Here is a 55,450-nt window from a genome sequence, read left to right on the forward strand (position 1 = left end):
ATAAAGCCCTATCATGCCCGTGTTTACCTGAACGGCGAAGCGAACGCGGCTTTCCTTGATTTTCGCAATAATCGCGTCGCGCATATCGGCATAGCCGACCGGCATTTCGGCAAGGCTCAGCGCGACGGGAATCAATACGCCGTCTTTCGGCGTTCCCATGCTCTTTCGCTCGTCATTCATTCCGGTTTGCCCTCCGCTTCCTGTATGACATCCAAAGCATATGGGATTTTACGCATCCGGTTTTGCAGTTTTGCGGCTTTTGTCCTGCCATCCATCGGTTTCGTCGTGCTTTTAGGGATAACCCATATTTTCCCGAGACGTTCCGCGCCTGCAATTTGTCCCTTGACGCAGAGCAATTGCACTTGGCGTGTCGTAATGCCCCATAGTTCGGCGGCTTCTTTCGCTGTCATTGAATCCATAGCGGTACCTCTGCTGTTCCTTAAAATGCTAACAGTGTCATTATATATCGTTTTTACGAAAATAACAACTGCTTGCAGGAATAAACTTCCTTGAAAAACGACCTTGACAAAACGTGTCTTTGGTGCTGTTTCTTTGTTCTGTCACCGTTTCACCTTGTACCTCCGATTTCGATTCGCCCCAGTCGCGACAACGATTCCCTCGGCGACAAGTTCCGCCAGCAGCCTTCGGGCCGTCGATGTTGCGCGGTCAATCATCGCCGCCGCTTCAGCCGCCGTAACCTCGCCGTTTCCCTGCAGGTATGCGAGCAATGTGTCGCGAATGGCTTTATCGCTCGTTTGCGCGTTATCGCTCATGCCGATGAGCGATAACGGTACGGTGGTCCTAAATATATCGCCCTCTATCAGTTCCGGTTCTCCGCCGTTTGTATAGATTTTCGTGTACTTATACAGATTGCGAACGCCGGAGCCGAGTGCGTCGGCGTAGCCGATGTTTACAAAGAAGTTCGCAATCAGCGGATTTTTCGGCTGCGGTGTGAATGTTTCGGGGGTAAGCTTGCCGGGTAATTTTGGCAAGCACCAATTTTCGGTAACGATGCGGTCACGCTCGATGATGACCTTCGCCGGAACCGTGCTGGTAAATTCGCGATGCGCCAGAATGTTGCTCACAAGCTCGCGGGCCATTTTGGAGCGCGGACTGATTGACAAAACGCCCTCGATATAAAACCTGTCAAGCGTATGTTTGGAAATAAATTCCATAATCTTGTCAAACGCCTCGATGAGGTTGCACGACACGCGCAAACGGTCGTCGTAGCGGTCCAAGTTATCGCGGCGCAGAATACAATCTGTGACATAGCCTGGAAGAACGGAGCGGATCACTTCCTCGCGACCCAACAACAATATCGCCGCGAGCGTGTAGCCGGGATGACCGGATTCTCGATCAAGTTGATACAGCCCCGCGCTCTTCAGAATGTCTATATCGGGCATACTTTTCCACGGGTGGTCAACAATGCGCGTCGTCGCCATGATCCGGACTTTTGGCATCAGGTCATCCAGAAGCAAATCGCGCGCAGTGATGAAGGGGTAGATTTTGTCCTCTGTTGACAATCCCTTTTTGCGCGCGCCTATTTGCCATATCAAATCAGGGCTGCGTGTGACATCAAAGTCGCCGTCGGCGTTGCGGTCGAAAATTTTGCTGTTGTACATCACAAGCTGTGAGGTCAGCGGAACGTGGCAATACAGAATCATTTTGCCGTCAATCTCAGCTTCCTCAAGTTCGACAAACAGCGTTGGCTGGAACATTTGAGGATTGTTGAGCGCGTTTGCGAAGTCTTTTTTCAGTTGTTTGACAGCCTCCGGCGCGACGCCTGTGACAGTGCCGTCGTCCTCAACGCCGAGAAGCACATCTCCGCCGTATCGGTTTGAGAAGGCGCATACCGTCTCATATACCGTATGCGACAATTTGTCGTGACAGCGTTTGAATTCGACAGTCAGCCCCTCGCCGTCGCGAAGCAATTTTTGGATTTTAGCGTTCATCACGGCACTCCCTTCGAAGAGAACACTCAATGTTTTAAGCAGCCGATTGGCACGATGTACACGCCGTCGGAGCGACGATAGGCCAGTTCCGTCGCCGTTAGCACCATCAGGAAAGAGGGCGCGCGCATTTTGTCCACATTCACTTTGCCGCGGAGCGTTTTCAGATTTGCGGCGGCGGTTTCTATCTCTGCTGCCCCCATCTTGACCTCTATCGCGCCCCAGCGTCCGTCTTTCAAATGCACGATAGCGTCCGCTTCCAATCCGTTTTTGTCGCGATAATGAAACACCTCACCGTCCATCGCCTGCGCGTAAACGCGCAAGTCGCGTATGCAGAGAGATTCAAAGAGCAGCCCGAACGTGTTGAAATCCGAAAGCAAACTGTCCGGCGTGGCGCGGAGCACGGCGGTGGCGATTGACGGGTCGATAAAATGACGTTTCGGAGAAGTCCGCAGTGCGGTTTTGGAGCGCATGGCCGGATTCCAAGCGGGCAGATCCTCCACGACGTAAATGCGGCGCAGCGCATTGAGATAAGCGGCGATTGTCTTTTCGGATATGGAGTCCTCGTCCCCGGCCATGTCTTTTCGGATCGTCGTCATATTCGCCATGGTGGACACGTTCCGAGCGAGCGAACGCATCAGAGTCCGGACGCGCACGGGATTTTTCTCCACACCGTCCACGCGGGACACGTCCGTATGGATCACCGCGTCCACATAGTCGTACACGCGCCGCAAAGCGACAGATTCCTTTTCGCCGATTGACGCGGGCCAGCCGCCTCTTGTCAGCGCAAACGCCAGCCTTTCAAGGGTGAGCGCCGACATTCCATCGCCGTCGCAGCAGTTGTCGAACAACGTTTCCAGCGAAATATCGCCGCTTGATTCCAGAGATTCAAAGAGGGTCATCGTCCGCATAAGAAGCCGCGAGATCCGACCCGTGCCGGTGTGCCGGACGGCATTGTCTTTCGGCACGGCGGAACCGGTCAGGATAAACTGGCTGCTTTCCCCCCGCTGGTCCACCGCGAAACGCACGGCGTCCCACAGCACCGGAGCCATTTGCCACTCGTCAATCAGGCGCGGCGTTTTGCCCCTCAAAAGCAGCGACGGTTTCGTGTCGGCGGCCTTGAGGTACGATTCGGTGTAATCCGGGTCCTGCATCAGCAGTTTGCTCGCCGCCCGTTCCGTCGCTGTTCTGGTCTTTCCGCACCATTTCGGTCCCTCGATCAGCACCGCACCGGATGCCTCCAACGCGGCGGTCAGCACATCGTCCGCAATGCGCTTCAAATATTTCCGTTCCATGGCCCCAGCGCCTCCCAATCGCGTTGCGATGTGCTATGGCATAAGCATAGCACGCGGTTCCGAGTTTGTCAAACATTTGATTCCGAGTTTGGCCTATTTTTGATTCCGAGTTTGGCGCAACGGCACAGGAGAGCCCCTTCCAGCGGGCGGCCGTGCCGAACGCAGAACCATCTCGTCCGCCTCCCTGACGCCATTGCCCTGATCCTTAAAATACACCGTGGCCCACTATATGCTGTGAAAAAACACAACATATAGTGGGCCACGGTTTTGAGAACAGTCCCGAAGAGCCAGCTTTTTACAGCCACGCGCCGAAGCGGCGGATGTAGAAGCGTTTGACCGCTTGGGCGGCGGCGAAGTAGCCGGCGAGGAGAAGGGCGAGCCAGGGGGCGAAGCGGAGCGGCAGCGGGGCCATGTCGAGGCCGACCGCGAGACCGGAGAAGCCCATCACCAGCGGGAGAACGGCGACGACGAACGTCGACAGGCAGAGGGCGGCGGAGGGCCGGCTCTGGAGGAAGGGAACCTTGGCGGTGCGGATCATGTGGATCACGAGCACCTGCGACACCGTGCCGAATACGAACCAGCCGCTCTGAAACAGCGGCGCGGCGTCCGCGCCGACCGCCCACCACAGCACGGCAAAGCAGAGCAGGTCGAAGACCGAACTGAGAGGCCCCATGACGGCCATGAAGGTGCGGATCGACTTTGTCTCCCACCGGCGCGGCTGTGCGATGTATTCCTTGTCCACGCTGTCAAAAGGGATGCCCATCTGCGAGAAGTCACAGAGCAGGTTCTGCGTCAAAATCTGCACGGGCAGCATCGGCAGAAACGGCAGAAAAACACTGGCGGCCACCACCGAAATCATGTTGCCGAAATTGCCGCCGGCGGCCATCTTGATGTATTTTACGATGTTGCCGAAGGTACGGCGGCCCTGGATGACGCCCTCCTCCAACACCATGAGATCCTTCTTCAGCAGGATGATGTCGGCCGTCTCCTTCGCGATGTCCACGGCGCTGTCCACCGAGAGGCCGACGTCCGCCTGGCGCAGAGGCGGCGCGTCGTTGATGCCGTCGCCCATGTACCCCACCGTGTGGCCCTCGGCCTGGAACGCCGCCACGACGCGCGCCTTCTGGGTGGGCGAGAGTTTGGCAAACAGATCGCACCGCCCCAACGCCGCCCGCAGCGCGGCGTCGTCCATCGCCGCCACGTCGGCGCCTGTCAGCACGGTGCCCACGTCCACGCCCACCTTGCGACACACCTTAACCGCGACGCCCGCACTGTCCCCGGTCAGCACCACCGTGCGGACGCCGTGGGCCCGCAGCGCGGCGATGGCGGCCCCGGCGCTCTCCTTCGGCGGGTCGAGAAAACCCACGAAACCGAGGAGCACCATGTCCTGCTCGTCGGCCACGCCGAAGGTCCCGCTGCCGGGCACCTCGTTTTTTTGGGCCACGGCGAGCATCCGGAGCCCGTCGGCGTTGTGCGCCTCATAGAGGGAGAGCGCATGCCGGCGGGTCTCCGCATCCAGGGGAGACACCGCCCCGTCCATCTCCACAAAGGCGCAGAGAGACAGCAGTTCCTCGACGGCGCCCTTGGTGATGAGCTGGCGCTTCCCGCTCTTGTCCTCCAGCACAACGCTCATCCGCCGCCGGGCGAAGTCAAACGGGATCTCGTCGACGCGGGTATAGGTCGCCGGCAGGTCCGAGAGACCGGCCTGTTCGGCGCGGCGGATGATCGCGAGGTCGATGAGGTTTTTAAGTCCCGTCTGAAAGCGGCTGTTCAGGTAGGCATGGCGCAGTACGCGCGCGTCGTCCTCCCCGTGCAGGTTCATATAGACTTCCAAAACGACCCGGTCCTCGGTCAGCGTCCCCGTCTTGTCCGTGCACAGGACGTCCATTTCTCCAAAGGTCTGGATAGCGCCCAGCGTCTTCACGACGACGTTCTGTTTCGACAGCGAGACGGCGCCCTTTGCCAGCGTCGAGGTCATGATGACTGGCAGCATCTCCGGCGTCAGCCCCACCGCGACGGTGACGGCAAAGAGCAGCGCGCTCACCCAAGTCCCTTTCAGCAGACCGTTCATGAGAAAGACGACGGGAACGATTAGCATCATCCACCGCAGCAGCAGCCGGCTCACCGCGTCCACGCCGCGCTCGAAGCTGTTCTTCGCCCGGTCGCCGGAGAGGGACAGGGCCAGGGAGCCGAGATAGGCGTCGCCGCCGGTGGCCAGCACGACGCCGGTGGCGCTGCCGCTGACGATGTTGGAGCCCATGAAGCCGATGTTCGGCAGGTCCGTCGGCGCGCTGTCGGCGTCCGGCGCGGCGTCGCTGAATTTTTCTACGGGGTTCGACTCCCCAGTCAGGGCGGCCTGGGCGACAAACGTATCTTTGGTGGACAAAAACCGGATGTCCGCGGGCAGCATGTCCCCGGCGGAGAGCCGCACGATGTCGCCGGGCACGACGGAATCGATCGGGATCTCGGCCCACTGTCCGTCGCGCCGGACATCGGCCCGGTTGGAGATCATCTTGGACAAGGACTCGGCGGCGATGTAGGAGCGCTGGCTCTGCACAAACGCGACGAGGCTCGACACGACGATCAGAGACAAAAGAATACACATGGTGAAATAATCGGGCGCGGACGAGGCGATGACGTCGGTAAAAAACGTGATGACGGCGATGACGAGGAGCACCATGTTGAAGGGATTGACCGTGGCCTCCCGCAGCCGGCGCAGGACCGTGTGGTGGGCCCCGACGGTGATGCGGTTTTCGCCGTACTCGTCGAGACGCGCCTCCGCCTGCACGCTCGTCAGCCCCTCCGGGGTTCCCTCCAACGCCGTAAGCAGCGTGTCAAGCGGCCGCGCGGCCCAGGCGCGGAGTTTGTCTTCGTTGTGACGCCGATTTTGCAGGCGCCGCTTCTGCGCGGCCGCCTTTCGAAACAGAAACATCGGGGATCCATCCTTTCCCTGTCAAATACGCCGGCGTGTCCGGCGCGTTAGTACCTTGTTGCCGCAAAGCGGCAACAAAAAACAAGAATGTGGGTTGTGGGTTGCAGGTGCAACCCACGTTAGGAGAGGGATCCCGCGGCGCGGCGTCAAAAAGGCCGCAAAAAAGCCGCCTCCCGGGAGACGGCAGACAAAACACGGTACGCCGCTGTCCATCACGCAGGGGCAGGCCCCATCACGCCTGCCGGGCAAATGCCGAACAGGGAGTTGTTAGGGCGCCCACATGACAATGACAACAGCGCCGGTCCCAGGGCCTCGCGAGAGGGGCCCTGCGCAGTCTGCCGGCCGATGACGCCGCCCGCGCGAAATCCCGCGCTGCCCAGCGGACTTCGAGGTTTGCCTTCCATCTCATCACGCCCCTCTCACGCGGCGCGCCTAAGACGCGCCGCCCTTTTACACCCCCGCCCACGGGGGATATCCGCTTATATTGTACCACCGTCCGATCCCCATTGCAAGCCGTGAGGGCGAACAGTTTCAGCTTCGCTGTATCGCCCTCGTGGATGTGCGCACGATCAGCCTCGGCTTGTACAAATAGCCCTGGCCGCTTTGCTCTCCGGTTTTGATCATTTCGAGCAACAGCGCGACGGCCTTTTCGCCCAGTTTCTGTTTCGGGTGGCTGACGGAAGTCAGCGGCACTTCGCAGCGTTCCGCAAGGCTGCTGTCGTCAATACCGACCACGGAGATGCCCTCCGGCACGCGAAAGCCTTCTTTTTTGCAGAAATCCAACAGCTCGACCGCCACTTTGTCGTTGTAGCACATCACGGCTGTGGAGGCCGACAACATCGCCCTCACACGCTCTTTCGAGAGTGTGAAAAGCGAATCCAACTCCCCGGTTGAAAACCACAGTACGCGTTCCTCCGGGATAGGCAGTCCATGCGCTATCAGACATTCAACGAACCCTTTGTAGCGCAGCTGGCCCTGATAGTCGTCAAAAACCAGCAGTGCCGACACGCTCGTGTGGCCCAACGAAATCAGGTGCTCGGCGGCGCATCTCCCGGCTTCTTTGTCGTCCATGGCAATGAGCGGGAAGTCCAGCTGCGGATATTTCGCGTTAAAGAAAATCAACGGTATGCCGCGCGCGTGAATTTCTTCATAGAGCGCCGCATTCGGATTGGGCAGTCCGCTTTTGCTCGGCTCGACGATGAGGCCGTCTATGTCCTGTGCGAGCATGGCCTGGAGCGCTCTCGTCTCCTCGGCCACGTGATTGTGCGTTGCGGTGAGTTGCATCGCCACGTTATTTTTTGCCAATTCGCGCTCGATCCCGGTTACGATGCTCGGGAAAATGTAATCGCTGAAATACGTGGCGATAACGCCGACAGTGGGGATCGCTTTCGCTTTTTCGTGCTTTGTGGTCTGTACAAACGTACCGCTTCCGTGCTTTTTTGTCAGGATGTTCTGTCTCTCCAAGACAGCCAGCGCTTGCCGCACCGTCTGCCGGCTCACATGGTGTATCTCGCAAAGCTCCGTCTCGGAATAGAATTTCTCCCCCGCCGCCAAGCCGTTTTCCTCTATATACCTCTTGGCCCAATCGACGATGGCACGGTATTTGTAATTGTTCATACTGCCTCCTTTGGAGACGATCTCCTTTGAAAATATCATGTACTTATTATAAACACGGAGGCGGAACTTGTCAAGACAAATTTGAAAATATTTCTCAACTTGTATCAAAAATACTTGATCTGTCTGCTTGACTTATACGTATAAGTGTATTACAATTACTTCGGCAGGTTAAAAAGAGCCCAAAAACGGAACGCTAAAATCATTTTAGGAGGAGTAAAAGCCATGAAAAAGGTCCTGTGTCTAGTCTTGGCGGCGCTTGTGGCGCTCGCGCTGTTCGCCGGTTGTGCGGACAATTCCGGCACGCCTTCCGTCCCACCCAACAACGATTCCAACAATGCGGAAAGCGGCGATGCAAGCAACGATGCAAGCAATGATGCAAGCAATGCGTCCGCCGGCGGAGGGGCCGTCAGGATTGGCATCGTGAACAATCCGCCGTCTGAGTCCGGCTACCGCGAAGCAAATGTCAAGGATTTTGAGGCGGTATTTACGGCCGCCAACGGCTACGATGTGCAGACATACTACAGCCTTAAGAATGACGAACAGCTGAACGCCGCGAAGCAATTCATTACCGACGGCGTGGATTACTTACTGGTGTCGGCCGCCGCGACGGATGGATGGGACAGCGTTTTGCAGTCCGCCCAAGAGGCCGGAACCAAGGTATTTTTGTTTGACCGCATGCTGAACACCTCCGAAGACCTCTATGAGGCGGCCGTCGTTTCCGACATGGCCAAAGAGGGCGAAACCGCCGTCAATTGGCTGAAATCGCAGAATCTTAGTTCTTACAAGGTGATACACATTCAAGGCGCCATGGGTTCCGACGCGCAAATCGGGCGCACCGGCGCGCTGGACGCCGAGTTCGCGTCGGGCGCTATGACAAAAGTCACACAGCAGACAGCGACTTGGGACGAAGCGACGGCCAAGCAAATCGTTGAGTCCGTGATCAACGCCGGCGACGAATTCAATGTCATCTACGCCGAAAACGACGGTATGGCCAAGGGAGCTGTCGCGGCTCTCGACGAAGCGGGCGTCACCCACGGCGTCGGCAAAGACGTGATCGTTATGGGCTTTGACTGCAACAAGTGGGCGCTTCGTGAGCTTCTCGCGGGGAACTGGAACTACGACGGTCAGTGCAGTCCGTTCCAAGCGCAGGTCATCGCCGATATGATCAGCACCCTCGAATCCGGCGGAACGCTTGCCAACAAGAAGGTCATCTCTGAAGAAAAGGGATTTGACGCCACGACGATTACCCAAGCGGATATCGACGCCTACGGTCTCGGCGAATAAGAAGAACTGTAAGGGCGGTGCGGGATTGCCGCACCGCCCTTCTTAAAACAGGGAGGGTTTTTATGGAAGTTATTCTGTCTATGCGGAACATTTCTAAGACTTTCCCCGGAGTCCGCGCCCTGCAAAACGTGGATTTTACGCTGGGCAAGGGCGAAATTCACGCGCTCATAGGCGAAAACGGTGCAGGCAAGTCGACATTGATAAAAGTACTGACGGGCGTTTATTCCAAAGACGCGGGTCAGATCCGCTTGGCGGACGAAGTTGTGACCATACGCTCGCCGCAAGAAGCGCAGCATGTCGGTATCAGTACGGTATATCAGGAAATCACACTTTGCCCGAACCTGACCGTCGCCGAGAACATTTACATTGGGCGCGGAAAGCGCAGCATGGTAAGTTGGCGTTCCATGGAGCGGGACGCGACGGATATACTGAAACGGCTTGGTATCCCCGCGAGGGCGAAACAGCAGCTCGCGAACTGTTCGATTGCCGTCCAGCAAATGGTCGCCATTGCCCGCGCGGTCGATATGGACTGCAAGGTGCTGATTCTCGACGAGCCGACTTCGTCTCTCGACGAACAGGAAGCGGCGAAGCTGTTCGCGCTCATGCGCGACCTGAAGAGCAAGGGTGTGGGCATCGTCTTTGTCACGCACTTTCTTGAACAGGTTTATGAGGTTTGCGACAAGATTACGGTTCTGCGAAACGGGGAACTCGTCGGTGAGTACGCGACAAAAGATCTCCCCCGCGTGCAGCTTGTTTCGAAGATGATGGGGAAAGAGCTCGACGAGGCGGCGGTGATACAAAACGCCGGGCAGGGGGATGCGTCCGACGCCGCTGTTGTGTATGAAGCGGCAGGGTTGTCGAGTGCAGGCGGTGTGAAACCTTTTGATTTTTCCATTCAAAAAGGCGAAGTGAACGGGTTTACGGGTCTGCTCGGGTCGGGGCGGAGCGAGAGTGTCCGGGCTATCTTCGGCGCGGACCACATCACAGGCGGCAAAGTAAAGGTGGGCGGCAAGAGCGTGAAAGTCGCAAAACCGATTCACGCGATGAGACAGGGCATCGGCTATCTGCCGGAAGACCGCAAGTCTGACGGAATCATCGCAGATCTATCCGTTCGAGACAATATTATATTTGCGTTGCAGGTAATGAGGGGTTTTTTCAGGCCGTTTTCAAAAACTGAAGCGGAAAAATTCGCGGATGAGTATATTCAATCGCTTTCCATCAAAACCGCGTCGGCCGATACGCCGATCAAGTCGCTTTCCGGCGGCAATCAGCAGAAAGTGATCCTCGCCCGTTGGCTTCTGACCCACCCTCAGTATCTCATACTTGACGAACCGACGCGTGGGATTGATGTCGGCACAAAACTCGAAATTCAGAAAATCGTATTGAAACTGGCCAGCGAGGGCGTCTGTGTGACATTTATCTCATCCGAAATCGAAGAAATGCTGCGGACGTGCTCCCGCCTCATCGTCATGCGCGACAGAAACATTGTCGGTCAGTTGAGCGGAAGTGAAATGACACAGGATAATGTCATGAGAACAATTGCGGGGGAGGCGGATTGATATGCGAAAACGCAGCGTTTCACTCTCAAATTTGATAGTGCCTCTGCTTGCCTTGCTTCTGATAGTTGTCTTTAACATCATCAGAGATCCCTCGTTTTTCGCTGTAAAACTGCTCTTAAACAACGACGGAAATCATGTACTGTCGGGGAATTTGATCAGCATACTAAACGGCGCGTCGGAACTTGCGGTTTTGGCTATGGGCATGACGCTCGTCACCGCGGCGTCGGGCGGTCAGGACATCAGTGTCGGCGCAGCTGCGGCGATCGCCGGAAGTGTATTCGTTAAAATACTTCGCGGCGGAGACGTTGATTTGCCCTTGATTTTAGTGGCGTTTTTGACTTGCTGTGTCGTGACAATGCTCTTCGGCGCGTTTAACGGCACATTGGTTTCGGTTTTTAAGATCCAGCCGATGATTGCAACGCTGATTCTCTTTACGGCGGGGCGGTCAATCGCCTATTGGGTCAACGGTGGAGCAACGCCGACGGTGTCCGGTGAATGGCTTGGGTATTTGGGCGGCTTTATTCCCGGGATTTCTGTGCCTACGCCGATTTTTATCGTGATGATATGCGGCGTGCTCTTTTGGCTGCTGCTTAAATTTACCAACCTTCGTCTCTATACGCAAGCTCTTGGCATCAACGAAAAATCCACGCGGCTAAACGGTATCAACACCACGTGGATCAAGATGTTGAGTTTCATTATCCTTGCGGTATGTGTCGCTATCGCGGGTGCGATTCGCGTGTGCCGCTTGGGACTCATTAACCACGAGACAATATTGCTTGACATAGAGATGGACGCGATATTGGCCGTCGCAATCGGCGGCAATGCGCTCGGCGGCGGCAAGTTCAGCATGGTCGGTTCGGTCATCGGCGCCTACATCATACAGGCGCTGACGACCACGTTGTACGCCATGAAAGTTCCGTCAAATGCTGTCAAATCCTACAAAGCCCTTGTGATCATTGCTCTTGTCGTAATTGGTTCGCCCATCGTGAAAAGATATGCCGCCTTATTGCGCGACAAGTTGTTCAAGGGAAACCCCAAGAAAGCCGAGGGGGTGTGACCGTGTTGAAATTAAAGCATAGAGAACCTATCACCGATACCAATTTGCTCCTTACGATTACGATGTGCACGTTTTTCGGGATGTACATATTTGCGATGGCAATCTGGGGCGGCGGTTTTCTCAATCCACAGCAATTCCTTGACATATTCAACAACAACGCCGCATTGATTATCATTTCCGCAGGCCTGAGCGTCGTTATGGTGGCGGGCGGCATTGATATTTCCGTGGGGGGCATTATCACGCTCGTCACCATGTCATGCGTGGTCTGCCTTGACGACAAGGGATTTGGTGTGTTGGAAATCTTGTTTTTGGCGTTGGGAATTGGAGTGGCCTTCGGACTGATGCAGGGCTTTCTCATCGCCTGCTTGGAAATTCAACCGTTTATCATTACGCTTGCCGGCATGTTTTTCGCCAAGGGCATGACGACCATAGTGAGTGCAACGCCGCGGACTTCAACAAACGAGGCATTTTTAGCGCTTAAAAATTTACGGATAAAAATCCCGGGCATTGGTTCTTATGGGAAATTGGGGAATTTCATACCGGCGAGCATCGAACTTGGCGTTGTCATTGCGTTGGTGGTCGTCGTTATCATTTTTGTCGTTTTGCGGTGGACGAAGTTTGGACGAAGCCTGTATGCGATTGGCGGCAACAACCAAAGCGCGCTGATGCTTGGCATAAATGTGAAACGCACAAGGTTCTTTTCGTACTTGCTGTGCGGCGTTTTGTCTGGGACAGCAGGATTTGTCTACTTGCTTCACACCGGATCGGGAGACGCCGCCAACGCGGCGGGCGCGGAAATGGAGGCGATAGCCTCGTCTATTATCGGCGGAACACTGCTGACAGGCGGCGTCGGAAACATCGTCGGCACACTGTTTGGGACATTGTCGCTAAAAACAATCACTTCTATTGTCGTGGCATCCGGTCTGCGCGAACCATATTGGCAAAAGATCACCACGGGTGCGATGTTATGTGTGTTTATTTTGTTGCAAAGTATCGTACTTGCGCGCCGTGGGAAGACCGGATTCAAAATCGCCGTGCCCGCGTGGTTAAAATTCGAAAGAAAGTCTGGTGGTGCAAAATGAGCGTACTCGGCATAGAATTTGGTTCAACGCGCATTAAGGGCGTGCTGATTGACGAAAATCGCCGCGTGATGCAAAGCGGCGTGCACGACTGGGAAAACCGCATGGAGGACGGTTATTGGACATATTCACTCGATGAAGTTTGGGCGGGCGTCAAAGACGTAGTGTCGCAGATCGACACGTCAGACGTGACGGCGGTGGGCATTTCGGCGATGATGCACGGATATCTTGCGTTTGATAAAAGCGGCGAGCTTCTCACGCCGTTTCGAACTTGGCGCAACACGAACACGGAGATCGCCGCCGCAAAGCTGACGGAATTGTTCAACTTCAACATCCCCTTGCGGTGGAGTGTCGCGCACCTGTATCAAGCAATCCTTGACGGAGAGGAGCACGTCAAAGATATCGATTATATCACCACACTGGCCGGTTATGTTCATTGGAAACTCACAGGTGAGCGTGTCCTTGGAATCGGTGACGCTTCGGGCATGTTCCCCATTGAAGAGGGTGGCTACAACGTCAAATTTGTGCGGCAATTTGAGGAGCTTACAGGCATAGACTGGACAAAAATCGCACCCAAAGTGTTAAAAGGCGGCGCATATGCCGGAACCTGCAGAGGCATACCGTTTTGCCCGCCCGAGGGCGACGCGGAGACGGGTATGGTGGCGACAAATTCGATCGCGCCGTGCACGGGCAGCGTATCTGCGGGGACGTCAATTTTTGCGATGGTGGTACTCGAAAAGCCGCTCGACAAGTTGCATAGAGAGATCGATATCGTAACAACACCGACCGGCGACGATGTTGCGATGATTCATTGCAACGAGTGTACCGTGAAAATTGATCCATGGATCAATCTTTTTTGGGAAGCGTTTTCATTGATGGGCTTAGATTGTGCTAAAAGTGATTTGTTTTCAAAACTCTACGAAGTTTCACTCGACGACGGCAAATTGGCGCAATTTATGCGAGAGATATTGGAAAGCGCCGTGAGTGATTTGGCGGACGGGATAAAAATCCTGACCGAGCAAGAAAAAGTTACGATCACGAGTTTGGCGGGACATGGCGGTTTTTTTAAGTCGGGCAGCGCAGGTCAAACAATTATGTCAAAGACGCTGAATATTCCTGTGACAATCAGCGAAACCGCCGCCGAGGGCGGTGCGTGGGGCATTGCGCTGCTTGCGGAGTATTTGAAATGTTCAAAAGAAAGATCACTTCAAAAATTTTTGAGCGAGGTAATGAAAAATGTCTAAACAGTTTTGGTTTATCGCGGGTTCACAGCTTTTGTACGGCGAGGAGACACTGTTGCAGGTCGAGAAAAACAGCAAAGAAATGGCAGGTTATTTGAATGAAAAATTGCCGTTTCCCGTGGCGTACAAGAGCACGGTAAAAAGCGAAAACGACGCGTTTGATATCATAGGCCAAGTGAACTTCGATGGAAACTGTGCGGGCGTTATCGTGAATTGTCACACCTTCTCGCCGTCAAAGATGTGGATCGGAGCGCTGAAATCGTTGCAAAAACCGTACCTGCATCTGCATACGCAATTCAATCGGGCCATTCCGAATGCAGAGATAGACTTAGATTATATGAACCTTCACCAGTCGGCACACGGCGACCGCGAACACGGTTTTATCGCGGCACGGCTTGGCGTCGCAAGGGAGATCGTCGCGGGGCATTTCAAAGATGCGGATGTTCTGGATAAAATTGGCAATTGGCAAAGGGCGAGTATCGGCGCGGCGTTCAGCAAAGCGCTCAAAGTGGCCCGTTTCGGCGACAATATGCGCGAGGTCGCCGTCACCGAGGGCGACAAGGTTGAGGCGCAGTTAAAATTCGGCTGGCAGGTCAACACCTACGGCGTGGGGGGTCTGGTTGAGGAAATAAACAGCGTTTCCGATTCGGAAGTTGACGCGAAAATATCTGAATATCGGTCGGCCTATGACTTTAGTACAGACGACATTCAGACAGTCAGGTATCAGGCGAGAGAAGAAATCGCGATTTGGAAAATTCTTGACCGCGAAAATTGTAAAGCGTTCACCAACACATTTGAGGATCTGTACGGCATGGAGCAACTCCCCGGACTTGCCACGCAAAACCTCATGGCGCAGGGCGTCGGGTACGGCGGTGAGGGCGATTGGAAAGTCTCCGCGCTGACCGCGATCGCGAAAGCCATGAGCGACGAGCCGTCCAGTTTTATGGAGGATTACACATACGACTACGACGCAGGGCTGATACTCGGGGCGCACATGCTTGAGGTGTGCCCGACGATCGCGAGTGACAAGCCGAGAATCGAGGTACACGCGCTCGGGATCGGCGGTAAAAATCCCCCGGCTCGGCTTGTGTTCAAAGGCAGAGCGGGCGCGGCGACTGCGGCGGTGCTTGTCGACATGGGTGCGCATTTTCGGCTGATTTGTGCCGATGTGGTGTGCGTCGAGCCGATCAGCACGTATCCGAACTTGCCTGTTGCGCGGACGATGTGGAAACCGCTCCCCGATCTCAAAGTCGGCGCGGCGGCCTGGATACGCGCCGGAGGCGCGCACCACACGGTACTCAGCTACGGCGTTACAGCCGATATTTGGCGCAGCTGGGCGCGGATTGTGGGCGTTGAGTTTGTACATATCGGGGCGCATACGGATTTGAACGCGTTGGAGCGCGATCTGGCGTTGGGTGAAATCTTATGGAAATTCAAGAGTTAAAACGCCGCGTTCTGGACGCGAATCTTGCGCTTGTGAAGTACAATCTCGTGATTTTCACCTGGGGCAATGTCAGCGAAATTGACCGCATGCTCGGGCTTGTCGCGATCAAGCCGAGCGGCGTTGCGTATGACGCAATGACGGCTGAAGACGTTGTTGTCGTCGATTTGGACGGCGGCGTCGTAGACGGCAAACTGAAGCCGTCGAGCGACACGCCGACGCATTTGGAACTGTACAAGAGCTTTCCCAATATCGGCGGCGTGGTTCATACGCACAGTAGATGCGCAACAATTTTTGCACAAAAACGCGCCGCAATTCCCGCGTATGGCACGACTCACGCCGACTATTTTCACAGGCGGGTGCCCTGTACGCGTCCACTGTCCGACGATGAAATTGACGGTGAATATGAACGCAACACCGGCAAAGTGATTGTCGAATGTCACCCTGATCCAGACGGCGTTCCCGCCGTATTGGTTGCGAATCACGCGCCGTTTGCCTGGGGGAAAAACGCCGAAGAGGCTGTTTATCATGCGAAGGTCCTCGAAGAAGTGGCCGCCATGGCTCTTTTTGGCGGCGAGGAGGTTTCGCAGGCGCTGCTCGACAAGCATTATCTCAGAAAGCACGGAAAAGACGCGTATTATGGACAGCAAAAATAAGAAGGAGGGACCCTCAAATGCAAAGAAAGATCATCTCCCTGGCACTGACCGTCGCAATGATCCTGTCTCTAATCTCCGCATTTGGCGGCGTATCGCTGGCCGTTCTGACGGACGAAGAAACGGTAATGGCCGACTGCGATTGGCTCTCTCTCGGCGACACCTCCGCGGTGACGTCCAGCCTTGCGCTCCCGGCGACCGGTCAGAGCGGTTCCGTCATCACCTGGCGTGTCGGCGATTCCCCCTATCTGTGGGACGACGGCGTGGTGATTCGTCCGCCGTCGGGCAAAGACGTCACGGCGACGCTGACGGCCACGGTGAGCTTCGGCGCGGCGAGCCAAACAAAGGATTTCACTGTCGGGATCCCGGCGTATGAGAGCAACATCAGGACGATCGATACGGTTCATGCGGAGCCGGCCGCGCCTGCGGGCGAATTCAACATCGACGTTGCGGTGGGCACATGCCCCAAGCTGCCCTACCGGGTCTGGGTCGCCTACACCGACGGCTACGGCGAATGGCGCCAGACCCAGTGGCCCTGGTCGGGCATTGTCGGGTCGGGCGCCGACAGGTCGGGTCCTCCCGGCTCGGGTACGCCGGCCAACCAAGAAGAGATCTGGAAAAGCTATCCCATCGGCTATGAATACACCGTGACAGGTTGGATCACCGGCGACAACGCCTCGGATCTGGGCTACCCGCTCACGGTCAACTGCAAAGTGGTGGCGGACGTCGCGGTACCGGATCACAACGTGAAAGCCGACTCGCTGCCGATGAGCAAGATTAAGCTCACCGGCGAAAACAGGTTGAGCTCCAACGCCCGCCGCGCCGTGACGCAGTATGCGGCCATAGGGGTCACCGGTGGCCAATGGCATCGCGACACCTACCTGTGGAACTACAGAGACGTCTACGGCGTGGCGCAGCCGGAGGGCGCCACGCCGCCCACAGGGTGGGAAGCGCCGAACCAGAAACTGAGAGGCCATGGCGTAGGGCATTACATCAACGGGCTGTGTCTGGCCTATGTCAGCGGTTTGGGCACCGAGCAAGAGAGGGAAGCGATTTTGGGGCACATCGTCTATATGGTCGACGAGATGCGCAAGCTGCAGGAGATGACATTTGTCCAAGATCCCGCCAGTCCCACCGGGTATCGGGAGGGCAGCAATGTCTGGCCGCATTACAAAGCCGACAAAGATGCACTGTCTCCCGACTGGCCGTACCCGATGCTGTCGGAAATTACAAGCCCCCCCAGCGCGCGATATGACGAATACGAATTTGGAAATCCGCAGTGGTTCGGGTACGGATACCTCCACGCCACAGCGCCCATCCACCCTGTCCTAAACGAGGCGTACCGGCCGTATAGCGAATGGATATGGGCGCCCTATTACAGCATCCACAAGCAGCTGGCCGGTCTGATGGACGTCTATTACAGCTTAAAGGACGCCCCGGCCACGAGGTCCACGGCCGAAAAGGCCCTGCTGATCTGCAAGGACATGAGCCACTGGATCTCCGACAGGCTGACCACAAAGTGCCGCATAGAGGACAACAGAAACACAACCACCTACGGCAACCTCAGCGCCACCTGGTACGCGAACATCTCCGGCGAGTACGGCGGCGTCAACGAGGCCATTGCCCGGTGCGCGGCCGCGCTGGACGACAGCGATCCGGACAAGGAGCTGCTGATCAGGGGTTCAGAGATGTTCGACAACAAGTTCTACTGGGATCCGCTGGCGGTAGGTTCGGAAATTATGTGGAACGGTACGGCCGCCATCGGCGGCAACAGTCACGCCAACCAGCGCATCCCGCAGATGCCCGGCGTTCTCTGGTCGTACCGCGGCAACGGCGAAGCGAGGTACTATAGCATCGCCAAGAATTTCTTTGATTTCAACGCCGGCCGCCACCGTTTCTACGGCGGCAACGTGGGCGTGGGTGAGTGGTACTACAGGCCCTACGAACAGATCGCCGGTTTGGCGGCGAACTCCGCGGCCAACGAGGGCTGTTGCGCCACCAACTTGGCCAGGCTGTCCAAAGATCTGGCCTGTTTCGATCCGGACAACGCGGAATATATGGACTACTACGAGCGCGTTACATACAATCAGCTGGTGGGTTCCGTGGTTCAGAACACCTGGAATACGACTTATCAGTACGCGCTGGCGCCCCACACGGGCAAAACCGATTTGCGAGGCACATCCCCGGGCCAAAGCTGCTGCGGCGGCACCGGCGCCGAGAACGCCCTCAGGTACACCGACGGCGCCTATTTGGTGTCAGACAAAGCCATCTGGGTCAACATGTACATGCCCACCGAAGTCGTCTGGGACGACGCGGGCGTCACGCTGAGGCAGGACTGCCTGTGGCCGGCCGAATACGCCAAGATCACCGTGGCCGCAAACGAAGGCCAAACCCAGAAACCCTTCGATATGCATCTGCGCGTGCCATGGTGGGCCACCAGAGGCTTTGACATCAAGCGCAACGGCGTGTCTGTGGCCGACAGTTATGCGCCCAGTTCCTATGTCGTGCTCGGGGGTGTCACAGTTTCCGACGTCGTAGAGGTCATTTGTCCGTTTGTCGAGAGCATTGACTATGCGCCCGACAGAAGAACCTCAGAGGGCCAAAGGCTGTGGGCGGGCGTCATCTTCAACGGGCCGCTTGCCATGTCCGGCGTCGGCGCCTGGTCGACACTGAACATCAACTACGACCTGAGCAACATCGTCAAGAACGCGCCCGTAGATTTGCCAGACACCAGCTCCGCCACGCCCGGCAACAACCGCAATCTCTATACGATGCGTGTCGCCGGTCAGTCCCATAGCAACGCGGACACATTGCGGCCCGACTATTACACAGGCTTTACCGCCGCCAGTTACCCAGTAGAAAACACCGAGGGCTCCGGCGGCAGAACCGTCTATTATATGATCAACATGGTTCCGTCGGGCGACGGCGCGGACAGAACAAATCTGTACGCCAGTCTTCGGACGGTCAGAGCTGTCTCGGCCGAAGGTTATTCGTCCGTTTCTTTGGCCGCCCTGCGCAGTGCCATTGGGGGCGCCGTCGGCGTGTACCAAGACGAAGACGCCGCGCAGGCCGCTCTCAATACGCAGGTCAGCGCGCTTCAGGCCGCCATGGACAATTTGGTGCCGACACAAGAGAACAAAGACGACTTGCTGGCGCTCGTCAACACGGCGCTGGGGACGAAAGCCGCGCAGGAGGCCTGGGAAGCGCTTCCCGACGGGGACATCGACGACAAACCCTGTGCGCCGTATGGCTACGCCCGTATGCTTGCGAGGCTCGAAGAGGCGCAGGCGGTATGCGAAAACGCCGAGGCCACAATGGCGCAGGTGGGCGCGGCCTACCGCGCGCTCGACGAAGCGATCAGGGGGATAAGACTCGGTTACATGCCCGAGGTGGAAGACCTGGATCCGCTGAAAGCGCTGCTCACGCAGGCCGAGGCGCTGAGGGCCAACGACTACTCGCTGGACAGCTGGCTGGCGCTGCTGGGCGCCATTGATCACGGCGAGTCGGAGGTGACGGCGATCACCGTGGGCTCCAGTACAATCAATCAGGACAATATCCCCGACGCCATGAAACGGCTGCAAGACGCGATAAGCGGCCTGGTAGACGACCCGGCCGGCGACAAGACAAATCTCTGGGCGAGCACAAACTATGCGTTTTTCAACGGCGACGGCCAATTCGCCCTTGAGTCTGAAGGCAACTATTTCAGAGAAGGCGCGCTCATTGACATGCGGGAATGGTCCAACCTCTGGCATTACCACTGGAGATTGCAACCCGACGACAACCATGAGTATTTCCAGTTCAGGAAATGGAGCTCAGCCAGCCATGCGGCCACCACCGTACTGGGTCCCGAAGCCAAGGCCGTTGCGGCCGGTACGCCTCTGGTGCTGGTCCACGGCGACGCCAGCGACGACAGCCAGTGGTGGAAACCCATGCGCCAGCCCGACGGCAAGTTCATCATCGTCAACAAAGCCGATCCGACGCTGTGTATCGCACCGATGTCGCCGCCGCCCGTCGCCGGCGGAAGGCTCATGCTGGCCCCGCTAAACGCCACCGACAACACTTGGCGGATCCTAGGCCGCGCCAACAGTGTCGAAGCCCCCGGAACCTTCACGGAGCCTCTTTCCAGAGCGGTTACCAGTGTTGCCCCATTGGCTGACGTTTCGATCGTGGTCGGCACGGGCATCGGCGATATCGCGCTGCCCGCCCGCGTTTCGGTCACTTATGAGGGCAATGCGAAAGCATTGCGCAGTATCACCTGGGATACGTCGTCCTTCGACAGCAATACGGCGGGCACATACACCCTGACGGGAACGGTCGCGCTTGACGGCATAGAGACCAACCCGGACGAGATGACGGCGCGCGTTACGATAGTCAGTCTCCCCGCCGCAGTCAGCCTGTCCCGGAGCGGCGGGGAGATCGCGGCGGATTTCACCGTGTCCAACCTGTCGGACGACGATGTAAACGCCCTGTGCATCCTGGCCGTGTATGACGACGCCGGGCGCCTGACAGATGTCAAAACACAGTCCGTTACCCTCGCGAAGGACACCGGTGCGGCAACCTTTACGCTCCGAGCGGACGAAGTACCGGGGCAGATCGTGCGAGGCTTTGTCTGGCAGACGGCAGGCGCAGGCTTTACGCCGCCGTATACGCCCCTCTGCCCGGCCGTACAGACGTAAAAGAACAATCGCCTGGTCTTTGTCGCACAAAAAGACAAAGGGGCTGTTGTACTCATTGAGGCAACAGCCCCTTTGTTAAGGCATTTACAAATACCGCCTGACCTTTTTGCAGTAACGAATGTAATCTGTACCGTAATGCTTGCGGCAAAATGCTTCTTCGTTCTTGATCTGAAGGTGAAAGGTCAGAGTGATCATCGCCAACACGAACAGGACGCCAGGGTTTGGGAAAATAAGGAATATTCCAAAAAACAGCGCGTCCAGCGAGGTATACATGGGATTGCGGCTGCGCGCGTATATGCCAGTCGTCACGAGTTCGCCCGCGTGTTTCTCGTCAATGCCCACGCGAAAGGAATTTCCGAAAGAGACCATGCAGACGATGAAGCTGATATGCGAGGCTGCGCAGACAGCAGCACCCGCCCAGCGCAGCCATTCCGCGTTCCAGAAGAAGCGGTTTGCGAAAGCGAACATCGGCAGCGGGAAACAGTTGGACGCGACGATATAAATCATCAGCGCGTACCCCAAAAGAAACGACGGGAGCTCTCGTTTGTTCTTCTGCCCAACGACCAATAAAGTGATTCCGTTGCGTTTCATGATAGCGCCCCGCCCTACCATAAGGACAAAAAACAGCATCAGCATGATGAATCCGATATAGTTTAACATTGCATTTTCCTCCTATCTAAATGAACCAATCCGTGCGGTGCACTTCGCCTTTGATGTAGAAACATCCGACGAACAGTCCGCCGGGTCGCAATTGTGCGTGGAAACGCCCTGCCGTGGTATACTGTTTGAGTCTTCAAACAGTATACCACGGCAGGGCGGCATTTGCAAGCCGTTTTTCCAGCCGGGTTTTAAATCGGACAGCAACGTGCTGCTAACTTCCTTATTTTAGCAACCGCCGGAGTTGCCCCCGACCTCCGCGCCCTTACGGGCGTGAAGGTCGGGGGTACGGCATAGCCGCGTTAACTTTTCACGTCCGGGAACACAGGCGTGCAAGTGGCGTCCCAGTAGAACACGCCGTAGCTGTACGCGTCGGCTGGGTATTCTGACAAATCGATGTCAAGCGTCAGCGCAAGCGCCGTGTTGGCGGCGACACTGACCGGTGTATGTTCCGTGTACGCGAGGCGGCCGCGGCTGTCGTACGCGGCCAGGATGGCGAAGCCTTCAAGCGGCGTATCCGAATTGTCGGCGATGAGCGCGAACGCGGCGCCGTCGAATGTGGCGTCGAGGGTAAATGCCCACCTGAAGGTGTGCGCGTACACCACCGTCGCCAGGCCGTCCCTCTGGGCCGCCACCGTCAGTCTGCGCTCGATGGGGTTCACCCCTTCGGTCAGCGCCGGCATGACGATCTTGCCGTCGGCGCCCAATTGTGTCCACCCGGCCGTGCTCACATAGGTGTCCACAAACGCTCCCTCGATTTGCGAACCAGGGAGGTAAGAGCCCACCGGGCCGCCGGATGCGCCGACGTAGTACGCGTCGACGGAGTCGGGTTCAAACGCGTAGTAGTACGCGGCCCCGGCCGGTTGGTTTGTGATGTAGACGTCGGGCATTGGCATTTTGTTGACCAATGTGACGCCGCCCAGCGAAGAATCTCCTCCGTAGAACGTCGCGACGTGCGCTCCGTGCGTCAGAGATCCATCGAAATAGGAGCCGACCGGGCTGCCCGTTGCGCCCACGTAATACACATCCGCCGAGGAGCCGGCCCCGTATGCGGGTGCGGCGAAGGCCGACAGACAGAGCACGGCGGCCAGCATCACGGCGGCAGCGCGACTTGTTCTCCTCATAGAGAGACTTGATATTCTCAAAAACATCTGAGAACCACATCCTTAAAAGTTAAAATTCACGCGGATCAAACCGTGAACACGATCGTTTTCAAGTCCCTATATTGTCAGCCTAAAGGTAAAGCTGTAATCGGGGAACAGATCGGCATACTGAATGCCCGAAACAACGAGGGATTGCCCCTCGGCGGCCGTGACATTCGTGATGGTGAGCACCGACCCGGATGCGCTGATCTTGTCGCCGTCAACCGTGGTTTCCCCGATTTGAACGGCTTTTTGGGATGCATTGAAAGTGACGTCTGCGACAAATGTGACAACCACGCGGTTCCCCACCAACGTCACAGTCGGTTTCCACAGATTATCCGGCTGCGTCACACAGTCGATCTCAACACCCTTCGCTGCGCCAATCGCTTTCACGACATAGATGCCCGCCACCGCATCGGCTTTATCAAGTTTGAGCGTGTATCTGCCGCTTGCCGTGACAGAAATCGTATCAAGAAGTATGCCGCTTTCGTTGTATAGGCCCAGGTCAAAGGCGGTCGCGTCGTCGCCTGCCAATGCAATGTCGACAGGGAGATTGGCTGCGTAACCGGCCACAATTTTGCTTACGGGGAAGGTGATGCCAGAGAACATTCCGTACTTGGCGTACCACGCGCGTACCCTCGCGAACATGCCCGAATCGTAACGGACGTCGTTGTGCTGCTGGCCTTCGTACGTGTAAAGCTCATGCTCCGTTATGCCTTCCAAAGCGGCGTCGAATTCTTGTCCCGTAGCGAGCGGAACGACCGTATCGCTTGTGCCGTGGTGACTTTGGTAGGGCGTTTTTATTTTGCTTACATCCACGCCGTTGGCCTTGTCAATACCGCCCGCCGTGTGTGAGGCGACCTTGAAGTCAAGGGGATAGGCCGCGGCCAGCCCCCCGGTAAGATATGCTCCCATGCTGTGTCCGTGAAGCGCAACCCTTGACATATCAACGAAATCGAGGCCGCTTAGGATATCCAAGGCTTTGTGCGCCCTCAGCAAATTGGCTTCGGAGGCCATACTTCCTCCGCTGGGTTTGCCCGCGTTGTAGGGAGCGCCTGCGTGTGTATAGTTGGGTGCGATGCAAACCAACCCCCATTTTACCATTTCTTGGGCAATTGCTAGGGAATACGCATAGGCGTTTCCACCGCCGCCATGACTGATGATAACGGCTGGGAACGGGCCTTCTCCTTCGGGTTTTAAGAGAATGCCGTTCATGTCATACTCCACGTCCGTGTCCGTAGACTTGTACGTCCACCCTGCGCCATTCGCTGATTCCATGTCGCCGGTGATTGCAAATCCAGCCGGGTTGAAATTGTCTTCGGATTCCGCCCAAAGAACAAACGTGTTGACGCCCGGTTTGAGATCGGCGAAGGGGCCGATGACATTACTGTTCGCATTGCGTACGTTGCCAAAGAAGTCCTTCGTGATGTATTCCTCATCCGGATACCAATCGACGCCCAGGTATTTATAAGCACTTGCGGGACCAAAACCGTCCGCGGTCAAATAGCTCTGTTTGCCCAACTCCAGAACACTTTCATCCACGGTGATGGTGATCTTAAAAGCGTCCTTGGTCGCTTCGATTGTGTAGCTGCCGGTGTCTTTGCTGATGCTGTTGCCGTCCTGTACATAGCCGTCGCCGGTGACATAACTGCTGAAATCCGAACTTGCGCCCTTGTAATACGCATTGTAGTCGGCACGGTTGCCCCAGGCGGTGCTTTGATAATATTGCCTGTAGAGTGTTGAAGTGAGCGCAACGGCCCGCTGTGTGGCGGGGTAGAAAACGGAAGATCTGCTGCCGTTTTCGTATACAGCCTCATAATTACGGGTCAGCTCAACCCAGTCGCTGATGTACGCGTCCTTGGAAACCTCGGTGCCGCTGCCCGTCACTTGGGAATCGAAAAAGATGTTGTTGAGCAGTTTGTTGTAGCGGTTTGTGCATCCAAGACGAGCAACGTTAACGCCGTAGTCACGGTATGCGGGGATTGGCGCGGTGCCTAACGCAGTTAATTCGCCGGGAACGATCGGACGCATGGAACGGCCCACGCCAATGCCGTTGGCAAAATATGTGGCGCCTTCGCTGCCGCTGGTGGATATGCCGGAAGTGCCGAGGAAGCCAATGCCTTCCACACCGAGCCCAACGATTTCACGAGCGCCTGCGGCGATAGCCGCTTCCGCCGCCGCGTTTTGCTCCTCCTTGGTGCTCATTGCGGGTACGGGTGAAACAGTTGGATCAAAGCTGCTGCCGGGATTGGTGCCGTTCCTGCCCATGTGGATCAACTGGTTCGCGTTGCCGGCTTTGATGATCAAGTTATTGATGACATAGGTGTCGGAAACACTGTTGCCAAATAAACGTATATAGCCGCCAACGACAATGTTGTTGGAACAGACGTTCCAGCCGTGACAGGTTTCATACAGGATCGCGCCATATGTACTGTTGAAACCGCCGGTTTCTGAATAGATGATGTTGTTGGAGATGACACAGCCGTCGGTCTCGGAATCCAGCCAGATCGCCAGCGTTCCCCATGTCTTGTCGCTGTAGAAGTAGTTGTCATGGATAGAGATACCCCAGCCGCCGTTGACGTCCTTGACGTATGCCTCGGAGAGCAGGGTTGTATTCATAGCGTTGTTGTTTGCAAGGACATTGCCGTAGATCTCTGTGTACGGACCGCAATAGGCCATGACGCCGTTGCTGGCGTTGTCGTGAATCTTGTTGTTGCGGATTTTGTGATAACCATATACATCGGGAGTACCGCCATTGTTCACTTCGTGTGTACGGGAACCGAGACCGAAGTCAACGGCGACACCGCGGCACTGGGATACGTCGCAGTTTTCGATGATCCAATAGTAGCCGCCGTTGGTGGCGATGCCGCCGGACATGGGAGCGCGGTCGCTTCTCCAGAAGTCAATTGTCTTGGGGGCGCAGCCGCGCAAAACGGTAAAACCGTCCACAGTGATGTATCCTATGTTCCACACGCCTGTGATGACATGCTTGCGGGCGTTGGACTCGGTTACAGTGCCAGCCGCGTTGGGATCAGCGCCGCCGAAGTTCGCGTAAACCACAGTGTCGTTGGTGGCCGGATCAATCGAAATCACTCTCCAGGTATCCGCGCTGTCATACAGGCCCTTGCGGGCGTTGTTGCCGCTGCCAGAGGCGTTGTCCTGATACACTTCTTCGAGCGGCGCGTCATTGAGATAGATGCTGCCGCATGTCGGATAGTTGCCTCGAACGGCGGACTGCCATTTCACCGCATAAGGATTGAAAAAGGTGCCGCTTACATCTTCTTCGAATATCGTTCCCGGTATCGTGATGCTCCAGACACCGGGGTGATCGGGTATCTCTGCCCAGCCGGAGACAATTTCCGAACCGGTGACGGTGACACCCTCGCCTTCGGCCGCTTTCAGGGTGATCCGGGCGTCCTCGCCCGTACCGCCGCGCGGGAATATGACTTCTTCACGGTATGTGCCGCCATAGACAAGGATGGTGTCGCCGGGATACGCAACGTCGGCCGCGGCCTGAATGGTGGTAAAGTCTCCCGTGCCGTCCTGTTTGACGGTGTAGACGGTGGGTTCATGTTTTTCGGTCCGCGGCCACAGTACGTAGGTGTTTTCGCCCTCTTTCAGGTCGGCGAAGGGGCCGGCCGCGTTGTGATCGGGGCCTCTGGGGTTGCCCAGAATATCTTTATCCACGCTGGGCGGATAGCTGAGGTAGCCAAGGTTCTGCTTCATGTCGCTCGGTCCCATAAACTCGCTGGTGAACAGCGGCGTTGTAAAGGCGGCGGTTTCGGCGTCCACGTTCAGGGTGATGGAGAAAGAATCCTTGTCTCCGTTGATCACGTAGCTATTCGCGTCAGTCGGCCTGAGAAGTCCGTTGTTTTCAAAGTTGTTATTCGCGTTATCCCAGTTGCCCGGCCGCGAAGCAACTCCGTTGATCACGTTATAGTCCGCCATATTGCCGTACGCCGTGCGCGAGATTGGCTTATTCCCGGCATTGCCCGCCGCATACACCCAGGTCCAATCGAAAACTGTGCCCGCCGCTTGGAGCGCCACCACGTCCGGAAGGCCCGCATGAAAACTGGCGACGCCGCCTGAGAAGTCCGGCATGGCGACATGACCCGGTTCGCATTCGTCCTCACGCTTCAGAACAAACTCGCCGTAACCGGTCACCCGTTGGCTCTCGGCAACATTGACGCCCGAACTGTTGGGTGTGGATTTAAAGGTAATATTGCCCATGAATTTGTTGTTTCTGCTGTAGCCGTCAAAGCGACTGGTCGGGTTGCCCACCGTTGAGATTTCGTTGAGGGTGCCCGGCTCGACAACGCGGTTGGTCCTGTTGCGGGCACTGGTGGAGGAGGTTGTGACGCCGTCGTAGGGGCTGATGGTGGCCGCGTTGTTGCTGCCGCCTTCGGCACCCGCTCTGGCCTGGCTGGCGCTGCCTACGACATTAAAGTTGGTGGAGGTGATCAGCAGGTTGTTTATGACATTCATGTTACCGTTGACGCCGTTGGTCGGGGAGCAGTCGACGTAGATATTGTTGGCCAAGAGGTTCCATCCGGCGTTCAATTCGTACGAGTGGTTTGAGAACCCGCTGCCCCCCGGGCCCGCCGAATAAATAATGTTGTTCATGTTGATGACGTCGTCGTTTTCGCAGTCCATCCACATGGGCATGGTGTTCCAGGTCTGGTTGGAGTAGAAATAGTTGTCGTGGATGTTGATGCCGAAGCCGCCGCTGACGTTCTTAAAGTACGCTTCGGAGGCAAGTCCCGTGTTGATCGCGTTGTTGTTGACAAAGGAACAGCCGTAGATCTCGGTGTACGCTCCGCGGTAGGCGAACATGCCGTTGGTGGCGTTGTCAAAGATGTTGCAGTTGCGGATGATGTGATGGCCGTACAGGTCGGGGCCGTTTCCGTTGTAGGCCGGCAAGCCGGGCCTCGTATGGCTGCTTTCATAGTCGCCATATCTGTATCCGGGGCCGTACCTGTCCTCCTGCCCGCGGGAGCCGTTACCGTAATCGACGGCCACGCCGCGGCACTGGTTCACGTCGCAGTTTTCAATGATCCAGTAATAACCGCCGTTGGTCGAGATCGCGCCGAACATGCCTTCCGCGCGGATCTGCCAGAAGTCTACGGTCTTGGGACCGGCGCCGCGCATGACGGTGAAGCCGTCAAGGGTGATGTAGCCCACGTTCCACTCCGCCGTGAGGCACTGCATCCGCACGTTGATTTCGGTGTCGTTGGCGGGGTTGGTGGGATCTACACTGCCAAAGTTGGCGTAAATGGTGGTGTTTCCGTTTTCCAAATCGGGATTGCCGTTGGGGCTGGTGGTCATGGGGTTGACGCCATCATTGATTACGTCCACATACGCGATCCAGGAACCGGGCGTCGCCGCGACCGTGCCGAAGGTGCCGTTGGTGATGCCGTCCGCTTCGCCGTTCAGACTCCAACGCTGATTCATCGGTTCGCCGTTTACATACACCTGGCCGCAGGACACATACCCTAATTTTTGGTTGGCGCCGCTTCCGCTGCTGGGCGAGCTGCTGTTGGCCCTGGATCTCCAGAACGCGTTGAACGGATTGAACTGATCCAAATCGCAAGTCCATCCGGGAAGCCTGTCTCCTCTATTCTCCCTGTGGCCGGGGAAATAGCTGTTGGGTTTCACAAGCTTGTAAACACCCGGCATGTCTTCCACAGGCGCCCACTCGTCAGGCTGTACGGCATCCGAGCCGGTGACAATGACTTCTTCGCCTTCGGCCGCTTTCAGGGTGATCCGGGCGTCTTCGCCCGTACCGCCGCGCGGGAAGACGACCTCTTCACGGTAGGTGCCGCCGTAGACGACAATGGTGTCGCCCGGCTGGGCTATGTCGGCGGCGGCTTGGATGGTGGTAAAGTCTCCCGTGCCGTCCTGCTTGACGGTGTAGAGAGTGCCGCTGTTGTTTGCGCCTGCAGTCACGGTCGGCAGCATCAGCATGCACGACACAACGAGTGTTGTTGCAAGGGTCAGGCTGATTAGCCTTTGTTTCATTGTCATGTGCCTCCATTCTTTTGTTCTTCTTCGTTTTTCGTTGCTCCTTAGACAAACTTCCAGTTTCTAACATACCCCCTTTTTGGAGTGACCACAAGATACTTCTTCCACAATCATATTCCAGTTTCCTACATTCCCCCTTTTAGGAGTGTCCCGCGGTGTATTTTCTCCTGCAATATCAGTTCGTCCCAGTGCGAATCCGACAAAAGAAGATCTGTCAATCCAAGTCTTTTGTACTGTTCACCGGGCGCATCCGACGCTCTCATCATGGCAATTAAACTCTTAATCATACGAGTCTCCGTCACGGGGTCTTTCAGGGGCTTTTCCTGCTTTGGGTCCGCATACAAGTCAAACAAAAGATTGCCCAATCGCCGCGTCATCATGATGTCACTGCTCTCATCCAATATGGACGCCATTCGCATCACGGGGCAGTTTTTGGTAAACGGAAAACCGGGATGTATTTCCATTGTTTGCAGCTCTTTCGTCGAAAACATGCTGCGCATATGCGTGGGCATGACGGTGTAATTGTACAGGGGAGAATTGTCTTCATTGCCTTCGCGCATGTACACGTATCGGCCGTCGGTGATATTCACCTGGCCGCCATGTACACCAAACAGGGCGTATTCGCGGACAGCCGCGTCGCTTTCCAGTACCGGCCGCAGGGTTTTTCCCTGCATGTCTTTTGACGGGTGCATCCCATAAAAATCTAAAATGGTGGGCGGCAGATCGACAGTTTGTGTCAGAGACCTTCTCCGCTCTCCCCGTATCCCCAGTGTTGGATCCCAGATGAACAGCGGAATATGGGCGACTTCTTCATAAAACGGATGGACGCATTTGGCCCAGCAGTCGTGTTCAGACAGGAGAAAGCCGTGATCGGTGCATACGATCAGCGCCGTGTTTTTCCACATGTCCCGGTCGTCCATGTAGTCCAAAATTTTCCCCAGATAGGCGTCGCACATCGTCAAAAGAGCCGCGTATTCGAGACGGCAATGCGCCACCGCATCCTCTGGTTCAGTGACCTTGCGGTATGCCGGCCAGTTGAACGGCAGACCGGCATAATCACTGGGGTACAGGGCGCGATAGGCCTCGCCGGCCACAAAGGGCTCGTGTGGATCAAACGTCTCCAGATGTAAAAACCAGTTGTCCTCATCCTTGTTTTTGTCTAGAAAATCCAAACCGAGTTTGAAGACCTGCGCCTGAGGAAAATCCTCTTCGCATTTTATATACTTGCGATTCACAATGTCCTGACGCCACATGCGCCCGTAATGCGGAGGGATTTCCGGATCCTTGACGCGTGCCTTCCAGCGGTCGCCCTCCTGCCCCCTTACGATTTCCCATGTGTCGTAACGGTGATGATAGGTGCACCCCCCATCTTCCCAATAGTGCTGATGATCGCTGATCATATGGGTATAAACGCCCGCCTGTCGAAGCAGTTCCGGCAGGGAATCGTCAAAGGGTTCCAGTGGCCCCCAACTCCGGTGCAGGAAATTATACCGTCCTGTGTGGAGTTCGCGCCGCGCCGGCATACAGGGCAAACTGCCCGCGTAACAGGTGTCAAAGGTTACGCTTTTTTCTGCCAGGCGGGAAAAATTCGGCGTTATCGTCCAGTCGCAGCCGTAAGGATTGAGAAAATGACGATTGAGAGAATCAAACAAAAGAAATATTGTCCGCATGAGAATACCTCCATAGATGGTTCAGGTATCAAAAGCCTCGCCCGCCGCTGGCCGGCGATTTATTCCGCCATAGATTGCAAATCCACGCTTACCACCAACGGATCAAATCCGTCACCTGGTTACGTAAAGCGATAAATTCCGGAGCCGCAATGTCTCTTGGCCTTGGCATAGGGTTTAAGATCACCTGCTTTACCTTTGTCGGCTTGTTGGTCAGAACCATGATGTTTTCTCCAAGATAGACGGCCTCCTCAATGTTGTGCGTAATAAACAAAACGGTAGTGCCGGTTTTTTGCCAGAGTTTGACCAATTCATCCTCCAATTTATAACGCAATTCAATGTCCAACTGTGCGTAAGGTTCGTCCATGAGCAAAAGCTCCGGTTTTGTGGCAAAGGCGCGGGCAATGACGACGCGCTGCAGCATGCTGGCGGACAACTGACGGGGATAATAGTTTCGATATTCAGACAATCCCACCATATCCAGCACCTCATTTGCGCTGGCTCTCTTTTCTTTGTCCGGGACACCTTTGATGTCCAATCCAAAACATACATTTTGTTCTACATTGAGCCATTGCATCGTTGAGTTCTCTTGAAATATGTAGGAGATATTGTGTTTTTTTAAATCCACCGGTTCATTTTCTATGAGGATTTCACCGCTGGTGATGTCGTACAATTTGGTTACGCTGTTTAAAAATGTGGTTTTTCCACAGCCTGTCGGCCCCACGACACACATGAGCTCCCCTTGATTGATATCAAACGAGATGTCGTCGAGTACCAGTAGATCCCCAAATTTTTTGACCAGATTGCGTACTTTGACCTTCACTTTCTCTTCCAAAGCAGACGCCCCCCTACAATGTTTCGTCAATGACGGCGCTGATTTCTTTTCGAATGCGCAGAAATTCAGGGTCCACATAATTTCTGGGCCTGGGCAGATCTATGGAAAACTGCGCTTTAACCCCCGTGGGACAGTTGCGCAATACGACGATGCGGTCGGCCAGATAGATGGCTTCCTCCAGATTGTTGGTGACAAAAACCACGGTGCGTTTTTCTTCCTGCCAGATGCGTTCCAGTTCTTCCTGCATCAGATAGCGGGTTTGCGCGTCCAAAGCGCCGAAAGGTTCGTCCATGAGCATGACGGCAGGTTCGTTGCAGTATGCTCGCGCGATGCCTACGCGCTGTTTCATGCCGCCGGACAAACTGACCGGATAGGCGTTTTCAAAGCCATGCAGGCCCACAAGATCGATGTAGTATTGCGCGCGTTTGCAGCGTTTCCGTTTGGACACACCGCGCACCTTCGGGCCATACTCCACATTGCCCATGGCCGTAAGCCAGGGGAACAGGGCGACCGATTGGTATACCACGCCCCGCTCCGGACCGGGGCGCAGCACTTGCTGTTTGTTCACCTCCACAAAACCGTTCGTGGGCGTCTCCAAACCGGCCAGTATATTGATGACAGTGGTTTTTCCGCATTGACCGGGACCGAAGAGGACCAAAAATTCATTTGTGGCGACGTCCAGATTCAAATCTGCGACGACTTCGTTCGTTCCTTTTTCACCGCGGAATGTTTTACAGACGTGTTCGCAGCGTATCATTATCTGCCGCTCTTGCTCCACCTGCATAATCTTTCCTCCAGTTTTCGCATCAAGATAGCGAGCAAAAACCCCACGACGCCGATGGCGACGATGCCCACAAGAATTTGTGTGGTGTTGTTCATTTCCTGCCCGTTGATAATGACCCATCCGGCGCCTTCTGTCGAGCGAACCATCTCGGCTGCGACCACCGTCGCCCAGGCCACCCCGATGGCCACCTGAAGACCTGCAAAAATGGCCGGAACCGAGGAGGGCAAAACAACGGTAAACAATGTTTGAACGTTGTTGGCGCCCAGCATTTTGGAAGCGCCCGTCAAGGTGCTGTCCACCGAACGGGCCCCGTCGTAGGCATTGAGAGTGATGTTGTTGAAGGACGCCAAAAAGATCAAAAAGTATTTGGAAGATTCTGCCAGGCCAAACCATAAGATGGCCAGCGGAATCCAGGCAATGGGCGGAATTGGACGGATCATTTGGTAGATGGGGTTAAAGATGGCGGCCGCGGTTCTGCTCCAGCCCATGAGGGTGCCGATGGCAATGCCCGCGACCACGGCCAGCGCATAGCCGACCAGTACCCGGGTCAGGCTCCATCCGATGTGCCCCAAAATGGAATATTTGCCGATGGGGTGGGCAAAGGTGTCAAAAACACTGGCGATCACCGTCCCGGGTCCCGGCATCATTTTGCCCAATGCGGTTCCGTTTGTGCCCAAATGCCAGAGCAGGAGAAACGCGCCGATGGAAAGCAGCGCCGCGCCGACGGCTCTATACCGATAGACAAATTTCATCACCAGCGCCCTCCTTTCAAGACGACTTTCTCGAAAACCCCCAGCAGCCATGTCAGCAGCGCACCGATTGCGCCGATCGCGATCATGCCCGCGATGATCACATCCGGCCGATATAGCCCGCGGCACTGTTGGATCATAAACCCCAGCCCCCGCGTAGAGGCCAGCAGTTCGGCGGCCACCAGCGCGGTCCAAGAAGCGGCCAAGGCGACCCGCATGCCTGTCAGAACCATGGGCAGGGATGTCGGTATGGCCACGCGCACAAGCATCTGGAGATTGGAGGCGCCAAAGGTCTGCCCGACCCAAAGGTGCACCTGCTTGGTCTGTTTGATTCCGGTATAAGAGTTGACCACGCAGGCAATGAAGGCCGTGAGGCAAATGACCATTGCTTTGGACAACATGCCAATGCCAAGCAAGATGATCATCAGCGGGATCCAAGCGATGCCGGGGATGGGGCGTAGGAGATCGAACACCGGGCGCACAAACATGTCCAGCGTCTTATACCACGCCATGAGAATGCCCAGCGGTATACCCACCACCAGCCCCATGGCGTATCCGGTCAGCGCGATTTGCAGACTGGAACCCATATGCTGGATCATGGTGGCGCCGTCCGGCGCGGGATCATAGAACTTGACGACAAAGGTGTGCATCACCTTGACGGGACTGGGGAGCGTGGAGGGCGCCGTCAGTTTTAAAACATCCGTGCACAGCCACCAGACACATAAAAATACCAAAAAAGATAAGATAGAAATCAATATGTATTTTTTGCCGTTTCGCTTTTCACTCATGAAGACACCTCTATCCGGGTTGGGCGGCCCGCGCCATTCGTTTGGGACACGGGCCGCCATGAAGGCGCTCGTTACTGGTCCACCGTGAAATCGATGCCCAGCGCCTCCTTGATAATGCTTTTGTCATACGAAGCTTGGACGTTTGGAAAGTTGGCCGGTTCAATTTTGCCGTCGTCCACAAAGAAGCTGGCAATCTCGGTCATGCCTTTGCCATAGACGTAGCTCGGCTGGCTCATGTAGGCCTTGTCGATGTAGTCACGCACGGCAATCTCGCTGGCCAAGGTTTTGTCGTCGTACTCCTTGCCGTTGGCGTTAAACCACTCTTTTGAAAACGCGAACCGCGTGTCGTAGTCCTGAAGCGCCTCACACGCTTTGTAAGTGGCGCGAATAAAACGAACCAGTTCTTCATGTCTGTTGTCAGACATGTCAAGGGTGCAAAAGATGCCGTCCATCAGAGAGACGCCAGTTGAATCCTCAAAACTGGCCGCGCAGACATAGCCCGCTTCTTCGGCCTGGAAGGAGAAGGGCGGATTGGCGGCAAAGGCGTCGCCCTCGCCAGATTGAAACGCCTGATACGCCGGCCCGTATTCCATATGCACTTGTTCGATGTCCGCGCTGCTCAGGCCAAAACATTTGGCGTAGCCAATCGCGTTAAATTGCGCGGTCGTCCCAAGTGGGCCAAGGATTTTGACGCCGCGTACTAGGTCGGCGCTGCCGTAAATGTCCGGTTTTCCCTGCACTTGCCCTTTCACGTCGAGGATCGGGCTGTTAGGACGGACATAAATGCCCATGCCGCCCGTGGAATTGATCTCCCCGACCCATTTCGCGTTTCCGTTCGCCAGCGAGTACACCGAGGCAAGCCCGCTCACGGCTATGTCGAGCTGCCCGGCCGAGTACGCCTCGTTGATGGGAGCGCCGGTGGCAAAAATGATGATCTCAACATCCAAGCCCTCGTCCGCGTAAAATCCATTGTCATAGGCATACTGCACTGGCACGCCCACGGTCAGCGGCATGGTGCCCACGGTCAACTTCTTGAAATTCGGGGTTTCCGACGGCGGCGTCTGGCCGCCACTGGGAGAGGTCTGTGCCGAACCCGGCGGCGGCGTGGGGCCGGAAGACGGTTGCTCAGTGTTCGCGCAGCCCACCAAAAGTGCCGTCAGCAGCGCGAGCGCGAGGAGAATGGAAAATGCCTTCTTCATAATCAAACCCTCCTGTGATCGTTGTTGCGTGTACGATAACGCATCTGCCACCGAGCATATCACAATTTTCCCGCACTGTCAATATAAAATCATAGATTGTACAAAAATATTTTTATATTACGCGATATTTATTGTATTATTATACCACAGAACCTCCTGTAAATCAATTGATTTGAGGCTTGACATTTGATCGTTTTTTCACTATAATGAATTCGATGCGTTTTCGATAACGCAATGGCGCAATATTCTTCAAATCAATTTCAGTAGGTAGAACATGATTGAAATGTTGGTTCTGCTCGTATGCCTATTTTCATCCGTCATAGGGGCCGTCAGCGGCATTGGCGGTGGCATTGTGATGAGACCGGTGTTGGAGATGACCACGCCGTACGGTGTGGAACTTGTCAGTTTTCTGTCCAGCTGTGCGGTATTCGCCATGGCAGTCGTTGCGCTGACCAGACGCAGAACGCGCGCGGCGTTTGACCATCGCAGGGGGACGATGCTGGCAATCGGTTCCGCCTGCGGCGGCGTCGCCGGCAAGCTTTTATTTACCTATTTTTCCAATCAATTCCTGGGCAAACTGCAAACTGTCCTATTGATGGTCATTGCCCTCGGCTTGCTGATACACTTGTGTCTCCAAAAACATATCCGACCCCAAAATCTGCAAAATCAAGCATTGTATTTGCCGCTGGGGCTCGCCCTCGGGTTGGTTTCGACATTTTTGGGCATTGGCGGAGGACCTCTGAATCTGGCCATATTGAATTATTTTTTAGATATGAATCTCAAAACGGCGTCGCTGTATTCCCTCTATATCATTCTGCTTTCTCAGGCCGCCAGTTTTCTGTTTATGCTTATCATGGGCACAATTCCTGCGTTTTCTTGGACGGTTATGATGTGTGCCATTGCAGGAGGCATTGGCGGCGGACTTTTGGGCAGCTTAATTGGCCGCCGGATACAGGAAAAGGATTTGCGATACCTGTACATGGGCGTGCTGATTTTTGTGTTCATCATCGCCGGGATCAATCTGCGATCATCCCTGTAAAGGAAAGAGTACATCCAGTATCCATTTTTCATTCCGCCGAGCAGGCTTGGCGGGGCTCTCAAACTCTCCGAGGTCGCGGGTCTTCATGTCACCCGCAGCAGGTTCGCGCGTCTCTTCTCGGGCTTGCTGCCGGGGAAAATGGACACACTGACATGAAGGCTCTCCCCGGTGTCACAGAGATCGGGGCCATAAAATTAACACTTGACATATGAATCAACTTTGATTACAATAGCATTGTGGCGTGTTCGATAACGCAATTTCTTAACATGCGATGCAATATTTATTATAGGAGCGATTATGCCGGTAACACTGAAAAAGATAGCCGAGTTGGCCGACGTTTCTATCGGAACGGTCGATCGCGCGCTGCACAACCGGGGGCGGGTGAGTCCTGAAGTCGTCAAACGGGTTCAGGAGATAGCGGCGTTCCTCAATTATAAACCCAACAGCGTTGCGAAATCCCTCGCCCTACGCAGCCGAAAATTAAAAATCGCCCTGATCCTCCACATTGACCACAACACCTTTTATGACACGATTTTAGAAGGTGTTGCGCAGATGGCAGGCGAGATACGGGACTATGGTGTCTCGGTCGTGATTAAACGCGGTCGGGATTTTGACGCCGCCGTCCAGCTTCAACTGATCGACGAAGTGCTGGCGGAAGGTTTTCATGCTCTGGCGATCGTCCCCATCAATCATCCCGATATAAAGAAGAAACTCACAGAGCTGCACGCCCAAAAATTCCCCGTCGTTTTTTTGGGCGCGATGCTGGAGGATGTCCCCTGTCTAGGTTACGTGGGCTGTGATTACGCATCCGCCGGGGAAATCACGGCGGGTTTAATCAACCTTATCACCGGAGGAACCGGAAAACTTTTGATTTTTGCGCCAACCTTTCGAATGCTCGGCAACCAGCAGCGCACCCTGGCTTTGGAGGCCCGTTTAAAAAAGTGCTACGGCGGTATCAAGATACAAAAAATCATAGAGATGTCCGGCGACGACATTTACAGTTACAACGAGACCAAAAACGCCTTTGCGCAATATCCAGATACGGACACGCTGATATGCCCCGGCGCCATTTCTGGCCGGGGCACGGTACAGGCTTTGAAGGATATGGGCCTCTACCAAAAAGTAAAGGTCGTCGTTTACGACTACTCCGACGCGGTGCAGGAGGGCTTGGAAGACAAAGGGATTCTGGCCGCGATTACGCAAAATCCGCAGCAACAGGGGTACCGGGCCATCAAAATCTTATTTGAATATATTACTGTAGACACTGTGCCTTGTGACTGCAGTTACGTACAGACACAAATTGTCTTGCGTGAAAGCATCCGGGAAATTGAAAACGTGTAACCTTGGTTTTGGGGGCCATCAAATGAAGTGTCTGTCCCTGCTCATAAAGCCTGTCTCCGGCAACTGCAATTTGCGTTGCCGGTATTGTTTTTATACGGATGTAGTCAGTCTGCGCAAAGAAAAAGGCGCGGGAATGATGTCTCTGGAAACGCTCGAAAGACTCGTTTACAAGGCACTGTCCGAATCCACGCAAATGTGCGTGTTTGGATTTCAAGGCGGAGAACCCACTTTGGCGGGGATTGATTTTTACAGAGAACTTATCCGTTTTGAGAAACAATACAACACAAACCGTGTTTCTATCCGGCATTCCCTGCAGACAAACGGACTCCTTTTAGACAGTGAGTGGTGCGCTTTTTTGGCGGAAAATAAGTTTCTGACAGGCCTTTCTATGGACGGCCCCAAGTTCCTGCATGACGTGCTGCGCGTCGACGGAGATGAAAGCGGAACGCACAGCCGCTGCCTGCAAGCCGCCCGTCTCTTGACCAAACACAAGGCGGAATTCAATATTTTGACGGTTGTGACCCGACACTTGGCCGCGCACCCCGGTAAGGTGTATCAATATTATAAAAGGCAGGGGTTCCGGCATCTTCAGTTTATCCCCTGCCTGGAGCGCTTAGAGGAAACGGATGATTCTCACACCTATTCGCCGGACAACAAGAGGTGCGGATACTTTTTACATCGTTTGTTCGACTTGTGGTACGAGGATTTTGAAAAAGGGGATTATTACTCCATTCGCAATTTCGACAATTTCATCTACATATTGGCGGGTTATCCGCCGGAAAACTGCGCGGCAAGCGGCTTGTGCAGCGTCTCTCCGCTCGTTGAAGCGGACGGCAGCGTATATCCATGTGATTTTTACGCGCTGGATCCATACCGCATGGGGAGCGTTTATACGCACAGCTTTGCCGATATGCTTTCCGGCGATATAGCGATGAGTTTCATCGCGCCGTCGCGTGCTATCCATCCGGCATGCAAAACATGTTCCTATTACCCTGTGTGCCGAAACGGCTGCCGGCGGGAGCGGATCCACGACGCCGACGGTCAGTTGGGACAAAACCGTTATTGTGCGGCGTACCGGCAATTTTTTCAATATACCATGCCGCGCATGGCCCATGTTGCACGCGGTCTTCGCTGAGAGGGTACGACAACGGCAAAAAAGAAGTATACTTTTGTCTCACAAAAGGAACAGGCGGATTCTCTCCCTACCGAAGGGCTTGGCGCAGGCAATCCTGCGCCAAAAGCGCGAGCGTGTCCACCGTGACCGTACAGCCCGAAATCACGTCCGTATGCCCCTCCTCGTCTATGGCGAAGGAATCGACCCCGTATTGCATGATGTAGTCCTCCGCCGCTTTGGCTTGGTCGCACCATTCGTTCTGGGCGCCGCCCGCCAACATGCCGTAGAGTCCGCTCTTGGAGTACTGCTTTTTGTTGATAGGGATATCAGGGTTGTTGGAGATCGCGTCCCAGGATAGTTTGTCAATCCTGCCGCCCTTGATGGTGATCTCGACGGTTTCCTTCCAGCCATTGTGGAATTCCGCGGCTTCCGCCTGATACGCGCCGTCTTTATATGTGGGCTGCGCGGAGCATCCCGCCGGCAGCAGGGTCAGAGGGCCCGCGCACAGGGCAAAAAGTATCAAAAAGCGTATCGGTTTCATCGTTTTGCCCCTCCTTTCTTAGGTGTGTTGTGCCAAAGGTGGGAGCGCTCTGTCCGCCAGCTGGAATTGAGCGACCAAATTCTCCAAAAGCGCAGCCTGTTCCGCGATGGCTTTGGACGCCGAGGCGGAGTGCCCGGCCATGCCCCCGGTCTCCCGCGCGACGGACGAGACCTTTTCCACACTCCCAAGGATCCGGGCAATCGCTTCGGACTGCTCCACGGACGCTTCCGCGATACAGCTTACAATCTGGCCGCTCTTTTGGATACCTTCGACGATGGATGCCAGAGACTGCGCCGTTTTTTTCGCAATATCCGCGCCGAACGTGGCCTTTTGAATCGAGTTTTCAATCAGATCCGCCGTATCTTTGGCCGCGTCCGCGCTCTTGGCTGCGAGTGTGCGGACCTCCTCCGCCACCACTGCAAACCCCTTGCCGTGCTGCCCGGCCCGGGCCGCTTCCACCGACGCGTTCAGCGCCAAGATGTTCGTCTGGAACGCAATGTCGTCGATCACTTTGATGATTTTGGAGATGGCCAAACTCGCCTCGTCGATCTCCTTGACGGCGTTCATCATCTGGTTCATTTGCTCGGAGCCCGTATGCGCGCTGTGTTGTATGGTTTGCGCCAAACCGGCGGCCTCGTCCGCCAGGCTTGTGTTGTCACGCGTTTTTTCCGCGACATGGGCAATGGAATCCGACAGATATCCCACTTCGGAATCCTGCTGCCCGGCTGCGGCATGGAGTTGCCGGGAGGCCTGGTCCATCTCCTGCGCGCTGCCATACACTTGACGCGCGGTTTGCAAAATGGTGGAAAATTTCTGATTCAGATTTAAGAGCATCTGCGAGAGCGTGTGACCCATGCTGTCACGCTCCGATTGAAGCGTCACTTCCGTGGTCAGATTCCCGTCGGCGACGGAGACAAGCGCTTGGCTCATCGTGCTCAGTTTCTCCTGCAGCATGAGCGCGGCCCTCGTACAGGCAGCCACTTCGTCCCGTCCCAGCGCGTCCGCGCGGATGGCGCTCTCCATCCCCGCGGGCAGCGCGAAATCGCCGTCGCGGCCCATCTGTGTGAGCACCAACTGGATGCGGCCCAGCGGTTTCCGAATCGAAGAAACAATCAGCAGCGCCAGTACGACGGCCAGCAGCAGCGCCGCTCCGGACACCAGCGACACGAGTGTCAGCGAGGCGCGGCCCGAGGCCGCTGTGTCCGTCAGGTTGCGGTCCATTCGGTCCCCCACGTTCAAAACAATGTTGGCAATCATCTCACGGGCGCGCAGGTCCAGATTTCTGCTCTCCCGCACAAGTGCGGCGATGGTTTCGCCGTCCGCGCTTGCGGTCTGCCGGGCGTTCTGGAGCGCGTAAATATGGTCGCTCCAGTCCCGGTACAGCGACGCGAATTGGTCCGAATCGGTTTGAAACTCCGCGAAGGCCGAATTGTTCTGGATTGTGGCAAGCAATACATGCAGGCGATTGTCTACATACAATGCCTGTTTTTGAAAATCCGCGAAGGCGTCGTCTGCGGATTCACGATATAAAATCCGAGTGCTCATGCGCGTTTCGTTGTATATATCCAGCACGTCATTGGCGCTGGTCTGCAGATCACTGTAAGCGTTTATGCTGTCGATATTTGATAGCGTGTAAAGATTTCCAAACATCGAAATTACGGCCATAACGAGCATCAATAATACGATGCTGCCAAAGCCAAATATAATGCGCCTTCCCAATTTCATACGTTTCATGTTTTACCTCAACAAGAGTTCGTTCTCTGTGTGCCGCGCCACGACTTTCTTTGTCTCTAATATCGTACGTTTGATTCCAAAACTTTACTAATGCTTCATAAATACGGGGCAAAAAACTGCAAAAACAAGAATATCCCCGCCCGAAAAGGCGGGGATATTCTTGTAGGTAAAAAGGCAGCGGCGGAGCCGCTGTCTGGGCCCGTCACTTCATCAACAGCTCGATCGCGCGGCCCAGTTCCTCTATGGCGGACATGTCCCCGTCGTTCACCGCGTCGACGATACAGTGTTCAATGTGATCTTTCAAAATGACCTCGCAGACGCCGTTCAGGGCGGAGCGCACGGCGGACAGCTGAATCAGCACGTCGGCGCAGTCGCGCCCCTCCGCCACCATACCGCGTACGGCGGTCAAATGCCCGATGGCGCGGGACAGACGGTTCAGGACGGACTTGGTGTGCGCATGGCTGTGGAGAGGCGCCGCCGCACCGCGGGGGTGCTCGGGGCCAGGACTGCCGGTGAGGTCGTGTGCGTGTTCGTGGCTCATAGTTAGCGACTCCTTACTCCGAGATTGTTCCCGCATGCCACAGTATATCACAAGAAAAAACAGAAGTATACTCCCCAAATATATCCCCCCCGGGAGCTTGCGCGGCCGCGCGGCCGCCCATATAATGATGCTGGCTGCGAAGAAGTATAGAAGAAATATATGGATGAATATGGGAAAAGAGGGAGCACGATGAAAAGAATGCGGTTCCTTGTTCTCGCGCTCACGCTGGCCGCCTTGATGTGCGCGGGGTGTGCGCCGAAGAAGGGCGGCTTGGAGAATCCGGCGAAAGACGAGGTTACCATAGGATTTCCGGACATACCGTCGGGCTTTGATCCGCTCGTGACCTCGGGCCACGGCAGCTGCGTCCCGCTGCTGTATTCGACGCTCGTCGCGCTCGACGCGGACGTGAACGTCGTGCCGGACCTTGCGGAGAGCTATGCTGTCAGCGACGACGCGCTCACTTATACGTTCAAGCTCCGCTCGGACGCGCGGTTCACGGACGGGGCGCCTGTCAAAGCGTCGGATGTTGTGTTCTCGTACAGGACCATCATGGACAGCGCCACGGAAATTGACCTCTCGGCGATCGACAGCGTCACGGCCGACGGCGATACGGTCGTCGTCCGCCTGAAACATCCGCAGTCCACGTTCATCTTGACGGCCACGGGGGTCGGCGTCGCGCCGGAGCACGCATACGACGAGGACTTTGCGTTGAAACCCGTCGGCTCAGGACCGTTCAAGCTCGTACAGTACGACGTCGACCAGCAGATGATTCTGGAAGCCAACGAGGATTACTACGGCGCGCTCCCGCGCATCAAACGCGCGGTCTTCCTTCATATGTCGGACGAAAATCAGCAGCTGATGGCCGCCCAGTCCGGCCAGGTCGACATCACACTGACGTCCGCGCCGCTCGCCGCGATGAACGCGATAGACGGCTACAACCTGCTGGTCGAGAAAACGGTGGACAATATGGGCATTGTGATGCCTACTATCCCGACGGGCGGCGGGACAAGCGTCCTTGGCAACGCCATGGGCAACGACGTCACCTGCGATGCGGCCCTGCGGAAGGCCGTCGCCTACGCGATCGACCGCCGGCAGCTCTGCGACGAGGCGCTGAGCGGCTACGCGGCGCCCGCTTACTCCGAAAATGACGGCATGCCGTGGTGGAACCCGGAATGCGTCATCGAAACGGATGCGGTGTATGCCGTCCGGCTGCTGGAAGAGGCCGGATGGACCGATACGGACGGCGACGGCATCCGCGAAAAGAACGGATTGAAAGCGTCCGTACCTGTGTACTATTTTGCGGGCGACAGCGCGCGCCAGGCCGTCGCGATGAGCGCGGCGGTCCAGGTGCGGGAAAAAATCGGGGTGGAACTGATTGTCGAGGGGATGGGCGAAGGCGACATGATGGCCACGATGGTCGCACAGCCGGTGATCCTCGCGTGGGGCAGCGCGAATCCGATTACGAGCTACTATCTCTACCACTCGTCGAGCATCGGCCAGGACGACTGGTATAACCCCGAGAGTTTTGGCAGCCCTGTCGTGGACGGCTACCTCGACGCGGCGCTGAACGCGAAAACCCTGGAAGAGGCAATCCCATACTGGCAAAAAGCGCAGTGGGACGGCGCGACCGGGACGAGCATGCGAGGCGAATGCCCGTACATTTTTCTTGTGAACAAGGATCACCTGTATTTCCGCCGCGACGGACTGAACACGGGCGACCAGATGATTCACGCGCACGGCGCGTCATGGACGCTTGTGGCGAATTTGAGGGATTGGTATTGGGAAAGCTGAAATCCGTCGTTATCTATGGTGCGAGGGGCCTCACGCTGCTCCTCGCGGTGAGCGCGCTTTCGTTTGCCCTTGCGAGCGTATCGCCGATCGATCCCGAGACGAGGTACCGTCTGTCGCACCCCGGCGTGTCCGACGAGAACGTCGAGAAGATGCGCGCATATTGGGGCGTCGACGAGCTGCCCGTAGCGCGTTACCTCGGCTGGCTCGGCGGTATCCTGCGCGGCGAATGGGGGGTGTCGACGTCGTACCGTCGGCCGGTACTGGACGTGATTGGGGTGCGATTCAAAACATCGCTTCTGCTGATGATGACGGCGTGGGCGCTCTCGGGGTTGCTGGGTTTTTCGGCCGGGTGTCTGATGGGGGCATTCCGAGGACGATGGCCCGACCGCATCGTGCGGCCTGTGTGTCTGTTTTTGTGCTCGGTCCCGACATTTTGGGTAGGGCTCATGTTTCTCGCCGTGTTTGCCGCCGGACTCGGCTGGTTCCCTTTCGGGCTTGCGGTGCCGCCCGGCGTGGCGCCGGAGGCCGTCACACTGGGTCAGCGGATCCATCACCTGATCTTGCCCGCGCTGACGCTGTCGTTCCTGTCGTTTGCGGGTCTCGCCCTGCACACGCGCGAAAAGCTTTTTGACGTATATGCCAGCGACTACGCGCTGTTCGCGCGGGCGCGCGGCGAGAGCGACGCGAGCATCCTGTTTCGCCACGGCGTGCGAGGCGCGCTGATTCCGGCGGTGATCATGCAGTTCGGCTCGTTCGCGGAGTTGTTCGGCGGCTCGGTATTTGCGGAGAGCATTTTCAGCTATCCGGGGCTCGGCGCGGCAGCGGCGGCGGCGGGGACGGGCGCGGCGGATATGCCGCTGTTTCTGGGGATCGTCATGTTTTCGGCCTGCTTTGTCTTCGCCGGCAACCTCGCGGCAAACATCCTGACGCAGATCATCGATCCGCGCACGCGAGAGGGGGCAAACGTGTGAAAAAACGAAGCGGACGCGTCGACGCCGCCATCGTCTCGACGCTCCTGTTTGCGGTCATACTCGCGATTTACCTCGGCGGAGCACTGATCCCGGACGCGGCGCTCGGGGCCGATTTCACGCAAAAACAGCTGCCTCCCTCGGCGTCGCACCTCTTCGGCACCGATTTTCTGGGGCGCGATATGTTTGTCCGTACGGTAAAGGGGTTGTCTTTGTCGCTTGCCGTTGGCGCGGCCGCTTCCGCTATGGCGGCCGTCGTCGCGTTTGCCGTGGGGGCCGCGGCGGCGATGGGCAGGGGGGCGGTCGATCATGCCGTAAACTGGTGTATCGACGTGTTTATGAGCGTCCCGCACACCGTGCTGATGATCCTGATCTCGGTCGCGCTCGCCCGGGGCGCGGCGGGTATGCTTTTCAGCATTGCCGTCACGCATTGGGTCGCTCTCGCGAGGGTCATCCGCGGCGAGGTACTGCAAATCCGCTCGCAGCCGTACATCATGACGTCGCGGCGTTTTGGAAAATCGACGCTGTGGATCGCGCGCAAGCACATCCTCCCGCATGTGGCCCCGCAGTTTTTTGTGGGGCTGATTTTGCTGTTTCCGCACGCGATCATGCACGAATCGGGCCTCACGTTTCTTGGCTTCGGCCTGCCGCCGGAGCAGCCTGCCATCGGGACGATCCTTTCGGAATCCATGCGGTACCTCTCAAGCGGCGCGGTATGGCTCGCGTTTTTCCCGGGCCTTTCGCTTGTGACACTCGTACTGCTGATTGGCAAGCTTGGAAACACGGCGCGCCGCCTGTTTGAGCCGCGCGAAGCGCAGATGTAGAGAAGCTGCATGATGGTACCTTGTTGCCGCGAAGCGGCAACAAAAAACAAGAATTTGGGTTGTGGGTTGCAGGTGCAACCCACGTTAGGGAAGCTATGTTATGGTGAATGTCATTGAAGTGAAACGTCTGTCGCTGTCATTTCAGATGTATGACAGGGGTTTTTCTCAGCGCTTGCTGAAAGTCGTCTCGAATCTGAACGCCGCCGTCGGAGAGGGCGAGATCTTGGCCGTGGCGGGTTCGAGCGGCTCGGGGAAAAGTTTGCTGGCCCATGCGCTGCTCGGGATCTTGCCGAAGAATGCGAGACTTGACGGCGAGATGCGCTGGTTCGGCGCGCCGCTGGACGCCGCGCTCCAGAAGCGATTGCGCGGACGGGAGATGGCGCTTGTCCCGCAGAGCGTGACGTATCTCGACCCTCTGATCCGCGTCGGGCGGCAGATCTCACGCGATAAACAGACGGTGAACGAATTGCTTGGCCGCTATCATCTGAAACCCGAAGCGGCCGGGCTGTTCCCACACGAACTGTCGGGGGGGATGACGCGGCGCGTGATGATCAGCACCGCGCTGGCAAGGCGGCCAAAGCTCGTCATTGCCGACGAACCGACACCGGGTCTGTCGCCGCGTCTCGCGGAACACGCGATGAGACATTTTCGCGAAATCGCGGACACCGGGACGGCCGTGCTGCTCATCACGCACGACATCGATCTCGCGATTCGTTACGCGGACCGCGTGGCGGTGTTTTACGCGGGCACGGCGGTCGAAACGGCCAAGGCCTCGGATTTTGCCGACGCGGCGCTGCTGCGCCACCCGTACAGCAAAGCGCTTTGGGCGGCCATGCCGCAAAATGGGTTCACCGCGGCCGCCGGGGCGCAGCCCTATGCCGGAGACTGGCCGCCTGGGTGTCTGTATGCGCCGCGCTGTCCGGAGTGCACGCCCGCGTGCGTCGCCGCTTTGCCGGATACGCGCGTCGTCCGCGGGGGGGAGGTGAGCTGCCGCCATGCGCGTTGAGGCGAGAGACATCGTGTTCGGCTACGCCCGCGGGCGACCTGTGCTCGACGGCGTGAGCCTGACGATCGAGCCCGGCGAGCGTGTCGCGCTTGTCGGGCCGTCGGGCTGCGGCAAGAGCACGCTGTCGCGGATTCTCGCGGGGCATCTGACACCGCAATCCGGCGCGGTGCTGGCGGCGGGCCAGCCGCTGCCAAGGCGCGGGTTTTGTCCCGTCCAACTCATTGGCCAACACCCCGAGAAGGCGGTCGATCCGCGCTGGAAGCTTGGCAAAACGCTGGCGGAGGCCTGGGCGCCCGACGACGTTTTTTTGTCGGCGATGGGGCTTGAAAAAGCGTGGCTGGACCGCTACCCGGCCGAACTGTCGGGCGGCGAGCTGCAGCGTTTTTGTATCGCCCGCGCGCTCGCGCCGGGTACGCGGGTTGTGATCGCCGACGAGATGAGCACCATGCTCGACGTCATTGCGCAGGCGCAGATATGGGAAACGCTGTTGCGCGCCGCGGGTGAGCGCGGGCTCGGCGTGCTCGCGGTCACCCACAGCGCGGCGCTCGCGGCGCGCATCAGTTCGCGCGTCATAGCGTTTGAGGACCTGTCGCGCGGTGCCGGCGTCCGACTCGATGTACACATCTCCTAAGTTTCTCCCCAATACATTGACGGATTTGACGGGTTGACATAGACTCGTCCAGATGTTAAAATGTGTCCGCGAGGACACAAAGGCGTGTTTCACCCCCGTAAAGGTGAGATGTGCCTTTTTTTGTCAATTTAAGGAGGTGTTCGGTATGCGATTGTCTCCCAAAGAAATGGAAAAACTCATGTTGCACACGGCTGGGGAGCTGGCCAAGCAGCGAAGAGCCAGGGGGCTGAGGCTCAACTATGTGGAGTCTGTGGCGCTGATCAGCTCGGAACTGCTCGAATATGCCAGAGACGGCAAGCGGGTCACGGAGCTGATGGAACTGGGGACCAAGATCTTAACCACGGACGATGTCATGGACGGCGTGGCCGAAATGATCCACGAAGTCCAGATCGAAGCCACCTTCAAAGACGGCACCAAACTGGTGACCGTACACAACCCGATTGCGGTGAAATAGCGGAAAGGACGGTGTGGAACGTGATACCAGGCGAAATCATCACCCGAGAGCGCGATGTAATTCTCAACGAAGGCAGGAGGACCGCGCGCGTCGCGGTTTCCAACCAGGGCGACCGGCCCGTGCAAGTGGGCTCCCATTTTCATTTTTTTGAGACAAACAAACTGCTTCGTTTTGACAGAGAGACCGCCTACGGCATGAGGCTGGACATTCCCTCGGGTACGTCCGTGCGCTTCGAGCCGGGGGAGACAAAAACCGTGCAGCTGACGGCGTTGGGCGGCCGGAAGAGGGTGTTCGGCCTGAACGGCTTGACGGCGGGCCAGGCAAGCCCCGCTTCGCTGCCAAAGTCGCTGCACGCCGCCCGGGAAAAGGGGTTCGTTGAATGAACCGAACCATAAGCTTGTAGGAGGGAAGTATCATGAGCTCGAAAGTATCCGGCAAAAACTACGCGATGATGTTCGGCCCCACCACGGGCGATCGGATTCGGTTGGCCGACACCGATCTGCTGGTCGAGATTGAGAAGGACTTCACCGTATACGGCGACGAAATCAAATTCGGCGGCGGCAAGACAATCCGCGACGGCATGGGACAATCTGCGGGCACAACGAGCCGCGGCGGCGACCTGGATTTGGTCGTCACAAATGCGGTCGTCATCGACTACACGGGGATCTACAAGGCGGACATTGGCATCAAGGACGGCAAAATAGCTGGGATAGGCAAGGCGGGCAACCCGGATATCATGGACGGCGTGACGCCCGGCATGGTGGTGGGCGCTTCGACGGAAGCACTGGCCGGCGAAGGACTTATCGTGACGGCCGGCGGGATTGACACCCACATACATTTTATCTGCCCCCAGCAGATCGACACGGCTCTTTACAGCGGCGTCACCACGATGATCGGCGGCGGCACAGGCCCGGCTGACGGCACCAACGCCACGACCTGCACCCCCGGTCCCTGGAACCTGGGTATGATGCTCAAGGCCTCGGAGGACTACCCCATGAATTTGGGTTACCTGGCCAAGGGAAACTGTTCCGCGCACGCGCCGCTGATCGAACAGGTCAAAGCGGGCGCCATGGGGCTGAAAATACACGAGGACTGGGGCTCCACCCCGGCGGTGATCGACGCGGCGCTGACGGTGGCGGACGAGTACGATGTGCAAGTCGCCATACATACCGACACGCTCAACGAGGCCGGATGCGTCGAGGATACCCTGGACGCCATCGCCGGGCGCGTTATCCACACCTATCACACCGAAGGCGCGGGCGGCGGCCACGCGCCCGACATCATCAAGGCGGCGGCCTTTCCCAATGTGCTGCCCTCTTCCACGAACCCCACGATGCCGTTCACCGTCAACACGCTGGACGAGCACATGGACATGTTGATGGTCTGCCACCACCTGGACAAAAAAATCCCAGAGGACGTGGCCTTTGCGGATTCGCGCATTCGCCCCGAGACCATTGCGGCCGAGGATGTTCTGCACGATATGGGCATTTTCAGCATGATGAGCTCGGACTCGCAGGCTATGGGCCGGGTGGGCGAGGTCATCACCCGCACCTGGCAGACGGCCAGCAAGATGAAGCGCCAGCGCGGCGCACTTCCGGAGGAGGCCGACGGCAGCGACAACCACCGCGTGAAGCGCTATGTCTCCAAATATACGATCAACCCGGCGATCACCCATGGTATCGCCGCGTACGTGGGCTCGGTCGAAACGGGCAAGTTCGCGGATCTTGTGCTGTGGAATCCGGCGTTTTTCGGCGTGAAGCCCGATCTGATCATCAAAGGCGGACTGATCATCGCCTCCAAGATGGGGGATCCCAACGCGTCCATTCCCACACCCCAGCCTGTCTTCTACAGGCATATGTTCGGCGCGCACGGCGCGGCCAAGTATGACACCGCCATCACCTTTGTCTCCCAGGCCGCCGTGGACGAGGGCGTGCCGGAAAAACTGGCCCTGCGTAAGCGTGTGCTGCCGGTCAAGGGGTGCCGCGACGTATCCAAATCCGACATGAAGTTCAACGGCGCCACGCCCGCCATCGACGTCGATCCGGAGACATACGCAGTCAAGGTGGACGGCGTGAAGGTGGATTCCGCGCCGGCGGAGGTTTTGCCGCTGGCGCAGCTGTACAATTTGTTCTGAAGATAGTACCTTGTTGCCGCGAAGCGGCAACAAAAAACAAGAATTTAGGTTGTGGGTTGCAGGTGCAACCCACATTAGGGGGGTACGTATATGGGCACCGCGTTGGGACTGTGTCTGCTGTATGTGGGCATCGTGCTGATCAACAACGGCGTTTGCCGTTTGCAAAACATCGGGGGGAAAGCCCCGGCCGTCATGAACATCTTTACCGGCGGCGTGTCGGTGGTGGTCAACGTCTTTGCCATAGCCTCCGGCGACTACTATGCCGCGGCGACCGGTTTGCTGTTTGGGTTTACATACCTGTTTTCGGCGCTCAACAACATCCTTGGGCTGGACACCCGGCCCTACGGTTGGTTCAGTCTGTTTGTGGCCGTCAACACCATCCCCTGCGCCTACATCGACAGGGCCGATTGGCGTATGATGCTCATATGGCTGGCCTGGGGCGTTTTGTGGCTCACCGGCTTTATCGAGTGCGTACTGAAAAAGGATCTGAAAAAATTCGTACCCGCGCTGGCCATCATAGAGGGTGTTATCACCGCCTGGATACCCGGGTTTTTGATGCTGACAGGACAATGGTGAACCGCCTATGATCATTGAGACACTGAAAGGCCGCCTGGGCGATGCGGCCTTTGCGGGGCTTACCGTGAATTATGCGGACATTGCGTGGCACGACGCACACCGGAAAATTGCCCGGCTTGTCACCAGAAACGGCTTGGAACTGGGCTTGCGGCTTTCGGAGGATCTGTCCCACAGGGGCTTGCGGCAGGACGACGTTTTGTATGCGGACGACGCCGCGGTCATCGCGGTGAACATCGTCCCCTGTGCGTGTATATTCGTGAGTCCCGCAAGCCGCGAGGGGCTTGTTACACTGTGTTATGAGATCGGCAACCGGCACGGCCCATTTTTTTACGACGAGAGCGGGGCGGGGTTTTTGTTGCCCTACGATGCGCCGATGTTTGCCATGATTGAGAAATTGGGGCAGGCGCCTCGGTCGGTGACGGCCAGACTCATGCCGGAAAAACGCATATCGAGCGCCCATGGGCAGCATGGGCACCAGCATTGACAAAGTCTCTCAGGGTCTTTGCGCCGACGGCGCGGAGACCCTGAGAGAAGTTTGCGGAAAGGCCGAGGTAATGGCCGTGACGGACCAATTGTTTATATTGCTGCAAATCAACGACGCCGCCTTTCCCATCGGCGCGTACGCGCATTCGTACGGCCTGGAGACCTACATCCAGGAGGGGCTTGTAAAAACCGCCCAAGACGCGGCCGACTATCTGGAGCAAAATCTCAAAGCGTCGTTTCTGTATTCGGAGCTGCTGGCCGCGAAGCTGGCCCATGAAGCCGCATCCCGGCGCGAGGTGGACGAACTCGCGCGCTTGGAGGAGGCATTGTTTGCGAGCAAGGTCCCGTGTGAGATCCGGCAGGCATCGCAGAAACTGGGCGTGCGTTTTGTCAAGACCGCCGGTTTGCTGCTTGTGTCCGACACGGTATTTTCGGAATATATCGCCTCTCACAAGGACGCAAAAACCTCTCACGCGGTGGCGTACGGCGTGTTTACATCGGCGGCCGGTCTTCGCGCGGCCGACAGCTTGGCCGCGTTTCTCTACGCGCAGGCCGCCGCGATGGTCACGTGCTGCGTCAAGACCATTCCCCTGAGCCAAACGGACGGTCAGAGAATGCTTTCGGGCGCCAGGCGATTTTTCCCGCAAATCCTGGAGGCGCTCGAAGGACTCGGCCGCGATGATCTGTGCCGTTCTTGTCCCGGGCTGGAGATACGGGCGATGCGGCACGAAAATCTGTATTCCAGACTGTATATGTCTTGAGAGGGAAAGAGAATGCATTGTGTAAAAATCGGCGTGGCCGGGCCTGTGGGGTCGGGAAAGACGGCCTTGATTGAGGCCGTCACCCGGCGTATGGCCCAGGATTACAGCATCTGTGTCGTGACAAACGACATCTACACAAAAGAGGACGCCGAGTTTCTTGTCAAGAACAGTGTACTGGACAAAGAACGAATTGTGGGCGTAGAAACCGGCGGATGCCCCCATACGGCCATCCGCGAAGACGCTTCTATGAATCTTGAGGCCATCGACGAGCTTGTGCGCCGTTTCTCCGACACCGAGATCGTATTTGTGGAGAGCGGCGGCGACAATCTCTCCGCCACATTCAGCCCGGAACTGGCCGACGCGACGATATTCGTCATCGACGTGGCCGAGGGCGATAAGATCCCCCGCAAAGGCGGTCCGGGCATCACGCACTCCAGCCTGCTGGTGATCAACAAGACGGACATTGCCCCGTATGTGGGCGCCAGTCTGGCGGTCATGGAACGCGACGCCAAGAAGATGCGGGGCGAAAAACCTTTTCTCTTTACGGACATGCGCAGCGGCAAAAATGTGGACGGCGTGGTTGATTGGATCAAGAAAAATGTCTTACTGGAGGACATGCGGCCTTGAATGAGAACAGATACGGCGCGCAGTCCACGCTGTGCGTCACAGCGCGGCCGGCCGGAGGACGCACGGTCCTTGCCGACGTGCGCTTCACCGCGCCCTATAAAATCCTCCATCCGTTTTATGACGAAAACGGCAGTATGAGCGTGATGATGGTCAGCGTTTCCGCCGGGATTCTGTCGGGCGACAGCCAAAAAATCGACATCACCGTGCGGGAGGGCGCGCGGCTCACCGTCACGTCGCAGGCGTTTGAAAAGATACACAAAATGGATGACGGCGCTTTCGCGACGCGCGATACGCGCCTCGTGGTGGAAAAAGACGCCGCGCTGAGCTACGCGCCGCTGCCTGTCATACCCTTCAAAGATTCCGCTTTCAGGAGTCAAACGGAGGTGCGGCTGGCGGAGGCCTCGTCGCGTTTTTTTCAGAGCGAAATCATCTCATGCGGGCGGGCCTCCCGCGGTGAAAGATTTGCGTACCGCGAATACAAATCCCTGACGAAAATATACGAAGGGGAGACGCTCATATACGCCGACAACGCCGTATACAGGCCCGGCAGCGCGCCCATGGAGCGCTTTTGTCTTTTTGAGGGATATACGCATCTGGGGACATGTCTGATGGTAAACCAGGACATCTCGGAGGAACAGACCGAAGCGCTGCGCGCGGCGGTGTACGCGCTGAAAGACGGTGTGGGCGGCGTCACCAAGACAGGGTACGGCGGCCATTGCGTGCGGGCCCTCGCGAACGGTTCGGAGCCGTTGCTGGCGCTAAATGATAAAATACGGGAAATTTTGGGACCGTGAGAGAGGCTTCCGCAGTCAAATTCAGCCGTTTTACAGCCAATCGCTATTCAAGCTCTCTCGCTTCTTCAAGAAAAGCTTTGCGTTTTTTATGGCGCTCTTTTAAATCAGCAAATAGCTGTTCCCAGCGAGGCTTGTCTTTTAATACTCGCACATATATATCCTTGACTTTGCCATAATAGCGCACGGCTTGTTTATATCCTCTTCGGTTTGGCCCCGCGCCGCCTTCGGCATGCCTGAGTGCCAATTGAGCAAAATACTCGCTTATATCCTCCGGAAAGTCATGCTTTAGCTTGTCCGCAAAATAATCGCGATCAATCCCCCAAAAGCCAAAGCCACGAGAGACGGGCCCCTTTTTAAATATTATGTCATATACTTCTTGCTTTAGGCCTTCATCCAAGCAAATATTCAGATAACCGGTAAAATCCCGCTTCTTTAATTCTCCGAACAGCATATCGCGAACGCGGGTATTTCCTGGCAGAGTTCCACCAGCAAATCTTTTATCTGCGCTGCCGATTTTCCGTTTAAGACAGACTCAATTGTTTCAGCCTCGGAGTTGTTCATGAGAAAGACCTCCTTTTCAACAGTATATGCAAACCTGTTCCATGGTCTTTTTCAAATCCTTAAGCCTCAATTTGATGGTTTCAGACAGCATCCTTTATTTCTCCACGACAAGCCAGCGTCCGGTCTTCGCTGGGCCGATCCTCTCGACAAGCCTCAAGTCCTTTAGCGTCTTGACGTTCTTCTTGACATTGCGCTCGTTGATTCCCAGCTCTGTTGTCAGCAGCTTCACGGTGACAGACGGGTTGCTTTTCATGATTTCGAGAATCTTCACCTGAATCTTGTTTACGGTGTCGCCATTGGTGTCTTTTACGGTGTCTCTTACAGTGTCTTTGGTGTCTTTTACGGTGTCACCACCATTGACTTTTGAGACACCGTTCAAAACGTACCTACCGTGCGCGTCCTGCTTGGCAATCCCCAGTTCAAGCAGTCTGGAGACGTACTGCGTCAAGTTGGCATCGACCTTTTGCCCATGGTAGAGCGAATAGATTATCAGTAACTCCTCTGTCGAGAGCTGGTCGGTTACGCTTTCGCCGATGCTCCTGAAAAGGGCCAGCATCTTCTCGTCAATCTTGCTCCCTTTGAGCCTGATGCGCACGATGTACTCGTCCGAGTCGAGGAAGTCCGGCAGATCCTTTGCCTCTCGGATGCACAGCTCGTAAATCAAGTCCATGCCCTGTCCAGCGCGTTCCACCAAGCCGCAACGTGCCAGCATCTCCGCGATGAGGCGGTTGCGCGGTGCCTGACGGAACATGATGTTCTCGCGGGTGATGCCGTGAGGGAAGCCGCCGGGGCTGTCTATCTCCAAGCGGTCACGATACTGCTTGACGAATATGCTACCGGAGAGCTGGTAATTGCGATGGCTAACGGAATTCAAGATGGCTTCGCGCACTACCCGCTCATTATAAGCGGGGATGTCAAAGACAAAGAGCCCGTCCTGATAGTGCAGCTTGTCATTGCGCAGGTTGACAAGCCCCCACAGTTTGTCAAAGAACGCGAAGAATCCAACGCGGAACTCCTCCCGCGCAGCAGCTGGGCCGGGTCTGTTCGATGGCCTGTACTCGAAGATGACCTCTGCTTGGGCGAGGTGGCGGTTCAAGGCCGCAGACGTGCCGAACAGAATCAGCGCCGCATAGGTGATGCCCTTGTCGGTGACAGCTCCGATGTCGCGCAGCAGTTGCTCTGTCTCGATGCTTTCAAGCCGATTCAGCAGTCCCGCCTTGTCCGGGTCGGGCTTTATCCTCTTAACCCACTTGGAGCGGAAGACCTCTACCGCGTCAGCATTGATGTCTGCCATCGTCGCATCGGCGCAGCAGTCGGATGAGAAGTCGTGCCCGGTCTCGGCGTATATCGCCCGCCGCATCTCCTCCGTCATCTGCATCAGCTTGTCACCCTCGTACCACCACGCGATGCCCTCGTACTGGATGGGCAGACCTGCCGGACGTGCGGCAACGTCAAAAACGAGAACCCTGTCCCCCTCCGGATCATAAAGCTCGAAGTCAATCATCACATGAAGCCGCTCGATGAAGCCCAGTCTTGTGCGCTCTGGCTGCTCGAACGCCTTGCTGCCGACCACCTTGCGTGGACGCTTGTCGCTGATGCCGAACACCAGCTTGCCGCCGCCCACGTTGGACAGCGCACAGCAACACTTGCAGGCCTCTTCAAAATCGAACCTGTTCTTGGCCTCCTTGAACTGGTAGAATTCGCCCTCCTTGGCCTGCAGCAACTCTTCGATTGTCTCTTTTCGCTTCAAATCGTCACTCCTTTTCATAGATTTTCACGGAAGGAACCAAGCCTATGTAGTCAGCTGTTCTCTAAATCAAAATACAACATCCCATTGTTGATGTCAAGAAAAACTGCACCTACAAACTTTTGGTGCAAGAGTTCTTCTGTAAATTCTCTATTGCTACACCAGTTAAATGTGCCTTCCCCTGTAACAAGTGGATCAATAGCTTTTGGGAAGTTTACTTTCGAAGGTTTCCATCCGCAGTTGGATAATAATCCCTCCTAGCTCGACATTATCAAAAAGAACATCCCCCTCCTACTATCGTTGCCTGTCTCTTATCCTCTCACACAATGAGACATCAATCGCTGTCAATGCCAATATTACCCAATTTATCCAAACCAATGATGTAAATAATTTGTTTGGATCGTTTGTAGCGGTATATAAAGGGTCAAAAGAGCCCGCCCGGGACAACACGAACAAGATTAACATAACATCTGCGTATACTTGGGAAACAATTGCCAACAAACTGATTCTTGGCCATCGAAAAGCAAAGAGTCCTAATGCCAATCGAACTCCATCGCGAACATGAATACCAATAAAACTCTCTCGGTTTGCTTGCAAAGAATTTCCTAAACAGACAGGGATAAAATACAAAGCAAAGGTTATGTAATTGTATGTCATTTTTCATCACCGTCTACTTCTCTCCAGGATATATCATTTTGATGACGTTATCCACAACAAAGATCTGTGTGGCAGCACCATATATGCCACCTTTGATCAATAATTTGGCTGCGGCCTCAGCTGTTACCCTAGAGGAATAAGTGATATAGACTATAGAAAACATCTCTTTACTAGCACCAACAATTTTCCCATAAACAGTCTTTGTGGGCGCGGCAGCACTTTTACCTCCGATAAAGCCAGCTAATCCATCGATGCCAGCATTAACTCCGACCTTTTCCCAATCAACATTTCGGCCGTAAACAACATCTTGCAATGTAGATTCAGCACCACCAAGGAAAGCATTTATACCAGCCTGGCCGAGCAAACCAAGAGGAGTACCTGTTACTGCACCACTAACAGCACCAAACAATGCTGACACACCCACACTGGCCCAATTTATGTCGCTAAATTTAGCTCCGTTCCTGATTTGTCCATAAATATTAATTCCTCCAGCAACCACTA

Annotated in this window: 45 protein-coding genes; 24 read left to right on the forward strand and 21 right to left on the reverse strand. The window is 56.3% G+C overall.

Annotation, left to right across the window (positions count from 1 at the left end):
• The 6 genes from LBK75_05445 to LBK75_05470 form a co-directional block, all read right to left on the reverse strand.
• On the reverse strand, nt 1-180 hold a 180-nt coding region (locus LBK75_05445), incomplete at its 3' end, for a hypothetical protein (protein MDR1157738.1).
• The gene (locus LBK75_05450) at nt 177-419 is read right to left on the reverse strand and encodes a helix-turn-helix domain-containing protein (GenBank protein ID MDR1157739.1); all 243 of its coding nucleotides are present in this window, start codon (nt 417-419) and stop codon (nt 177-179) included. The genes LBK75_05450 and LBK75_05445, both read right to left, overlap by 4 nt.
• Nucleotides 420-560: 141 nt before the next feature.
• Nucleotides 561-1,952: a putative DNA binding domain-containing protein gene (locus tag LBK75_05455; protein MDR1157740.1), complete on the reverse strand. Its 1,392-nt coding sequence runs from the start codon at nt 1,950-1,952 to the stop codon at nt 561-563.
• A gap of 26 nt (nt 1,953-1,978) precedes the next feature.
• Nucleotides 1,979-3,244 (reverse strand): DUF4143 domain-containing protein, encoded by a 1,266-nt coding sequence (locus tag LBK75_05460; protein ID MDR1157741.1) that lies wholly within the window; start codon nt 3,242-3,244, stop codon nt 1,979-1,981.
• A gap of 295 nt (nt 3,245-3,539) precedes the next feature.
• On the reverse strand, nt 3,540-6,176 hold the full coding sequence (gene mgtA / locus LBK75_05465) for a magnesium-translocating P-type ATPase (GenBank protein MDR1157742.1): 2,637 nt from the start codon (nt 6,174-6,176) through the stop codon (nt 3,540-3,542).
• Nucleotides 6,177-6,707: 531 nt separating this feature from the next.
• Nucleotides 6,708-7,793 carry a GntR family transcriptional regulator gene (locus LBK75_05470; GenBank protein ID MDR1157743.1) on the reverse strand — a complete coding sequence of 362 codons (1,086 nt, stop codon included), beginning with the start codon at nt 7,791-7,793 and terminating at the stop codon, nt 6,708-6,710.
• 222 nt (nt 7,794-8,015) lie between these two features.
• On the opposite strand from LBK75_05470, the gene LBK75_05475 reads away from it, so the two are divergent.
• The 8 genes from LBK75_05475 (at nt 8,016) to LBK75_05510 (ending at nt 20,783) form a co-directional block, all read left to right on the forward strand.
• Nucleotides 8,016-9,077, forward strand: a complete 1,062-nt coding sequence (locus tag LBK75_05475; protein ID MDR1157744.1) for a substrate-binding domain-containing protein — start codon at nt 8,016-8,018, stop codon at nt 9,075-9,077.
• 62 nt (nt 9,078-9,139) lie between these two features.
• Nucleotides 9,140-10,636, forward strand: coding sequence for a sugar ABC transporter ATP-binding protein (locus tag LBK75_05480; protein ID MDR1157745.1), 1,497 nt, complete (start codon nt 9,140-9,142; stop codon nt 10,634-10,636).
• Between the two features lies 1 nt (nt 10,637).
• The gene (locus tag LBK75_05485; protein MDR1157746.1) at nt 10,638-11,693 is read left to right on the forward strand and encodes an ABC transporter permease; all 1,056 of its coding nucleotides are present in this window, start codon (nt 10,638-10,640) and stop codon (nt 11,691-11,693) included.
• 5 nt (nt 11,694-11,698) lie between these two features.
• Nucleotides 11,699-12,775: a sugar ABC transporter permease YjfF gene (locus LBK75_05490; GenBank protein MDR1157747.1), complete on the forward strand. Its 1,077-nt coding sequence runs from the start codon at nt 11,699-11,701 to the stop codon at nt 12,773-12,775.
• A complete protein-coding gene (locus tag LBK75_05495; GenBank protein ID MDR1157748.1) occupies nt 12,772-14,016 on the forward strand; it encodes an ATPase in 1,245 nt (414 codons plus the stop codon). Before LBK75_05490 ends, LBK75_05495 begins: the two co-directional genes overlap by 4 nt.
• Nucleotides 14,009-15,457: an L-arabinose isomerase gene (araA, locus tag LBK75_05500; GenBank protein MDR1157749.1), complete on the forward strand. Its 1,449-nt coding sequence runs from the start codon at nt 14,009-14,011 to the stop codon at nt 15,455-15,457. The genes LBK75_05495 and araA overlap by 8 nt, the downstream gene beginning before the upstream one ends.
• Nucleotides 15,445-16,110 (forward strand): L-ribulose-5-phosphate 4-epimerase AraD, encoded by a 666-nt coding sequence (gene araD / locus LBK75_05505; protein MDR1157750.1) that lies wholly within the window; start codon nt 15,445-15,447, stop codon nt 16,108-16,110. The genes araA and araD overlap by 13 nt, the downstream gene beginning before the upstream one ends.
• 17 nt (nt 16,111-16,127) lie before the next feature.
• The gene (locus LBK75_05510; protein MDR1157751.1) at nt 16,128-20,783 is read left to right on the forward strand and encodes a glycoside hydrolase family 127 protein; all 4,656 of its coding nucleotides are present in this window, start codon (nt 16,128-16,130) and stop codon (nt 20,781-20,783) included.
• Nucleotides 20,784-20,867: 84 nt separating this feature from the next.
• On the opposite strand, the gene LBK75_05515 is transcribed toward LBK75_05510, so the two are convergent.
• The 9 genes from LBK75_05515 to LBK75_05555 all read right to left on the reverse strand — a co-directional run bounded on the left by LBK75_05515 (nt 20,868) and on the right by LBK75_05555 (nt 34,625).
• Complete coding sequence (locus LBK75_05515; protein ID MDR1157752.1) at nt 20,868-21,443, reverse strand: isoprenylcysteine carboxylmethyltransferase family protein; 576 nt, start codon at nt 21,441-21,443, stop codon at nt 20,868-20,870.
• Nucleotides 21,444-21,742: 299 nt separating this feature from the next.
• Nucleotides 21,743-22,564, reverse strand: a complete 822-nt coding sequence (locus tag LBK75_05520; GenBank protein MDR1157753.1) for a hypothetical protein — start codon at nt 22,562-22,564, stop codon at nt 21,743-21,745.
• Nucleotides 22,565-22,660: 96 nt separating this feature from the next.
• Entirely contained in the window at nt 22,661-28,600 is a 5,940-nt protein-coding gene (locus tag LBK75_05525) for a dienelactone hydrolase family protein (protein ID MDR1157754.1), read from the reverse strand.
• A 128-nt stretch (nt 28,601-28,728) separates the two neighbouring features.
• Nucleotides 28,729-30,273 (reverse strand): sulfatase, encoded by a 1,545-nt coding sequence (locus LBK75_05530; GenBank protein ID MDR1157755.1) that lies wholly within the window; start codon nt 30,271-30,273, stop codon nt 28,729-28,731.
• Nucleotides 30,274-30,361: 88 nt separating this feature from the next.
• Nucleotides 30,362-31,105 (reverse strand): ABC transporter ATP-binding protein, encoded by a 744-nt coding sequence (locus tag LBK75_05535; GenBank protein MDR1157756.1) that lies wholly within the window; start codon nt 31,103-31,105, stop codon nt 30,362-30,364.
• A 13-nt stretch (nt 31,106-31,118) separates the two neighbouring features.
• Nucleotides 31,119-31,889 carry an ABC transporter ATP-binding protein gene (locus LBK75_05540; protein MDR1157757.1) on the reverse strand — a complete coding sequence of 257 codons (771 nt, stop codon included), beginning with the start codon at nt 31,887-31,889 and terminating at the stop codon, nt 31,119-31,121.
• Complete coding sequence (locus tag LBK75_05545) at nt 31,862-32,641, reverse strand: ABC transporter permease (protein MDR1157758.1); 780 nt, start codon at nt 32,639-32,641, stop codon at nt 31,862-31,864. The genes LBK75_05540 and LBK75_05545 overlap by 28 nt, the downstream gene beginning before the upstream one ends.
• Complete coding sequence (locus LBK75_05550) at nt 32,641-33,426, reverse strand: ABC transporter permease (GenBank protein ID MDR1157759.1); 786 nt, start codon at nt 33,424-33,426, stop codon at nt 32,641-32,643. The genes LBK75_05545 and LBK75_05550 overlap by 1 nt, the downstream gene beginning before the upstream one ends.
• Nucleotides 33,427-33,497: 71 nt before the next feature.
• Nucleotides 33,498-34,625 (reverse strand): ABC transporter substrate-binding protein, encoded by a 1,128-nt coding sequence (locus LBK75_05555; protein MDR1157760.1) that lies wholly within the window; start codon nt 34,623-34,625, stop codon nt 33,498-33,500.
• Nucleotides 34,626-34,908: 283 nt separating this feature from the next.
• Here LBK75_05555 and LBK75_05560 point away from each other — a divergent pair, with 283 nt between their 5' ends.
• The 3 genes from LBK75_05560 to LBK75_05570 all read left to right on the forward strand — a co-directional run bounded on the left by LBK75_05560 (nt 34,909) and on the right by LBK75_05570 (nt 38,140).
• Nucleotides 34,909-35,664 carry a sulfite exporter TauE/SafE family protein gene (locus LBK75_05560; GenBank protein MDR1157761.1) on the forward strand — a complete coding sequence of 252 codons (756 nt, stop codon included), beginning with the start codon at nt 34,909-34,911 and terminating at the stop codon, nt 35,662-35,664.
• A 297-nt stretch (nt 35,665-35,961) separates the two neighbouring features.
• Nucleotides 35,962-37,005, forward strand: a complete 1,044-nt coding sequence (locus LBK75_05565; protein ID MDR1157762.1) for a LacI family DNA-binding transcriptional regulator — start codon at nt 35,962-35,964, stop codon at nt 37,003-37,005.
• A 22-nt stretch (nt 37,006-37,027) separates the two neighbouring features.
• Complete coding sequence (locus LBK75_05570) at nt 37,028-38,140, forward strand: anaerobic sulfatase maturase (protein MDR1157763.1); 1,113 nt, start codon at nt 37,028-37,030, stop codon at nt 38,138-38,140.
• Nucleotides 38,141-38,207: 67 nt separating this feature from the next.
• Here LBK75_05570 and LBK75_05575 read toward each other — a convergent pair whose 3' ends face one another.
• The 3 genes from LBK75_05575 to LBK75_05585 all read right to left on the reverse strand — a co-directional run bounded on the left by LBK75_05575 (nt 38,208) and on the right by LBK75_05585 (nt 40,935).
• Entirely contained in the window at nt 38,208-38,660 is a 453-nt protein-coding gene (locus LBK75_05575; protein ID MDR1157764.1) for an FMN-binding protein, read from the reverse strand.
• A gap of 18 nt (nt 38,661-38,678) precedes the next feature.
• On the reverse strand, nt 38,679-40,394 hold the full coding sequence (locus LBK75_05580) for a methyl-accepting chemotaxis protein (protein ID MDR1157765.1): 1,716 nt from the start codon (nt 40,392-40,394) through the stop codon (nt 38,679-38,681).
• 202 nt (nt 40,395-40,596) lie between these two features.
• Nucleotides 40,597-40,935, reverse strand: coding sequence for a metal-sensing transcriptional repressor (locus tag LBK75_05585; protein MDR1157766.1), 339 nt, complete (start codon nt 40,933-40,935; stop codon nt 40,597-40,599).
• A gap of 189 nt (nt 40,936-41,124) precedes the next feature.
• Here LBK75_05585 and LBK75_05590 point away from each other — a divergent pair, with 189 nt between their 5' ends.
• From LBK75_05590 to LBK75_05650, 13 genes are all read left to right on the forward strand, one after another.
• Entirely contained in the window at nt 41,125-42,726 is a 1,602-nt protein-coding gene (locus LBK75_05590; GenBank protein MDR1157767.1) for an ABC transporter substrate-binding protein, read from the forward strand.
• Entirely contained in the window at nt 42,714-43,697 is a 984-nt protein-coding gene (locus tag LBK75_05595; protein MDR1157768.1) for an ABC transporter permease, read from the forward strand. The genes LBK75_05590 and LBK75_05595 overlap by 13 nt, the downstream gene beginning before the upstream one ends.
• Complete coding sequence (locus LBK75_05600; GenBank protein ID MDR1157769.1) at nt 43,694-44,518, forward strand: ABC transporter permease; 825 nt, start codon at nt 43,694-43,696, stop codon at nt 44,516-44,518. Before LBK75_05595 ends, LBK75_05600 begins: the two co-directional genes overlap by 4 nt.
• A gap of 100 nt (nt 44,519-44,618) precedes the next feature.
• A complete protein-coding gene (locus tag LBK75_05605) occupies nt 44,619-45,524 on the forward strand; it encodes an ABC transporter ATP-binding protein (protein MDR1157770.1) in 906 nt (301 codons plus the stop codon).
• The gene (locus LBK75_05610; GenBank protein ID MDR1157771.1) at nt 45,514-46,155 is read left to right on the forward strand and encodes an ATP-binding cassette domain-containing protein; all 642 of its coding nucleotides are present in this window, start codon (nt 45,514-45,516) and stop codon (nt 46,153-46,155) included. The genes LBK75_05605 and LBK75_05610 overlap by 11 nt, the downstream gene beginning before the upstream one ends.
• A 145-nt stretch (nt 46,156-46,300) precedes the next feature.
• Nucleotides 46,301-46,609 carry an urease subunit gamma gene (ureA, locus tag LBK75_05615; GenBank protein ID MDR1157772.1) on the forward strand — a complete coding sequence of 103 codons (309 nt, stop codon included), beginning with the start codon at nt 46,301-46,303 and terminating at the stop codon, nt 46,607-46,609.
• Between the two features lie 20 nt (nt 46,610-46,629).
• Nucleotides 46,630-46,992, forward strand: coding sequence for an urease subunit beta (gene ureB, locus LBK75_05620; GenBank protein ID MDR1157773.1), 363 nt, complete (start codon nt 46,630-46,632; stop codon nt 46,990-46,992).
• Between the two features lie 32 nt (nt 46,993-47,024).
• Nucleotides 47,025-48,743 carry an urease subunit alpha gene (ureC, locus tag LBK75_05625; protein ID MDR1157774.1) on the forward strand — a complete coding sequence of 573 codons (1,719 nt, stop codon included), beginning with the start codon at nt 47,025-47,027 and terminating at the stop codon, nt 48,741-48,743.
• A 90-nt stretch (nt 48,744-48,833) separates the two neighbouring features.
• Nucleotides 48,834-49,319 (forward strand): AmiS/UreI family transporter, encoded by a 486-nt coding sequence (locus LBK75_05630; GenBank protein ID MDR1157775.1) that lies wholly within the window; start codon nt 48,834-48,836, stop codon nt 49,317-49,319.
• A 7-nt stretch (nt 49,320-49,326) separates the two neighbouring features.
• Complete coding sequence (locus LBK75_05635; GenBank protein ID MDR1157776.1) at nt 49,327-49,803, forward strand: urease accessory protein UreE; 477 nt, start codon at nt 49,327-49,329, stop codon at nt 49,801-49,803.
• The gene (locus LBK75_05640; GenBank protein MDR1157777.1) at nt 49,787-50,563 is read left to right on the forward strand and encodes an urease accessory protein UreF; all 777 of its coding nucleotides are present in this window, start codon (nt 49,787-49,789) and stop codon (nt 50,561-50,563) included. Before LBK75_05635 ends, LBK75_05640 begins: the two co-directional genes overlap by 17 nt.
• Before the next feature lie 12 nt (nt 50,564-50,575).
• Nucleotides 50,576-51,190 (forward strand): urease accessory protein UreG, encoded by a 615-nt coding sequence (gene ureG / locus LBK75_05645; GenBank protein ID MDR1157778.1) that lies wholly within the window; start codon nt 50,576-50,578, stop codon nt 51,188-51,190.
• Nucleotides 51,187-51,984, forward strand: a complete 798-nt coding sequence (locus tag LBK75_05650) for an urease accessory protein UreD (protein ID MDR1157779.1) — start codon at nt 51,187-51,189, stop codon at nt 51,982-51,984. Before ureG ends, LBK75_05650 begins: the two co-directional genes overlap by 4 nt.
• Nucleotides 51,985-52,027: 43 nt before the next feature.
• Here LBK75_05650 and LBK75_05655 read toward each other — a convergent pair whose 3' ends face one another.
• The 3 genes from LBK75_05655 to LBK75_05665 all read right to left on the reverse strand — a co-directional run.
• Nucleotides 52,028-52,435 carry a hypothetical protein gene (locus tag LBK75_05655; GenBank protein MDR1157780.1) on the reverse strand — a complete coding sequence of 136 codons (408 nt, stop codon included), beginning with the start codon at nt 52,433-52,435 and terminating at the stop codon, nt 52,028-52,030.
• 204 nt (nt 52,436-52,639) lie between these two features.
• On the reverse strand, nt 52,640-54,313 hold the full coding sequence (locus LBK75_05660) for a putative DNA binding domain-containing protein (protein ID MDR1157781.1): 1,674 nt from the start codon (nt 54,311-54,313) through the stop codon (nt 52,640-52,642).
• A gap of 649 nt (nt 54,314-54,962) precedes the next feature.
• On the reverse strand, nt 54,963-55,450 hold a 488-nt coding region (locus LBK75_05665; protein MDR1157782.1), incomplete at its 5' end, for a hypothetical protein.

The sequence above is a fragment of the Oscillospiraceae bacterium genome, assembly GCA_031265355.1.
Classification (GTDB): domain Bacteria; phylum Bacillota; class Clostridia; order Oscillospirales; family UBA929; genus JAIRTA01.

What these genes read in the sequence shown, in the direction of transcription:
- LBK75_05515 (MDR1157752.1), bottom strand. Translation starts at nt 21,443, where the DNA reads ATGTTAAACTATATCGGATTCATCATGCTGATGCTGTTTTTTGTCCTT.
- LBK75_05520 (MDR1157753.1), bottom strand. Translation starts at nt 22,564, where the DNA reads ATGAGGAGAACAAGTCGCGCTGCCGCCGTGATGCTGGCCGCCGTGCTC.
- LBK75_05555 (MDR1157760.1), bottom strand. Translation starts at nt 34,625, where the DNA reads ATGAAGAAGGCATTTTCCATTCTCCTCGCGCTCGCGCTGCTGACGGCA.
- LBK75_05655 (MDR1157780.1), bottom strand. Translation starts at nt 52,435, where the DNA reads ATGCTGTTCGGAGAATTAAAGAAGCGGGATTTTACCGGTTATCTGAAT.
- LBK75_05610 (MDR1157771.1), top strand. Translation starts at nt 45,514, where the DNA reads ATGCGCGTTGAGGCGAGAGACATCGTGTTCGGCTACGCCCGCGGGCGA.
- LBK75_05540 (MDR1157757.1), bottom strand. Translation starts at nt 31,889, where the DNA reads ATGCAGGTGGAGCAAGAGCGGCAGATAATGATACGCTGCGAACACGTC.
- LBK75_05605 (MDR1157770.1), top strand. Translation starts at nt 44,619, where the DNA reads ATGGTGAATGTCATTGAAGTGAAACGTCTGTCGCTGTCATTTCAGATG.
- ureA (MDR1157772.1), top strand. Translation starts at nt 46,301, where the DNA reads ATGCGATTGTCTCCCAAAGAAATGGAAAAACTCATGTTGCACACGGCT.
- LBK75_05560 (MDR1157761.1), top strand. Translation starts at nt 34,909, where the DNA reads ATGTTGGTTCTGCTCGTATGCCTATTTTCATCCGTCATAGGGGCCGTC.
- mgtA (MDR1157742.1), bottom strand. Translation starts at nt 6,176, where the DNA reads ATGTTTCTGTTTCGAAAGGCGGCCGCGCAGAAGCGGCGCCTGCAAAAT.
- LBK75_05480 (MDR1157745.1), top strand. Translation starts at nt 9,140, where the DNA reads ATGGAAGTTATTCTGTCTATGCGGAACATTTCTAAGACTTTCCCCGGA.
- LBK75_05455 (MDR1157740.1), bottom strand. Translation starts at nt 1,952, where the DNA reads ATGAACGCTAAAATCCAAAAATTGCTTCGCGACGGCGAGGGGCTGACT.
- LBK75_05485 (MDR1157746.1), top strand. Translation starts at nt 10,638, where the DNA reads ATGCGAAAACGCAGCGTTTCACTCTCAAATTTGATAGTGCCTCTGCTT.
- LBK75_05635 (MDR1157776.1), top strand. Translation starts at nt 49,327, where the DNA reads ATGATCATTGAGACACTGAAAGGCCGCCTGGGCGATGCGGCCTTTGCG.
- LBK75_05590 (MDR1157767.1), top strand. Translation starts at nt 41,125, where the DNA reads ATGAAAAGAATGCGGTTCCTTGTTCTCGCGCTCACGCTGGCCGCCTTG.
- LBK75_05580 (MDR1157765.1), bottom strand. Translation starts at nt 40,394, where the DNA reads ATGAAACGTATGAAATTGGGAAGGCGCATTATATTTGGCTTTGGCAGC.
- LBK75_05570 (MDR1157763.1), top strand. Translation starts at nt 37,028, where the DNA reads ATGAAGTGTCTGTCCCTGCTCATAAAGCCTGTCTCCGGCAACTGCAAT.
- LBK75_05630 (MDR1157775.1), top strand. Translation starts at nt 48,834, where the DNA reads ATGGGCACCGCGTTGGGACTGTGTCTGCTGTATGTGGGCATCGTGCTG.
- LBK75_05640 (MDR1157777.1), top strand. Translation starts at nt 49,787, where the DNA reads ATGGGCACCAGCATTGACAAAGTCTCTCAGGGTCTTTGCGCCGACGGC.
- LBK75_05475 (MDR1157744.1), top strand. Translation starts at nt 8,016, where the DNA reads ATGAAAAAGGTCCTGTGTCTAGTCTTGGCGGCGCTTGTGGCGCTCGCG.
- LBK75_05585 (MDR1157766.1), bottom strand. Translation starts at nt 40,935, where the DNA reads ATGAGCCACGAACACGCACACGACCTCACCGGCAGTCCTGGCCCCGAG.
- LBK75_05565 (MDR1157762.1), top strand. Translation starts at nt 35,962, where the DNA reads ATGCCGGTAACACTGAAAAAGATAGCCGAGTTGGCCGACGTTTCTATC.
- LBK75_05495 (MDR1157748.1), top strand. Translation starts at nt 12,772, where the DNA reads ATGAGCGTACTCGGCATAGAATTTGGTTCAACGCGCATTAAGGGCGTG.
- araA (MDR1157749.1), top strand. Translation starts at nt 14,009, where the DNA reads ATGTCTAAACAGTTTTGGTTTATCGCGGGTTCACAGCTTTTGTACGGC.
- LBK75_05470 (MDR1157743.1), bottom strand. Translation starts at nt 7,793, where the DNA reads ATGAACAATTACAAATACCGTGCCATCGTCGATTGGGCCAAGAGGTAT.
- ureG (MDR1157778.1), top strand. Translation starts at nt 50,576, where the DNA reads ATGCATTGTGTAAAAATCGGCGTGGCCGGGCCTGTGGGGTCGGGAAAG.
- LBK75_05550 (MDR1157759.1), bottom strand. Translation starts at nt 33,426, where the DNA reads ATGAGTGAAAAGCGAAACGGCAAAAAATACATATTGATTTCTATCTTA.
- LBK75_05575 (MDR1157764.1), bottom strand. Translation starts at nt 38,660, where the DNA reads ATGAAACCGATACGCTTTTTGATACTTTTTGCCCTGTGCGCGGGCCCT.
- ureC (MDR1157774.1), top strand. Translation starts at nt 47,025, where the DNA reads ATGAGCTCGAAAGTATCCGGCAAAAACTACGCGATGATGTTCGGCCCC.
- LBK75_05660 (MDR1157781.1), bottom strand. Translation starts at nt 54,313, where the DNA reads ATGAAAAGGAGTGACGATTTGAAGCGAAAAGAGACAATCGAAGAGTTG.
- LBK75_05530 (MDR1157755.1), bottom strand. Translation starts at nt 30,273, where the DNA reads ATGCGGACAATATTTCTTTTGTTTGATTCTCTCAATCGTCATTTTCTC.
- LBK75_05450 (MDR1157739.1), bottom strand. Translation starts at nt 419, where the DNA reads ATGGATTCAATGACAGCGAAAGAAGCCGCCGAACTATGGGGCATTACG.
- LBK75_05545 (MDR1157758.1), bottom strand. Translation starts at nt 32,641, where the DNA reads ATGAAATTTGTCTATCGGTATAGAGCCGTCGGCGCGGCGCTGCTTTCC.
- LBK75_05525 (MDR1157754.1), bottom strand. Translation starts at nt 28,600, where the DNA reads ATGAAACAAAGGCTAATCAGCCTGACCCTTGCAACAACACTCGTTGTG.
- LBK75_05460 (MDR1157741.1), bottom strand. Translation starts at nt 3,244, where the DNA reads ATGGAACGGAAATATTTGAAGCGCATTGCGGACGATGTGCTGACCGCC.
- LBK75_05510 (MDR1157751.1), top strand. Translation starts at nt 16,128, where the DNA reads ATGCAAAGAAAGATCATCTCCCTGGCACTGACCGTCGCAATGATCCTG.